The 56548-nt window shown below is 60.5% G+C and carries 55 protein-coding genes and 2 pseudogenes (1 of these 57 cut by a window edge); 39 read left to right on the forward strand and 18 right to left on the reverse strand.

Annotated elements, in window-relative coordinates; all coding sequences use genetic code 11:
- The first annotated feature begins 1037 nt into the window (after window positions 1-1037).
- The 9 genes and pseudogenes from D8Y22_RS12250 to D8Y22_RS12290 all read left to right on the forward strand — a co-directional run.
- Complete coding sequence (locus tag D8Y22_RS12250) at window positions 1038-1586, forward strand: acyltransferase (protein WP_141464994.1); 549 nt, start codon at window positions 1038-1040, stop codon at window positions 1584-1586.
- A complete protein-coding gene (locus D8Y22_RS12255; protein WP_141464995.1) occupies window positions 1583-2662 on the forward strand; it encodes a DegT/DnrJ/EryC1/StrS family aminotransferase in 1080 nt (359 codons plus the stop codon). The genes D8Y22_RS12250 and D8Y22_RS12255 overlap by 4 nt, the downstream gene beginning before the upstream one ends.
- Window positions 2663-2692: 30 nt before the next feature.
- The gene (locus tag D8Y22_RS12260) at window positions 2693-3679 is read left to right on the forward strand and encodes a Gfo/Idh/MocA family protein (protein ID WP_141464996.1); all 987 of its coding nucleotides are present in this window, start codon (window positions 2693-2695) and stop codon (window positions 3677-3679) included.
- Window positions 3672-5075, forward strand: coding sequence for a nucleotide sugar dehydrogenase (locus D8Y22_RS12265; RefSeq protein ID WP_141464997.1), 1404 nt, complete (start codon window positions 3672-3674; stop codon window positions 5073-5075). The genes D8Y22_RS12260 and D8Y22_RS12265 overlap by 8 nt, the downstream gene beginning before the upstream one ends.
- A complete protein-coding gene (locus D8Y22_RS12270) occupies window positions 5068-6150 on the forward strand; it encodes a glycosyltransferase family 2 protein (RefSeq protein WP_141464998.1) in 1083 nt (360 codons plus the stop codon). Before D8Y22_RS12265 ends, D8Y22_RS12270 begins: the two co-directional genes overlap by 8 nt.
- The gene (locus tag D8Y22_RS12275; RefSeq protein ID WP_141464999.1) at window positions 6147-7190 is read left to right on the forward strand and encodes a DUF354 domain-containing protein; all 1044 of its coding nucleotides are present in this window, start codon (window positions 6147-6149) and stop codon (window positions 7188-7190) included. Before D8Y22_RS12270 ends, D8Y22_RS12275 begins: the two co-directional genes overlap by 4 nt.
- Window positions 7187-8119: a UDP-N-acetyl glucosamine 2-epimerase gene (locus tag D8Y22_RS12280; protein WP_141465000.1), complete on the forward strand. Its 933-nt coding sequence runs from the start codon at window positions 7187-7189 to the stop codon at window positions 8117-8119. The genes D8Y22_RS12275 and D8Y22_RS12280 overlap by 4 nt, the downstream gene beginning before the upstream one ends.
- A 5-nt stretch (window positions 8120-8124) precedes the next feature.
- Entirely contained in the window at window positions 8125-9186 is a 1062-nt protein-coding gene (locus D8Y22_RS23235) for a glycosyltransferase (protein WP_141465001.1), read from the forward strand.
- Window positions 9187-9346: 160 nt separating this feature from the next.
- Window positions 9347-9658: pseudogene (locus tag D8Y22_RS12290) on the forward strand (ISH3 family transposase); the annotation flags it as partial.
- A gap of 284 nt (window positions 9659-9942) precedes the next feature.
- On the opposite strand, the gene D8Y22_RS12295 reads toward D8Y22_RS12290, so the two are convergent.
- Entirely contained in the window at window positions 9943-10605 is a 663-nt protein-coding gene (locus D8Y22_RS12295) for a class I SAM-dependent methyltransferase (protein WP_174811842.1), read from the reverse strand.
- A 375-nt stretch (window positions 10606-10980) separates the two neighbouring features.
- On the opposite strand from D8Y22_RS12295, the pseudogene D8Y22_RS12300 reads away from it, so the two are divergent.
- Window positions 10981-11148 (forward strand): annotated as a pseudogene (locus D8Y22_RS12300) (ISH3 family transposase); the annotation flags it as partial.
- 531 nt (window positions 11149-11679) lie between these two features.
- Here D8Y22_RS12300 and D8Y22_RS12310 read toward each other — a convergent pair.
- Both D8Y22_RS12310 and D8Y22_RS12315 read right to left on the reverse strand, forming a co-directional pair.
- Window positions 11680-13170: an oligosaccharide flippase family protein gene (locus D8Y22_RS12310; protein ID WP_141465004.1), complete on the reverse strand. Its 1491-nt coding sequence runs from the start codon at window positions 13168-13170 to the stop codon at window positions 11680-11682.
- Complete coding sequence (locus D8Y22_RS12315) at window positions 13167-14291, reverse strand: glycosyltransferase family 4 protein (protein ID WP_174811843.1); 1125 nt, start codon at window positions 14289-14291, stop codon at window positions 13167-13169. The genes D8Y22_RS12310 and D8Y22_RS12315 overlap by 4 nt, the downstream gene beginning before the upstream one ends.
- Before the next feature lie 123 nt (window positions 14292-14414).
- Between D8Y22_RS12315 and D8Y22_RS12320 the strand changes: the two genes are divergently transcribed.
- Window positions 14415-16133 carry a glycosyltransferase family 39 protein gene (locus tag D8Y22_RS12320; RefSeq protein WP_141465006.1) on the forward strand — a complete coding sequence of 573 codons (1719 nt, stop codon included), beginning with the start codon at window positions 14415-14417 and terminating at the stop codon, window positions 16131-16133.
- Between the two features lie 158 nt (window positions 16134-16291).
- Here D8Y22_RS12320 and D8Y22_RS12325 read toward each other — a convergent pair whose 3' ends face one another.
- Window positions 16292-17356, reverse strand: coding sequence for a DUF1616 domain-containing protein (locus D8Y22_RS12325; RefSeq protein ID WP_141465007.1), 1065 nt, complete (start codon window positions 17354-17356; stop codon window positions 16292-16294).
- A 165-nt stretch (window positions 17357-17521) separates the two neighbouring features.
- Window positions 17522-19534, reverse strand: coding sequence for a hypothetical protein (locus D8Y22_RS12330; RefSeq protein ID WP_141465008.1), 2013 nt, complete (start codon window positions 19532-19534; stop codon window positions 17522-17524).
- Between the two features lie 229 nt (window positions 19535-19763).
- Between D8Y22_RS12330 and D8Y22_RS12335 the strand changes: the two genes are divergently transcribed.
- Genes D8Y22_RS12335 through D8Y22_RS12345 form a run of 3 tightly spaced genes read left to right on the forward strand, consistent with a single transcriptional unit; the run spans window position 19764 to window position 22701 of the window.
- The gene (locus tag D8Y22_RS12335; RefSeq protein WP_141465009.1) at window positions 19764-21227 is read left to right on the forward strand and encodes a DUF58 domain-containing protein; all 1464 of its coding nucleotides are present in this window, start codon (window positions 19764-19766) and stop codon (window positions 21225-21227) included.
- Window positions 21224-21817, forward strand: coding sequence for a hypothetical protein (locus tag D8Y22_RS12340; protein WP_141465010.1), 594 nt, complete (start codon window positions 21224-21226; stop codon window positions 21815-21817). The genes D8Y22_RS12335 and D8Y22_RS12340 overlap by 4 nt, the downstream gene beginning before the upstream one ends.
- Window positions 21814-22701: a hypothetical protein gene (locus D8Y22_RS12345; protein WP_141465011.1), complete on the forward strand. Its 888-nt coding sequence runs from the start codon at window positions 21814-21816 to the stop codon at window positions 22699-22701. Before D8Y22_RS12340 ends, D8Y22_RS12345 begins: the two co-directional genes overlap by 4 nt.
- A 31-nt stretch (window positions 22702-22732) precedes the next feature.
- Here the strand turns inward: D8Y22_RS12345 and D8Y22_RS12350 are convergent, their stop codons facing one another.
- The 5 genes from D8Y22_RS12350 to D8Y22_RS12370 all read right to left on the reverse strand — a co-directional run bounded on the left by D8Y22_RS12350 (window position 22733) and on the right by D8Y22_RS12370 (window position 28213).
- A complete protein-coding gene (locus D8Y22_RS12350; protein ID WP_141465012.1) occupies window positions 22733-23740 on the reverse strand; it encodes an AAA family ATPase in 1008 nt (335 codons plus the stop codon).
- A gap of 6 nt (window positions 23741-23746) precedes the next feature.
- A complete protein-coding gene (locus D8Y22_RS12355) occupies window positions 23747-24685 on the reverse strand; it encodes a DUF4350 domain-containing protein (RefSeq protein WP_141465013.1) in 939 nt (312 codons plus the stop codon).
- 61 nt (window positions 24686-24746) lie between these two features.
- Window positions 24747-25034, reverse strand: a complete 288-nt coding sequence (locus D8Y22_RS12360; RefSeq protein ID WP_141465014.1) for a hypothetical protein — start codon at window positions 25032-25034, stop codon at window positions 24747-24749.
- Window positions 25035-25238: 204 nt separating this feature from the next.
- Window positions 25239-27032: a glutamine--fructose-6-phosphate transaminase (isomerizing) gene (gene glmS, locus D8Y22_RS12365; protein ID WP_141465015.1), complete on the reverse strand. Its 1794-nt coding sequence runs from the start codon at window positions 27030-27032 to the stop codon at window positions 25239-25241.
- Window positions 27032-28213 carry a sugar phosphate nucleotidyltransferase gene (locus tag D8Y22_RS12370; protein ID WP_141465016.1) on the reverse strand — a complete coding sequence of 394 codons (1182 nt, stop codon included), beginning with the start codon at window positions 28211-28213 and terminating at the stop codon, window positions 27032-27034. Before D8Y22_RS12370 ends, glmS begins: the two co-directional genes overlap by 1 nt.
- 537 nt (window positions 28214-28750) lie before the next feature.
- Between D8Y22_RS12370 and D8Y22_RS12375 the strand changes: the two genes are divergently transcribed.
- Both D8Y22_RS12375 and D8Y22_RS12380 read left to right on the forward strand, forming a co-directional pair.
- The gene (locus tag D8Y22_RS12375; protein ID WP_141465017.1) at window positions 28751-30847 is read left to right on the forward strand and encodes a hypothetical protein; all 2097 of its coding nucleotides are present in this window, start codon (window positions 28751-28753) and stop codon (window positions 30845-30847) included.
- 463 nt (window positions 30848-31310) lie between these two features.
- Window positions 31311-32420, forward strand: coding sequence for a PAS domain-containing sensor histidine kinase (locus D8Y22_RS12380; protein WP_141465018.1), 1110 nt, complete (start codon window positions 31311-31313; stop codon window positions 32418-32420).
- Here the strand turns inward: D8Y22_RS12380 and D8Y22_RS12385 are convergent.
- From D8Y22_RS12385 to D8Y22_RS12400, 4 genes are all read right to left on the reverse strand, one after another.
- Entirely contained in the window at window positions 32417-34207 is a 1791-nt protein-coding gene (locus tag D8Y22_RS12385) for a sensor histidine kinase (protein WP_141465019.1), read from the reverse strand. The two genes, D8Y22_RS12380 and D8Y22_RS12385, sit on opposite strands and share 4 nt — an antisense overlap.
- A 94-nt stretch (window positions 34208-34301) precedes the next feature.
- Window positions 34302-35471 carry a PAS domain-containing response regulator gene (locus D8Y22_RS12390; protein ID WP_141465020.1) on the reverse strand — a complete coding sequence of 390 codons (1170 nt, stop codon included), beginning with the start codon at window positions 35469-35471 and terminating at the stop codon, window positions 34302-34304.
- Window positions 35472-35602: 131 nt separating this feature from the next.
- Window positions 35603-37171 carry a glycosyltransferase gene (locus tag D8Y22_RS12395; RefSeq protein ID WP_141465021.1) on the reverse strand — a complete coding sequence of 523 codons (1569 nt, stop codon included), beginning with the start codon at window positions 37169-37171 and terminating at the stop codon, window positions 35603-35605.
- Window positions 37168-38466, reverse strand: a complete 1299-nt coding sequence (locus tag D8Y22_RS12400; RefSeq protein WP_141465022.1) for a DUF2334 domain-containing protein — start codon at window positions 38464-38466, stop codon at window positions 37168-37170. Before D8Y22_RS12400 ends, D8Y22_RS12395 begins: the two co-directional genes overlap by 4 nt.
- A 159-nt stretch (window positions 38467-38625) precedes the next feature.
- On the opposite strand from D8Y22_RS12400, the gene D8Y22_RS12405 reads away from it, so the two are divergent.
- Both D8Y22_RS12405 and D8Y22_RS12410 read left to right on the forward strand, forming a co-directional pair.
- A complete protein-coding gene (locus tag D8Y22_RS12405) occupies window positions 38626-39516 on the forward strand; it encodes a winged helix-turn-helix transcriptional regulator (protein ID WP_141465023.1) in 891 nt (296 codons plus the stop codon).
- Window positions 39517-39575: 59 nt separating this feature from the next.
- Window positions 39576-40709 (forward strand): response regulator, encoded by a 1134-nt coding sequence (locus tag D8Y22_RS12410; protein WP_141465024.1) that lies wholly within the window; start codon window positions 39576-39578, stop codon window positions 40707-40709.
- On the opposite strand, the gene D8Y22_RS12415 is transcribed toward D8Y22_RS12410, so the two are convergent.
- Genes D8Y22_RS12415 through D8Y22_RS12430 form a run of 4 tightly spaced genes read right to left on the reverse strand, consistent with a single transcriptional unit; the run spans window position 40710 to window position 44588 of the window.
- Complete coding sequence (locus D8Y22_RS12415; protein WP_141465025.1) at window positions 40710-42101, reverse strand: glycosyltransferase family 2 protein; 1392 nt, start codon at window positions 42099-42101, stop codon at window positions 40710-40712.
- Window positions 42092-43201 carry a HEAT repeat domain-containing protein gene (locus tag D8Y22_RS12420; RefSeq protein WP_141465026.1) on the reverse strand — a complete coding sequence of 370 codons (1110 nt, stop codon included), beginning with the start codon at window positions 43199-43201 and terminating at the stop codon, window positions 42092-42094. The genes D8Y22_RS12415 and D8Y22_RS12420 overlap by 10 nt, the downstream gene beginning before the upstream one ends.
- Window positions 43198-43569 (reverse strand): response regulator transcription factor, encoded by a 372-nt coding sequence (locus D8Y22_RS12425; protein ID WP_141465027.1) that lies wholly within the window; start codon window positions 43567-43569, stop codon window positions 43198-43200. The genes D8Y22_RS12420 and D8Y22_RS12425 overlap by 4 nt, the downstream gene beginning before the upstream one ends.
- A complete protein-coding gene (locus tag D8Y22_RS12430) occupies window positions 43566-44588 on the reverse strand; it encodes a hypothetical protein (protein WP_141465028.1) in 1023 nt (340 codons plus the stop codon). Before D8Y22_RS12430 ends, D8Y22_RS12425 begins: the two co-directional genes overlap by 4 nt.
- A 610-nt stretch (window positions 44589-45198) precedes the next feature.
- On the opposite strand from D8Y22_RS12430, the gene D8Y22_RS12440 reads away from it, so the two are divergent.
- The 21 genes from D8Y22_RS12440 to D8Y22_RS12540 all read left to right on the forward strand — a co-directional run.
- The gene (locus D8Y22_RS12440) at window positions 45199-46074 is read left to right on the forward strand and encodes a putative RNA uridine N3 methyltransferase (RefSeq protein ID WP_141465029.1); all 876 of its coding nucleotides are present in this window, start codon (window positions 45199-45201) and stop codon (window positions 46072-46074) included.
- A gap of 4 nt (window positions 46075-46078) precedes the next feature.
- Window positions 46079-47098 carry a 50S ribosomal protein L3 gene (locus D8Y22_RS12445; protein ID WP_141465030.1) on the forward strand — a complete coding sequence of 340 codons (1020 nt, stop codon included), beginning with the start codon at window positions 46079-46081 and terminating at the stop codon, window positions 47096-47098.
- Between the two features lie 3 nt (window positions 47099-47101).
- Window positions 47102-47854, forward strand: a complete 753-nt coding sequence (gene rpl4p / locus D8Y22_RS12450; RefSeq protein WP_141465031.1) for a 50S ribosomal protein L4 — start codon at window positions 47102-47104, stop codon at window positions 47852-47854.
- Complete coding sequence (locus D8Y22_RS12455) at window positions 47851-48105, forward strand: 50S ribosomal protein L23 (RefSeq protein ID WP_141465032.1); 255 nt, start codon at window positions 47851-47853, stop codon at window positions 48103-48105. Before rpl4p ends, D8Y22_RS12455 begins: the two co-directional genes overlap by 4 nt.
- Window positions 48106-48107: 2 nt before the next feature.
- Window positions 48108-48830, forward strand: coding sequence for a 50S ribosomal protein L2 (locus D8Y22_RS12460; protein ID WP_141465033.1), 723 nt, complete (start codon window positions 48108-48110; stop codon window positions 48828-48830).
- Window positions 48827-49249: a 30S ribosomal protein S19 gene (locus tag D8Y22_RS12465; protein WP_141465034.1), complete on the forward strand. Its 423-nt coding sequence runs from the start codon at window positions 48827-48829 to the stop codon at window positions 49247-49249. Before D8Y22_RS12460 ends, D8Y22_RS12465 begins: the two co-directional genes overlap by 4 nt.
- 7 nt (window positions 49250-49256) lie before the next feature.
- Window positions 49257-49763: a 50S ribosomal protein L22 gene (locus D8Y22_RS12470; RefSeq protein WP_141465035.1), complete on the forward strand. Its 507-nt coding sequence runs from the start codon at window positions 49257-49259 to the stop codon at window positions 49761-49763.
- Window positions 49763-50728 carry a 30S ribosomal protein S3 gene (locus D8Y22_RS12475; RefSeq protein WP_141465036.1) on the forward strand — a complete coding sequence of 322 codons (966 nt, stop codon included), beginning with the start codon at window positions 49763-49765 and terminating at the stop codon, window positions 50726-50728. Before D8Y22_RS12470 ends, D8Y22_RS12475 begins: the two co-directional genes overlap by 1 nt.
- A complete protein-coding gene (gene rpmC / locus D8Y22_RS12480) occupies window positions 50728-50934 on the forward strand; it encodes a 50S ribosomal protein L29 (RefSeq protein ID WP_141465037.1) in 207 nt (68 codons plus the stop codon). Before D8Y22_RS12475 ends, rpmC begins: the two co-directional genes overlap by 1 nt.
- A 63-nt stretch (window positions 50935-50997) precedes the next feature.
- On the forward strand, window positions 50998-51456 hold the full coding sequence (locus tag D8Y22_RS12485) for a ribonuclease P protein component 1 (RefSeq protein WP_141465038.1): 459 nt from the start codon (window positions 50998-51000) through the stop codon (window positions 51454-51456).
- Window positions 51447-51890: a 30S ribosomal protein S17 gene (locus D8Y22_RS12490; RefSeq protein ID WP_141465039.1), complete on the forward strand. Its 444-nt coding sequence runs from the start codon at window positions 51447-51449 to the stop codon at window positions 51888-51890. The genes D8Y22_RS12485 and D8Y22_RS12490 overlap by 10 nt, the downstream gene beginning before the upstream one ends.
- Window positions 51890-52288 (forward strand): 50S ribosomal protein L14, encoded by a 399-nt coding sequence (locus D8Y22_RS12495; protein WP_141465040.1) that lies wholly within the window; start codon window positions 51890-51892, stop codon window positions 52286-52288. Before D8Y22_RS12490 ends, D8Y22_RS12495 begins: the two co-directional genes overlap by 1 nt.
- Before the next feature lie 2 nt (window positions 52289-52290).
- On the forward strand, window positions 52291-52647 hold the full coding sequence (gene rplX, locus D8Y22_RS12500; protein WP_141465041.1) for a 50S ribosomal protein L24: 357 nt from the start codon (window positions 52291-52293) through the stop codon (window positions 52645-52647).
- Window positions 52644-53348 (forward strand): 30S ribosomal protein S4e, encoded by a 705-nt coding sequence (locus D8Y22_RS12505; protein WP_141465042.1) that lies wholly within the window; start codon window positions 52644-52646, stop codon window positions 53346-53348. Before rplX ends, D8Y22_RS12505 begins: the two co-directional genes overlap by 4 nt.
- Window positions 53345-53884 carry a 50S ribosomal protein L5 gene (locus D8Y22_RS12510; protein WP_141465043.1) on the forward strand — a complete coding sequence of 180 codons (540 nt, stop codon included), beginning with the start codon at window positions 53345-53347 and terminating at the stop codon, window positions 53882-53884. Before D8Y22_RS12505 ends, D8Y22_RS12510 begins: the two co-directional genes overlap by 4 nt.
- Complete coding sequence (locus D8Y22_RS12515) at window positions 53877-54065, forward strand: 30S ribosomal protein S14 (RefSeq protein ID WP_141465044.1); 189 nt, start codon at window positions 53877-53879, stop codon at window positions 54063-54065. The genes D8Y22_RS12510 and D8Y22_RS12515 overlap by 8 nt, the downstream gene beginning before the upstream one ends.
- A gap of 1 nt (window position 54066) precedes the next feature.
- On the forward strand, window positions 54067-54459 hold the full coding sequence (locus tag D8Y22_RS12520) for a 30S ribosomal protein S8 (protein WP_141465045.1): 393 nt from the start codon (window positions 54067-54069) through the stop codon (window positions 54457-54459).
- A 2-nt stretch (window positions 54460-54461) separates the two neighbouring features.
- Window positions 54462-54995 carry a 50S ribosomal protein L6 gene (locus tag D8Y22_RS12525; RefSeq protein WP_141465046.1) on the forward strand — a complete coding sequence of 178 codons (534 nt, stop codon included), beginning with the start codon at window positions 54462-54464 and terminating at the stop codon, window positions 54993-54995.
- 3 nt (window positions 54996-54998) lie between these two features.
- The gene (locus D8Y22_RS12530; protein ID WP_141465047.1) at window positions 54999-55721 is read left to right on the forward strand and encodes a 50S ribosomal protein L32e; all 723 of its coding nucleotides are present in this window, start codon (window positions 54999-55001) and stop codon (window positions 55719-55721) included.
- Window positions 55718-56167 (forward strand): 50S ribosomal protein L19e, encoded by a 450-nt coding sequence (locus D8Y22_RS12535; RefSeq protein WP_141465048.1) that lies wholly within the window; start codon window positions 55718-55720, stop codon window positions 56165-56167. Before D8Y22_RS12530 ends, D8Y22_RS12535 begins: the two co-directional genes overlap by 4 nt.
- Window positions 56167-56548, forward strand: partial view of a 50S ribosomal protein L18 gene (locus tag D8Y22_RS12540; RefSeq protein ID WP_141465049.1) — the 5' portion only. Its footprint extends 167 nt past the window's final position; the window shows 382 of its 549 coding nt (coding positions 1-382); the start codon lies at window positions 56167-56169; the stop codon falls past the right edge of the window. The genes D8Y22_RS12535 and D8Y22_RS12540 overlap by 1 nt, the downstream gene beginning before the upstream one ends.

Genomic DNA, 56548 nt, shown 5'->3' on the forward strand with positions numbered 1-56548 from the left:
CTACTGCATCTTCTGAGGTCGAAAAGCCGTCTCTAACGCCGTGAAATTGTAGATCAGCAACCCCACCCCGATGCCGTCTTGCGTTCAACAAGGCATATCGATTCCTTCTTCGTCGCACCAGTCGATGAAGTGGTTTGTGCGGTATCGATGATTCTGGACGGTTGATTCTGTGCAGTTCGTCGCCTTGTGATCGAGGAAGAGTTCTTGCGCTGTCCTCGGATCGAGTGGTTCGAGATCGTCTTTGTCCGTGGTCATAGTTGTCACGGATGCCCGTTAGAAGGCGTCTCGCGCGCGGTCCTGAGGGGGAAGGATTCGTACGTACTGCGTACCTTACCTGCCCCAACCCACTAATTTTGCCGCGAGCAAATACGCGAGCAGCAAATTCGTTGCGTTGGGAAGATTTGAATCAGGGAGTAAAGCGAACGGAGTGAGCAAAACGACCGTGGTGCAAATCAAAGACCAGCTGGAGACACTGATCGACGCCGGACTCCCGGTCGCACGCGCCATCTACGAAAACACGCGTGCAACCGAGAAATCGAACGCCACGAGTCGGCGCCACGCCCGGAACTTTCGGACTCCGTCGCGGAGGCACTCGAGTTTGACGAGCCCGAGCTCGACGCCGTTGATGTCGGCACAAACCGGTAGTTAATCGCTTGGGGATGTCGAACCGGGACGCCCCTGCGGCCTACGCCAGACATTCTCATTCTGTGGGGAGGATCGTAATGGTGGGTAAAAACGCTGTTGTCATCGGAGTGAATCCATCACGTCCTGCCAAACGGCGGCGTCGCCGACTCCGCCATCGGTCCGCGTCACCGACTCGAGTTCACGATGAATTACTACCTACCCTCGGGACGGAGGCTCGACGGAAACGACGACCCGCTCCCGGTGGTCGAACGTCACGCTCGAGGATTACCGTCCAAAGGCCACGTTGGTTCGCTCGGGTGCGAAGACTGGATCGCTGGAAGGTGTATTAGTGAGATTACGTCGTAGAACGATCGCCTCACTTATTGGCCGTTTACAGCGGGATTGCACACGAGATGGAAGAGGCAACGATCGGAAACGAGTACCGCCAGGACTCGCGATCGCCAGTTCTCGGCGCGGACGCGACGATTCGAAGCGGCACGATCATCTACGACGACGTCGTCAGCGGTGACGGACTGAAGACGGGACATAACGCGGTTATTCGAGAACGGACCATCCTCGGGGACAACGTCCTCGTCGGGACGAACGCGGTTATCGACGGTGATACCGACATCGGCTCGAATGTGAGCCTACAGACGGGCGTCTACGTACCTACGAACACGACCATCGGTGACAACGTATTCGTCGGGCCTCACGCGGTTCTGACGAACGATCCGGCTCCCCTGCGTACGGAGGGAGATCTCCGTGGACCAACGCTCGAGGAGCATAGTTCGGTCGGCGCGAACGCGACTATTCTCCCCGGAGTCACGGTCGGACGAGGTTCGTTCGTCGGTGCTGGGGCGGTCGTCACGCGGGACGTTCCCCCGGAGCGATTGGCGATCGGCGCGCCGGCCACGCACGAACCGCTTCCCAAACAACTGCACGGAGGAAACCGTATCGAATGACCGCTATCGCACAGCCGATTCTCGGTGAAGCAGAGATCGAACGCGTTTCGGACGTTATCCAAAGCGGGACGATCGCCGACGGGCCCGAAGTCCGCGACTTCGAACACGAGTTCGCGGCGTACTGTGACGCCGCTCACGGCGTCGCGACGTCGAACGGCACGACCGCACTTCACGCTGCGCTGTCCGGGCTCGGGATTGGATCCGGCGACCGAGTGCTGACGACGCCGTTCTCGTTCATCGCGACGGCCAACGCGATCAGACACGTCGGTGCCGAACCGGTGTTCGCGGACGTCGATCCGACGACGTACAACCTCGACCCCGACTCCGCCAGAGCGGTCGCAGCCGACGCCGAAATCGACGCGATCGTCGTCGTTCACCTCTACGGACTGCCGACGGAGATGGACGCGTTTGTCGATCTCGCCGACGAACTCGAGGTGGCGCTCGTCGAGGACGCTGCACAGGCACACGGGGCGACCTACGACGGGCGTCCCGTCGGAACGTTTGGCGACGCCGCGTGCTTCTCGTTCTATCCGACGAAGAACATGACAACCGGCGAGGGCGGGATCGTCGTCACGGATCGAGCCGACGTTGCGGAGCGCGTTCGGCAGTTTATCAACCACGGTCGAACCGGAACGTACGAGCACGCGACCGTCGGCCACAATTTCCGCATGACCAGCCTCGCAGCGGCGATCGGTCGCGTGCAACTCGAGCGCCTTCCCGGCTTCGTCGAGCGACGTCGGGAAAATGCCACGCGACTCTCGGCCGGACTCTCGGACACGGATCTCGTGCTTCCGGTCGAACCGCCCCCGGCGAAACACGCGTTCCACCAGTACACTGTTCGCGTCCGCTCACACGACCGTACCCGGCTCGCGGATCACCTCGCCGACCACGATATCGAGAGCGGCGTCTACTACCCCACCTGCATTCACGGCCAGCCTGCGTACGACGAGATCGACGCCGACGCACCGCTCGCAGAGCAAGCGGCGCGAGACGTGCTCTCGCTTCCCGTCCACCCCTCGGTTACGGACGCAGGGATCGATCGGATCTCGACGGTAATCACACGCTATCTCACCTGAGATGCACTACCGACCTCACCACGAACATCAATGACAGCAGAGACTCTCCCGATCGACGTCGGTGTTATCGGCGTCGGCAGTATGGGCCAACACCACGCACGAGTGTACAACAACCTCCCGTCAGCGAATCTCGTCGGCATCTGTGACTACGACCAAGCGCTTGCCGAAGAGGTCGCCGACGAGTACAGTACGGAGGCGATGGGTCTCGGGGAGTTACTCGACTCCGTCGACGCGGCCTCCATCGTCGTCCCCACTGTTCACCACTACGATCTCGCGGTCCAGTGTCTCGAGACGGACATCGGGATCATGATCGAGAAGCCGGTCGTCGACGAACTCCAGGTCGGCTACAAACTCCTCGAGAAGGCGAAGGAATCGAAGGAGGTCGTCCAGGTCGGACACGTCGAGCGATTCAATCCCGCGATCGTCGCTCTCCAGGAATTTCTCGACGAGTTGACCGTGATCGATATCACATCGAGGCGGCTTGGCCCGCCGCCGAACCGCGACATCGCGGACAGTGCCGTGATCGACCTGATGATCCACGACATCGACATCGTCCTCATGCTCCTTGACGAAATGCCATCGTCCATCCAGAGTGTGGGCGTCTACGGGAACAGACACGCCACGGGACTGCTCGAGTTCGATTCGGGCGTGATGGCATCGTTGACGGCGAGTCGGCTGACACAGCAAACGGCGCGAACCCTCGATATCACCGCCGAGGAGTGCCTCGTCAAACTGGACTACAACGACCAGTCGATCGATATTCACCGAAGTTCGATGCCGGAATATCTCGAGGAGCAGGGGCGAGCGCTGTTTCGCGAAATGACTGTCATCGAGCAGCCACAGATTTACGGTGAGGAGCCACTCGCCAGGGAACTCGAATCGTTCCTCGAGGTCGTCGCTTCGGACGGCGAACCGGCGGTGACCGTCAGCGACGGGCTCCACGCGCTCGAGGTCGCACAGAAAATCGACGAGACCGGCACGGATCTCCCTGCCCCGTCATGGATCACAGATGACTAACCACCACTCCGAAACTGAACGGGCGTCGTTGTACAATTCGGCGCAGTCCGTCGAGTCCCAGATCGAAGCGTTACGAACCGGTTCCGTTCCCGTGTCGGTGTACGGACTCGGGAAAATGGGGCTCCCGCTCGCAGCGATGTACGCGAAGACGACGGGAAACGTCCTCGGGGCCGACATCGATTCCGCGGTCGTCGAGGAACTCAACGAGGGTCACTGTCACGTCAAAGGAGAGCCGGAACTCCCGGAACTCGTCGCGGAACTCGTCTCGAACGGGGCGCTCTCGGCGACGACCGACCCGCTCGAAGCCGCCGAATACGGAACCGTCCACGTCGTGATCGTTCCGACGCCGATCACGGCCGAACACGAACCCGACCTCTCGATCCTCGACGCCGTCACCGACGATATCGGTTCGGGACTCGAGACGGGTGACATCGTCATCATCGAATGCACCGTCCCGCCGAGAACGACGGCCGAACGCGTCCGCCCCGCCCTCGAGTCCGCATCCGGCCTGTCGATCGGCGAGTTCGGACTCGCCGTCTGTCCCGAGCGAACCTCGAGTGGGCGCGCGCTCAGGGACATCCGGGGTGCGTATCCGAAAGTCGTCGGCGGAATCGACGCTGAAAGTGCGCGCGTGACGGAGCTCGTGTACGGCGAACTCACCGACGCGGACGTACTTCGCGTCTCGGATGCGACGACCGCGGAAGCCGTGAAGGTGTTCGAGGGACTCTACCGCGACGTCAACATCGCGCTCGCAAACGAACTGGCGACGATGGCAGAGGAGCTGGGAATCGACGTTCTGGAGGCGATCGAGGTTGCGAACACCCAGCCCTACTGCGACATCCACCGGCCGGGGCCGGGCGTCGGCGGCCACTGCATCCCCTTCTACCCCTACTTCGTGATCGCGCCCTTCGAGACGCCGACACCCCTGCTCGAGACCGCTCGAGCGGTCAACGATTCGATGCCAGGATTCGTCGTCGAGAAACTCGGGGCGGAGTTCGAGGCCGAGGGGATGGCGCTCTCGGACGCCTCGATACTCCTGCTGGGGCTGACGTACCGTCCGGGCGTCGAGGAGATTCGGGCGTCGCCGTCGCTGGCTATCGCGGAACAACTGTCAGCGCAGAACGCGTTGGTGTACGGCGTCGATCCGATGCTCGAATCCGTCGCGGAGTTCGACCTTCAGCGGCTCTCTCTCCCCGAAATCGAGGAACGAGCGTTCGATGCTGTCGTCGTCGTCACGCCCCACGAGGAGTTCGAATCGATACAGTGGGACGAACTCGAGCGTTCGAGCGGTCAGCTGTTCGTCCTCGACGGACGCGACGCGCTCGACGCCCCTGCGATCACCGACGCCGGCCACCGACTGTACACGATCGGTGTCGGAGGTGATCGCGGTGTATAGAGAACACACTGTAGGCGTCGTCATCCCTGCGCACGACGAAGCGGGGTTCATCGGCTCGGTTCTCGAGCGACTGCCGTCGTTCGTCGACCGCGCGTACGTGGTCGACGACGGCTCGACCGACGCGACGTGGGACGTACTGATGCGGTCTGCCGACCGCCTCAACGAGACGGAGTCCGCTCACGCCGACCGAACCACGGGAACCGACGGCGGCGCCGCACTCGAGCCGCGAATCCAACCGATTCGACACGACCGAAATCGCGGTGTCGGAGCCGCGATCAAAACCGGGTACATGGCGGCGCTTGACGACGAACTCGATATCGTGACCGTCATGGCCGGCGACGATCAGATGGATCCGCTCGTCCTCGAACGGCTGCTGGATCCGGTCGTCGAGGATCGAGCGGACTACGCGAAGGGCACTCGACTTCTCTCTCGAGAGTTCCACCAGGGGATGTCAACGTGGCGCTTTGTCGGGAATACGATCCTCTCCGTGCTCACGAAGATCGCCAGCGGCTACTGGAAGACGACCGACCCGCAGAACGGGTACACGGCCATCTCCGGCGACGCGCTCGAAGCGGTCGACATCGAGGGGCTCTACGAGGACTACGGCTACTGCAATCATCTCTTGGTGAAGTTGAACGTCCAGGAGATGCGGGTCGCCGACGTGGCGATTCCTGCGATATACGGCACCGAACAGTCGGGGATCATGTACCCGAAGTACATCCGAAAGGTCTCTCTCATGTTACTCTCGAGTTTCCTCTGGCGGTTACAGGCCAGGTATCTGGTACGGGATTTCCACCCGCTTGCACTGTTGTACTACGCCGGCGCGGCAACGGCAGGGAGCGGCATACTCAGCGGCCTCCGAACGCTCTACACGGCGACCGACCGCGACGAACAGGCCCACCTCAAGGCGGCCTCGAGCCTCCTGTTGTTCGCGCTGGGATGGCTCTTCATGCTGCTTGCGATGGTGTTCGATATGAAGCACAACGAGGACAAAGAGCTCCGAATTGAGACGACTCGATCCGATTCCGAATCGGTCGGAATCGACGACCAGCCACCGAAATTCGATACGCGATGAAAGTACTGTTCGACGTCAGCCACCCCGCACACGTCCACCTGTTTAAACACGCCATTCGCGGGCTCGAGGCGGACGGCCACGAGGTGCTGGTGCTCTCCCGGGAGAAAGACGTCACGATCCAACTGCTCGACAGTGAGGAGATCGACCACCTCCCCATCTCGAGGATGGGGACTCGGAAGCTCTCGTTGCTCTCCGAGTGGCTGGCGCGCGAAGTTCGAACGATTCGAATGGTCAAGCGATTCGAACCCGATGTCGCGCTCTGCGTCATGAATCCTGCGACCGCACACGCCGGACAATTGCTCGACTGTCCGGTGATCGCGTTCAACGACACCGAGCCGGTCAAACTCGCGTCGTCGCTGACGCTCCCGTTCGTCGATCGCCTCTGTACGCCGGCGAACTTCGACGTCGATCACGGCGACAAACACCGGACGTACGACGGGTACCACGAACTCGCGTATCTCCATCCGGATCGGTTCACTCCCGATCCGGATTCGCTCCGAGCGTTCGGCATCGAACCCGACGACCCGTACACAGTCGTTCGGTTCGTTTCCTGGGGCGCACACCACGATGTCGGGCAGCGCAGCCTCTCGAACGAGTCCAAGCGCGAACTGGTATCGCTTCTCGACGAGTACGGCGCGGTCTACATCAGTAGCGAGCGAACGCTCCCCGAGGAGTTCGAATCCTACCGCCTGCCGATCCCGCCCGAACGGATGCACGACTTGCTGTACTACGCCGACCTGTACGTCGGCGACTCCGGGACGATGTCGACCGAAGCCGCCGTCCTCGGCACGCCGGCGGTTCGCTCGAATACGTTCGCCGGCGAGGCCGACATGAGCAACTTCGTCGAACTCGAGGACGAGTACGGGCTCCTGTACTCCAGATCGGACGCCGAGGAAACGATCGAACTCGTCCGCGACTTGCTCGAATCTCCTGATTTGCGGGAGACATGGTCGGCGAAGCGAGCGCGACTCGTCGAGGAGAAAATCGACGTCACCGAGTATATGCTCGAACAGATCGACGACGTCGGCGGTGACGCATGAAAATCGTCTCCATCGTCGGTGCTCGCCCGCAGTTCGTCAAAGCGTTCGTGGTCTCTCGCCGACTCGAACCCGATCACGAGGAGCTCCTCGTTCACACGGGTCAACACTACAGCGACGACCTGTCGGCGGTCTTTTTCGAAGAGCTCTCGATACCGGATCCGGACTACAACCTCGGTGTCGGCTCCGATACGCACGGTCGACAGACCGCGGCGATGATCGAGGGTATCGAGGAGATCAATCGAGTCCTCACGGATCACGTCTCCGATCTGCTGTTCGCACCGAGCGATCTGGCGAAGACGATGCTCGAAGAAGAAGAAGGCATTACGGACGGCGTCCACGTCGTCGGCGACGTCGGATACGACGCCATTCGCTGGGCGAAAGAACGGGCTGTGGACGACGTGTTCGATCGGCTGGGGATCGAGCCGGGCGAATACGTGTTGAGCACGGTTCACCGGGCGAAAAACACCAATAATCCGGCGAGACTCGAGGCGATTTTCGGGGCACTCGCCGCGACACCGAAACAGGTTATCATCCCGATTCATCCGCGAACAGCGGGCCCACTACGGGAGTATGGACTATGGGAGGAGACGACGCGAGCGCACACCGTTATCGATCCCGTCGGCTATCTCGACTTCGTTCGACTGCTCGAGGGTGCCGAACGCGTCGTGACCGACTCGGGCGGGGTGCAAAAGGAGGCGTTCTACCTCGAGACCCCCTGTGTAACGCTCCGCGAGGAGACGGAGTGGCGAGAGACGGTCGAATGTGGATGGAACCGGCTCGTCGGTGCCGATCGGACGGCGATTCTTGAGGGTATCGCAGCGGACTCGTGGCCGGAGTCGGCCCCGCCCATCTACGGCGACGGCCACACCGCCGCAAAACTAGTTGCCATCCTCGAAGAAAGGATCGGGACCGGACCGAACTCCGACTAAAGATCATGTCTACGACTACCAAAACACTCGTGCTGTGCGGATTCGTGAACTTCCCAAAAAAGGTCGACACCCACGTAAAGCCTCTCGCGCTGACCGCGGATACGACCGTTGTCTGTGCGAGCCCCGGATCGCCAGACCCACACATTCGATACAAACGAGCCCCGACGATCGGTGTTCGCATTCTCGACGTGTTACTTATACTGCTCATCGGGTTGTCTACCGCCGTTCGAGACGACTACGACCTTATCGTTTCGTTCTCGCTAATACCGTACGGAATATTCGCGTTTGTGATCGGAACGGTCACGCGAACGCCGACACACCTCGGCATTATTGGCGGAGACGTTGACGGGCACGCTCAGAACTGGTACGGACCAGCGATTAAATGGTGGTTCAGGCGGTTCGACGTGGTGACAGTCGCGGGTCACGATTACGCGGATCGACTCGCTGAGTACGGCGTTGATCCAGATCGGATTTGGAGGGTGTTTCACCCCATCGACGACGCCTACCGCGAGAGTACGCCAGTAGCCGATCCAGAGTACGATATTCTGTGGCTCGGGAGGATCAGCCCTGAAAAAGATCCGTACCTGTTTATTGATACGCTCACCGAACTTCACCGCCGTTCTGTCGAGTTTTCGGCCGTTCTCGTTGGATCCGGACCGTTAGAATCGGATATTCGAGCGCTGATCAGTCGGCGGGGCCTCGAAGATCACGTCGAACTGGCTGGGTGGACGGACGAGCAACTCGAGTATTACCGAAATTCTCGCGTCTACGTCCTCACGTCGACGCGTGAGATGATGCCGCTAACAGTAATCGAGGCGATCACGGTTGGCATACCAGTCGTCGTTCCTCCATTGGGTGGTATTCCGGACATCGTCGACGACGGAGAGAACGGATATCTGGTTCCAGACGGAAATCCCGGCGCGTACGCCGACAGAATCGAACGAGTTCTTCGAGGCGAAGATTGTCGTCTCGAGCGGTCACCGAAAACACGGTGGGTCGAAGACGCTGGGTCGTACGAAGCAGTGTCTCGTTCGTGGGAAGAGATCTTGGCTACGTTGAACCACTAGCCGTGTCGGGGATGACCAAAACCGTCGACTCCGCCGTCAAGCGCTCGCACGGCTTAGTGATCCAGGGAAGCTATTGAGGAATCCAATCGGAGGAGTCCAGCTACTGACGCCAAGGCCGCTGTTCTGAGCACCCGTTCCTCAAAACCTTTTCCGGAGTACTAAAGACCGGACGCCAGCGCAGGTTGCAACGATCTACAACAAGCGGTCGCAGATCGAAAAGAGCTACGAGAAGTTCCGTGAGGCGCGTGCAGTGACGACAACATCGCCAACGACAATTCGCCTCTTCTACGTGGGTGTCGGGTTCTTGTTAGAGCAGTTGTGGCTGGTATTACAGTGGGCCGTGGAGTTTACGTTCGGAGATGCGTTTCTCCACGGGATCGAACGGGTATGAGACACCGAACTGGGATGGAAAGGGAAGCATCGAACGAACGGTGTTGGATTGCCAGTCGAATGTGATCACGGACTTGGGTAAGCCGCCTCGCTTCTGGCGAAGCGAGGACGGCCGCTAGCATCAGCTATCTTTCTCATTCCCCTGATTCCCGACAAAGTAGATGTAACGTGATAGGTTCTCTTCGTTGCGGTGTCTTCTACTCAGGTTATACGCTGGTTTTGCCCCACACCTCGTCTATTTCCTCGAATCTATTCGTGATGTGATCGATACAGTGGACAACTAGCGATAATGAGGGTGTCATAGAGCAGTTCACAAGGTTATTCGTTTCAGGACTGTTCGAGGTAAATCACTTGCTCAGTAGGTCTTCAGTAGTCCTCGGCCTTTTGAATCACATACAGCATTTGATATGCGATCATGTGGGTTAAAAACCCGAACCGGCGGGAAAGTGCCTCGTATTTATTAATTATATATCCCGGTAAAGACTTGGGCGTTTTATTATAGGTCAACGGAACATTTTTGACAAGAGAGAGGTCTGATAATTCACAGATTCGATTCATTGTCGACTCTTCGAAATACATTGTGTGGTTCCCTGAAGGGGTGTGTTTTCCTTTTATAATGTAATTCAATACTGACCGGAGATAGGTTGGATGAGGGGTTGTAATCAGCAAGACCCCATCATCGGTCAAATGTTTTTCACAACAGTCCAAGAATAGCCCTGGATTTGGGAGGTGTTCAATCACGTTCCCAGCGACAATAACATCAAATTGGCGTCCGAGGTCGAAGTCCTGAGCATCTTCCACGTACATCTCATATCCGTTCTCCTGCCCTCTCTCCACTTGCTCCTCCAGGAGATCGATCCCGACAAGATCTCCAGCATGATCGTCTATCCACGAATGTAGCCACACATCATCATCGAAAAGATAGTCCTCATAGCCGATGCACCCGATATGAAGTACAGCATTAGATTGAGACAAGAAGGGTTTGATCGCTTTTTTCTTAGCTAGATGTTTTGCATGGGCACTCGACATAGAGGTGACCATTACTCAACGTCTAATAATGATTTGGTCGGATATCTCATACGGTTTACTGTAAGTCATTGCCGGCGCACCCGCGACCCGGGCGGCGGGTACGCCGGTAAATCGTTACAGCAATCCGTATCAGGGCACGACACGGTATTGAGCGGTGACTTCGAACCCGTCTAACTCGTCAGCAGAGTCAAATCGAAGTCCTCTGTACTTATCGCCTATCGAGGTCACCAGAGCAAGGTTTACGAACCGTTCTATAACACCCTCTATAATCGATAGTTGTCCACTCAATCCAAGCGGCCAGCTGGCTAACACGTAGTAATGTCGGGAGCAGGTAAGTCAGAAATCTGATTCATCCGCTATCCGGATCCGTATCTGATGAACCTCCCACAACTCAAGCAGGTACTCACCGATCCGGACGAATTCATTTCGAACCGGCAACTCAAGGCTCTTTCTCTGGAACTGCTTCTGTTGATCACGATGCCGGGGATCGAGGGTTTAGTGACTCATACGGATTGTTGTAGCGTTTTACCGGTGATCACCCGGACGGGGTCGGTGATCACCGGTAAAGAACTACAACGGTCCGTATCAGGATAGATTTTGAGAGATTTACCGTAATACGTACTGAATACGGGCGAATAGAGAGATATGCCTCCTGACGGGTATACAGCGGTTACAATCAGCGATGAGGTAGCTGAAAAACTCACACAGATTATGACCGAACACGGGTGTCAAAGTTACGGCGAACCGATCGAATCTGCTGTTGATACAACGCTCGTGCAAGAGGAGGAAATTACCGTACAACAGTTGATTCAGATGCTCGCCAAGCGAGCAGACGAGCTAGAGTAGATCGTATTACAGTATCTATTACGGTAGCATCCTCAAAAACATCTACGAATCACTATGCCGTGCGAGCGCGAACTTGGTAGTACGAGTTACACACCTCTATCTGATATGTGCTATCTACAACAGCAAGCGGAGCCGTCAAACAGTGAAATCCACCGCCTCACAGCGATTCAACAGAGCGGAAAAGTATGTGACTGCGCGCAGAGAGATCCGGCTCGCCCCCTGATTGGTCTACTTCCCAAGCGAATCGGGCACAATGGCAATTATATCGGACACCTCCGAAACGGATATCGCCCCGGATCGAAACGCAGCTACAGCGTAGACGGCCAGTCCCACGGGCGGCACGACGAGCAAGGAAAGTAAATCGGAGTCGATGAGGGCACTGAGGCCGAAGATCGGAACTGCAGCGATGGCTGCCGTCAGGAGGACTCGATCGAACCGCAAATCTGCAACCGGATCAAACCCGATTCGTCGCGCCACACCGGTGTGGAGAAACACCATCGACCCGTACCCGAGACTCGTCGACGCCGCTGCCCCCACCATTCCGTACCGCGGGATCAACACCAGGTTCAACACCAGGTTGAGAAGGGCGCTGACTCCCGTCGCCCCGATCAGCAGTCGAACCGCCGCTTCATTTTTCCCCTGGCTGATCGCGAACATCGGCCGCGTGACTGCGAAGCCGATCACCCCCGGGAGTAAAATCAGGAGCGGCGTCACTGCCGCAGAGAATTCCGGACCGAAGTACAGCGGGACGAACGAATCCGCGAGCGCAGCGAGTCCGAGGGTGAGAAGTACGGTAAGCAACAGCGTGTATCGGGTCACTCGAGACGAAAGGGCAGTGATTCTCCGGTACTGTTGTTTCGACCACATCTCCGAGAAGGAGTAAAAAAACAGGATCTGGATCGCGATCGGGAAGAACCAGACAAACTCGGCGATTACGAGCGCTGCGCGGTAGTAGCCGGTCTGTTCGCTTCCAACGATCAGTTGGACGAGAAGAATATCGACGTGGTACAACGAGACCATCAACAGCGTCAGCACGACGCTCAACAGATTAAACGAGAGGAGTTCCCGCCTGTGGATGCTCTCCGGTGGTGAACTGAACACACTTGTCAACGGGATTCGTCGCCGAAGGACCGCGAATCCAGCCGTGCCGATCACTGCTGTGGCAATAACGTGTCCGTAGAGCGCTCCGCTGACGCCGTAGCCGACGATAATGAGCGAGATCGCCGAGAGCCCGAACAGCGCTTCTCGAGCGACGTCGAGCGGTTCCGAGTAGTACTCCAATTTCAGTCCCATCAGTCCGCTTCGGACGACGTAGTACCACTGCGTCGTTACTATCAGTAGACAGAGAAGGTAGAAGTACCCGCGGAACGGTGGCTCCAAAACCGACTCGAGAACGGAGAGTTCGAGTAACACAAACAGTGCGAGTGAAACGGTGATCGCCAGGGCGAACGCGACTCGAGCAAAGAAACCAAAAACGGATTGTTGCCACTGACTCTCAGCGTGTTCTTCGATAATGTACTTTCTGAGCCCCGCGTCGACACCGCCGTTGACGATCACCATCAATAGCCCGTACGCGGAGAGAACGAACGCATACTCGCCGTAGCCTCCACTCCCCAGCAGACGAACGAGTACGGGAGTGATGACAACCGCGAGAAGTAAGCCTCCTGCCCGTCCAGACGCGATCGACAGAAACCCCCGGAGAATCTCCCAGGAGGTCATGCGATCGCGGTGAACAGATCCTCGTAGACGTCAGTAATGTGCTCGAGCGAGTAGTTTTCGATCAGGTGCTGACGGCCGTTCGTCCCGAGGGTTTCCGCCAGCGTCGGATCGCTCGTGACTGACCGTATCTGGTCGCTCAGCTGTGCCAACGACCCGCCGGCGTACAGACCAATCTCGGTCTCCGGGAGGAAGCCGTCCAGTGTCGAGTATAGTGACACGACGGGCGTGGCGTATCGCCATGCTTCGAGCGTGATGTTTCCGATCCCCTGTGTCTCCGTGGTGTGGATCACGGCCGACGCGTTGCGGTAATACTCGTCGATTTCGCTCGGCAACACGTAGCCTTCGACCCGAAAGTTGTCTATCTCCTCGCTTCGTGAGCGTACCTCGGCGTACAACTCGGGCTCCGTTTCGGACTCCCCGCCGACCATGACGAACTCCCGCTCGGGCATGGCATCCGCAACGTCGACGAACTGCAAGGGCCGTTTGATTTGAGAAATTCGCCCGACCCAAAGGACGTACGAGCGATCACGGTGTGGGACGAGTTCCGACTCGTTCGGATAATCGTAACAGACCGGCACGACCTGTGCAGTGATCCCATACTCGGTGGCTAACAACCGTCGCTGGTGGTTCGTCAGCGACACGACGCGATCGGCACTCGCCGCGGCGCGAATGTACACGCGATGAAAGGCCTGTCCAACGGACGAGAATCGCTCCGAGATCATCTCCGGGTCGACCAGTATATCGCCTGATACGCAGTGAACGAACGAACGTCCCATCGCGTTGCAGTACAGTGCCGTCGCGATGGTGAGCGTGGGGCTTCCGCGAATGTAAAACACGTCTGCGTCCACCTGATGCAGTTTTCGGACGAGCGTTCCGACCCGTCGGGGAAACTGCTTGACCCCGATCTCCGATGTGGACCCCTTCCAGAACGTGATGTCGCCGAACCGCTCGGGTTCGGGCTGTCCGTAGTCGTCCGTAATGATCGACACGTCAAATCCCCGCTTCGCGAGTTCCTTCGTGAGCAGATACTGCTGTCGTTCGCGGCCACCGCCCGGGGTTGCTCGGTCCGGATTGAAATAGCCGTACACACCGCTCGAGATGAAACAGACATGTAGTGACATCTGACGAATAGCTATTTCCACACTGAGTGCGTACATAAAACCACAGTGACACCCCGGAATTCTGAACGGAAATTGAAAATTCTCCTTTCAGTGTGTTTTTTCCTCATTTCTGCTGCAGTGATCGTGCTATATCGATCCCCTGCACCGGGGTTCCTTCCGTCGATCTACCACGGCGTCCCAGTTCTCGTCTGGGGCTGTCTCGCCGTCGCGTTCGGGGGTCTGTTCGTCTGTTCGATCTATCCGACACCATTCAGGTATCTCGCCTTTGGCGGCGGATTCATGGCCGTTTTCGTCCTGTTTGTCCTGCCCTACATCCGAACGGGGCTTCCCTATGGACGAGGCGACGTCCTCGCACAGCTCGGGACGATACGAGTGCTCGAAGCGACCGGGTCGCTCGATCCAGGGATGCTCACGTATCCGTTTACACATCTCGGCGTGGTGAGTATCGCCGCCGTCACTGAGCTTCCGAATTCGCTCGTCGTCACGCTCTATCTTCCGGCGATCGTTTCGATTTACGTCGCGTTCATCTATCTCACCTCCCGATTACTGTCCGACCACGCCGCGTACGGTTCCATCGCCGTCTTTCTCGCACTGTTGCCGATGTTCAACGAGTACAGCAGCCAACTGATGCCAAACGGGATCGCGATGTATCTGTTCATTCCGCTCGTGTACGTTCTCGCTCGCTGGGTGGCAACTACCGACGCCCGGTGGGGAATCGCAGTCGTAACGATCACGGTTGCGATGGTTATCGCCCATCCCCTCGTCGGTTTTCTGCTCATCCACGTTCTGCTGGCGACGACAGTCCTGCTGTATCTCGCTGGTCTCCGATCGGCAGCGTTCGTGCCGCTTTTTAGCCGTCAATATCTCGTCGAAAAATACGTTTTTATTACCCTCTTTTTCGCGTTCATCTATGTCGAGTGGTATCTCTCGGTGACGATCATCTGGCAGGATTTCTTCGAGAGCATCGTCCAATTCGTCCGCGGAATCGACCAGCCCGTAACGAGGACCGCGGAACTGGGGACTCGAACCGAAGTATTGACTCCGCTGGAACTGCTCGAGCTCCTCCTGCTCAAGTTCGGTGGGCAACTGTTCGTCGCGATTCTCACGGCGTTCGGAGTTGCCCTGTTCGTGTTTCGAGCGTTCACATCCGACAGGATCGCGAAACGGGCCGTGTACCTCGCTCCCGCACTCCTGTGGCTCGTGTTCAGTGCCGTCTATCTCTTCATCGGAATCGTCGCCCCCGAGGCGACCTTCCCGCCGTTGCGATTCGTCGCGATGGTGTTCGCACCAGCACCCCTGTTCGCGGGATACTTCCTCTACGATAGATATCGAAAGCACGACAAACGGGTGATACTCACGCTTTTAGTCCTCCTGATCGTGTTTCTGTTCACCCTGCAGGCGGCCTCGTTCTACGACGGATCACACACCACGGGGGCCAGCGGACAACAGACCGACCACGAACTCGAAGGGGTCGAATGGGCACTCGAGTACAAAGACGAGGATATCGCGATGCTCGGGTTCGAGCCGTATCGGTACGAACAGAGCATTCTGGGTCCCGAGACGGTACGAGAGGATCGCCGATCGGAATTTCCGCGCGATTTCGAACGACACGGGACGCTTCCGGGAGGCCTCACTACCGACGAAGACGTGTTTATAACCGAGGAGTTAGGGGAGGACAGGTACGTCCAGATCTCTCGAGCCGATTACATCCAGGGGATTCAAACGCGGCTAACGGCAGAAGACGAGGCTCAGCTCGCACAGGAAACCGACCGGATCTATTCGAACGGACAGTATCGGGTGTACCTCACGACGACCGAGCAGCGTGAATTTCAAGAACGATGATGTGTTCCGGAGTCCGCTCGAGGAACCGTCGGTACGCCGTGGAATCGGTGGGTGTCGGTCGATGCCTTTCCCATATTTTTGATAGGTTGCTGTAGCGATGTTCCGCAACCGCAGGACAGGTCACGATTGTCTCGGCGATCCCCCACCACTCGTCCGTATCAGCCGTCGACTTCGATCTCGAGATCGACGGCGTACGCTGCGTTCTCGAGCGTCGGTTCGTCCGGCACGTCCCCGTCGAGGTACACGAGCCACACCACCCGGAGCTCCTCGCCAGTCATCGTCGGTTCGATCTCGTGGTCGTGATGCCACGTCTCATCGTGCTCGAGTGTGGTATCGAAGCGATCGAGTTGGTCTTGTTCGAGAACGACGAGTTCGTCGCCCTCGCTTTCGACGTCTTGTACCGCGAGGATCGTCGTATAGTGGACGACCCGGTGTTCGTGATTGTCGATGCCGAAGACGATCTCTCGGCTATCCCCTTCTTCAAACTCGGTTGGATACGCATCGGCGACGAGTTCACTGTCGTCATCTTCGGTCACGATGTAGACTGATGAGAACTGCTCGCCCGCTGGTGGAACGGCAACGGCAAAGCTGACCGCCCCAAGGGCAAGGAGAACTGAAGCGACCAGTATGACGTTCAACACCGCATCAGTGCGCGTATCGGGCTCGAGGAGCGTCGTCCGCCCGGATTCGATCCAGGCGCGGTACGGCACCGAAAAACGGTCCTCCGGTGGAACGGTCCACCGTCGAATCACCCCAACGATCGTCCAGAGGACGACGAACGTACTGGTCACGATCACGATTGGTAACAGTCCGATCCCCCACGGTGTGTAGTTGAGCGCCAGAGCAATCAGCGGAACGATAACGACGCTCAGACCGAACGAGAGCGCGATTCGTTCGACGCCGTCGATTCCAGATCGTGCGAGGACGAACGAACCGGCGTCGGTGTCGTCCGAATCGACTTCGAGACCCGACGATCGGTTCGGCACCTCCTCAGCGGCGGTTTCGCCGCTCGATTCCGGAAAGAGAGCGGCGACGAACGCGTACCCGGGAAGAAAGAGGACGAACACGAGACCGAGCGGAATTCGGAGTTGTGTCTCCCGAAAAACGGGGGCGAACATCGCTGCGTTAACTGCAACGACGAGCAGGAGGAGCGTAGCCAGATCTATCGGCAACGCTCGAATTTGCCGGGGCAGAGCGAGCCAGAGGGATCTGGCGTCGACCATTCGAGAGTGTTACACCGGGGATCGGTATAAATGACATGCGTCTCGAGCGGCCCTTACGGGGAATCAAGGAGAAAGCCTCGTCCCTTCAGGGCGGAGAGGATGTCAACGTGACCCGTTCGGATCGAACCCCCTTGCACTGACCGGTCCGATGACTGCGATCATCATCTACGCCGAATCGTCGATTCCACACAGATCCATGGTTTGCTCGAGTATCCGTTCAGCTTCTTCGAGTGAAACATCGGTCTGACGGTACGTCGCTCGCTCGTAGCCGTCGACGACCGACCGTAGTTGGTCCGATCGAGTGAACGAATCGTCGGTAGTACCCGCGTGGAGAAGTTCTCGGGGAGTTGGTGATTGTGAGGCTGATATTTGGTCCCCGAGAACGTCAGAGACGGCCCCGTAACACGTCTGGACGGCGGCGTTAGCGCGCCCGTTCGACAGTTGCGTGGCTGCGTGTACCACCATCGGTTCGACTGCGATCGACACTGTATCGTCGTCGGTCGCAGGCGACTGTTCGCCTGGATACTCCGCCGTCGGTTCTCGTCGACGATGCCGCCATCGGTACAGTACGGCGAGGAGTACGACGAGCGAAAGGACCGCAATCTCGAGCCAGCGGTCGGCGAGCGCGGTCGTATCGATGACCGGCTCAGATGGAAGCCGAACCGACGATGTCGTCGTCTCGTCGGCTAGATTCGTCTCGGCTCCGTCGTACAGTGCCGTCACCTCCACCATCCCAGACCCGGCGTCGTCCGGGACCACGACGGGTTCGCTAAAATCACCGGTCGACTGGGTCGTCGCCGCCCCCACCGAATCACCATCGACGAACAACTCGACGGTCTGGCCGCCGACGCCGTCGCCGTCATCCGACGAGAGCGTCCCGTTGACGGCCAGTTCGCGGCCCGTTTCGTGCTCGAGTTCCAGTTCGAGGTCGGTCTCCGTCTCGAGCACGTCGATGACCACCTGGGATTCGACGCCGGCGATCGCCTGGTCTTCGTAGGGAACATCGACGACGAGGTCGCCCTCGCCGTCCGGAATATCCGATGGAACGGTGTACTCGATCGTGACTGATCCGTTCGACGTTTGCTCCGTCCCTATCTCGGTTTCGTCCACCGCCGCATCGATCGGAACATCGTCTATCGATTCACCGTCGGCCTCGAGTTCGGCCTCGATCGCAACAGTGTCGTTGTAGGCGAGCGCCGTCGGAGACTCCGTTATCGATAGCGTCGGCTCGACTTGCTGAATCGAAACCGGAACCGACGTTTCGCTCCCGGCGTAGGTCGAACTCGGTGATGGAGCGTACTCGATCGGTACCGAGTCCGTTCGAAGCGGGAGGTCGGTCGGCCGATACTCGAACTCGACGGTTCCATTCTCGAGTTCGGCCTCGATGCGTTCGTTCGCCACGATGAGCTCGAGGGAGCCGTTACCGATCGGATCGCCGTCGGCCGTCGTCAGATTCCCTTCACCTTCGAGTGGCTCCAGAAACGAAATCTCTTCGTTCGCCTCGACCGTTAGTTCGGTCGCGTCGAACTCTTGGGTGCGCGTTTCGTCGGCGTCGACGATCGCTTCGTCGATCGCTCTCGCTGTCCGACGCTCATCGCGCATATTCACGCCAGGAGCGTCCGACGCTATTTCGTACGTCTCCTCTAGCGAGGTCGTCGTTTCTGAGATCGTTTCCGACAGATCTGAGAGGTCGCGTGCGAGTTCGCGTGCGCGCTCGTCGTCACCTGCGTCACGTGCCGCCTCGTATTCGGCTTCGAGGTCGTCGTAGGTCTCGAGTCGTTCGTGCAACTCCGTCTGCTCGAGACCGAGTTGCTCGTACAGCGCCACTCGTTCGTCGGTGTCAGCGTAGGCCGAAACGTCGTCGAGTTGCTCGAGTCGAAGCTGATACTCCTCGCCGTATTCAGTCGCACGATCGTACTCGCCGTCGGCAAGCGCGTTCGAACGGTCCGCCAGTAGCTCGTTCAATCTGTCGAGGAGCCAGGCGTCGACGGCCGCTAGATCGCCGTCCTCGGCGATAGTTTCGGGATCCTGATGGAGTATCGTCTCGTTTTCGCCGCTCGAGTCGTCGATCGCCGTCTGGAAATCCCCGTTTGGAGTGTTGGTCCCCGCGCCGACCGTCATCGCTACTGGGACGAGGGCCAGAACGATGACAAGTGCGGCTACACGGGGGGATACCACTGCTGTTCTAGAGCCGCCGATGGCGGAAAAACCTGCTCACTGTTCGGATTCACAACCAGTGTCCGAAGGCTCTTCAATTCCGAGCGCCGTAGAACCTGAAGATTTGTTTTCTCTCCAGTTGTGACGTTCGCTTCGATCACTACCGAAACCGGGCTCGTTCTCCGTCCCGTGACGTTCCACACTGTGAAACGATGGCTAGGTTCAACAGCGTCCTTACTGTAAGCGACCTATGCGCCCACGACGACGAGCGATCACGACCGGTGTTCTCGTCGTTTTCCTCGCGTCGCTTGCGGTCGTTCTTGCGCGGCCACTGTTACTGGCGGGTGCGTTGCTTATCGGAACCTGGCTGTTGCTCCGCCAGTATCGTTTCGTTTCGGCAGTGTCGACGATCGACGACTCGATCGCGGTCGACCAGACGCTCGAGACCGAGACCGTGGCTCCGAACGGATCCGTTCCGGTCACACTCGAGGTCACGGTCGATCAGTCGCCAGCACTCGCCCTCGAGGCGGTTGCAGGACTACCGGTAGCAGCGAACGTGGAACGCCCGCTCACGGTTTCGATCGATCGACGGGAGCGCACGGGTACAGCGGAAATGTCCGTCCAGTGGCCGGTATCCGGGACACACCGGTTCACTGGGGCGTCGGTCGTCGCGGCCGACGAACTGTTCAGCGAAACGATCACGACGGGTTCAACGCCGACGATGACCGTCAGCGGGTACATGTCACGAATATCAGAAATAACCGCGGCCGTCGATCGAGTGGCGGTCACGATGGAGACAAGCGATGCGTACCGACGCGAGTCCGGTTTCGAACCGAACGAACTCCGTCAGTACACCTGGGGTGATACGCCGAGTCGGATCGACTGGAACGTCACGGCTCGGCTCGGAAACCTGCACATCCGCGATTACGAGTCCGGGACGACGCGACGAACGACGCTCGTCGTCGATCATCGGGCCACGCTCTCCGACGGAGGGCCGACGAACACGAAACTGGACTACCTCTGCGAAGTCGCGTTGGCAACGAACGACGACCTGCAAAACGCCGGCGATGCGATCGGGTTACTGACGGTCGGGGACGGCGGTCTGACGACACAACTTTCGACTCGGTCTTCCCAGGAGCAGTACGAAACGATCCGGAAGCAGTTACTTTCGATTGAGCCGACGACGGCGACCGACCACGTTCCACACCTTTCGATCGGCACCTGGACGGGCCCGGAACGGACGGATACGGATCTTCGACGGCGGATCGAGGAACTCGAACGAAACGAGGCTGGCGATGCGTTCGCCAGCACGCTCGTTCCGTACTACGAACGACAACTGACCTACGAGGAACGATTCAGTGACGATCCGATCGTTGCAGCCGTGAAGTCGATGCTGATCCAGGGGGTGACCCCGAACTGGACGGTGTTCTTTACGGACGACAGCTATCCAGTCGAACTCTATCAGGCCGTCAAAATCGCTCGTCGAGGGTCGACTCACGTGCTGGTGGTTCTCACGCCGACCGTACTCTTCGAAACCTGGACCGATCCGGACGCCAGAACGGTGTACGATCGCTACACGGCGTTCGAAGAGTATCGTCGTTCGCTCGCAGAACTCGACCGGGTCGATGCGATCGAAGTAGGTCCAACGGACCGGTTCAACATCCTCCTCGCTTCCATCCGGGGCCAGCGGCGTCGTGATGGGGTCGTACAATGACTGGGGATCGATCAACAACCCAGCGAAGAAACGGGATTCTCCGAGGGCGGGAAATCAGTCCGAAGCGCCCGTTGGCGGGTTACTTTGCGGTCGGTCTCCTCGTCGTCGCGTTCGCCGGGGTCGCCGGACTGTCCGGTGGACTCGCTGGCGTCGCGATCGCCGCAATCTGGTACGGGTTCGGGATCCCCTACGCAATCGCCGTCGGATACGTCCTCCTTCTCGGACTCTTTCCCGATGGGATAGATCCCGTTTCGTTCGGAATCACGGGGGGCGTTATGGTTGTCTTCGTCTGTTCCGCCGCAACCGGATCTCGATCGTGGCTTCGAATACTCGGCTTCGCGCTCACGATGATTGCGGTTCTCGGCGGACTTGCGTGGTGGTTACTCACCGTGTGGACACTCTGGATCGCCGCGGGCGGTGGGCTCGCAGTGCTCGGACTCTTGGCGTACGGACTGCACCGCTACGAACTGGTTCGTCTGGGGCTCGTTTCGGACGAGCGTTCGGCGTCTCCATCATCCACCGCTGGTGTCACTGGCGACACCAGCGCCAGCCGTTCGAGCGGACGTCCCGACGTCGGTGATCGTCGATGAGCCTCGACGAATCGAAGACGAACCACGACGAGGGGACCGCTACCGACAGGGGAACGGACGACGAGAGCGATATCCGGGCGAAACTCCTCGAGGCCGAAGACCGGGTGGATCGTCTGAGCGACGAAAACCGGCGACTCAGAGACGAACACGCCCGTGCCAAGCGAACGTCCTTCCGCCGCGCGGCGGTCGCGCTCGCGGTACTCGGAGTGCTCTCCGGCCTCGCTGGAGTCCTCTTCGAAGACGCTCGAGGCGTCCTCTTTGCACTCGCTGGGACGGGGCTGTTCGCTGGCGTCCTCATCCACTATCTCTTGGTGGACCAGGTCGTCACCGCGGAGACGGGCGAACACATCTATACGCCGCTCGCAGACAATCTGGGCGCGATTGCGACCGAGCTGGGGCTTCGAGAGGATCGGTTGTACGTTCCGGTCCGCGATTCGATCGTTCCCGTTCGGCTGTACATTCCTGGCGAAACGGATCACGAACTCCCACCACCTCGGAGTGGTCCGATCGTCGTCGACCAGGACAGTCGTGGGCTGGTTTTGCAGCCGACCGGTGGCAGACTCTTCGAAGAGTTCACTCAGGTCCTCGCTGACGATCTCGAAACGGCCCCGGAGCCGCTCGCTGTGCAGCTCTCGGATGGGATCGTCGAGCAGTTCGAACTGGCTAGAGCTGCCGAACCGAACGTCACTCCCGACGAGGGGCAGGTGACAGTCGGAGTCGTCGGCAACGTCTTCGGTGACGTCGATCGACTCGAGCATCCGATCGCGTCCTTTCTCGCCTGTGGTCTTGCAGTCGGTCTCGACGAACCGGTATCACTCGAGGTAACCGATGGCGGATCGCGATTCGACTGGCTGGTAACCTGTCGGTGGGACCGCGAAGAGTGACCATCTCAGATAGCCGTTTCGCCGAACTCGGTTACTCACCGTCGCCCATTAGCTGATCCGTGTTCACACCCACCGGATCGGTCGCGTTCACGATCTCGTCGACGACGTCTTCGGGAGTAACCCCACCCAGATCTGCACCGGGGCTCAACACGAGCCTGTGGGTGAGTACCGACTTTGCGAGTGCTTTGACATCGTCGGGAACGACATAATCGCGGCCTGCAAGCGCCGCAGCTGCCTTCGATGCGTTGAGAAACGCGATGCTGGCTCGAGGGGATGCGCCGTATCGAACGTCCGGATGCGTCTCGGTCGCTTCGACGATATCGAGGACGTATTCGATTATTTCGTCCGCCAGATAGACATCCCAGACGGCCTTGCGGGCCTCGAGGACGTCTTCGGTGGACGCAACCTGGCTCACGCTGGGGTCGGCGAGGTCCGGGTTCTCGTTGATTCGCTCGAGGAGTTCGCGTTCTGCCGTCCGACTGGGTGCATCGATCGTCAACTTCAGCTGAAGCCGATCCCGCTGGGCGATCGGAAGCTCGAATATTCCCTCGACCTCGATCGGATTCTGCGTTGCGACGAGTACGAACGGATCCGGTAAGGGGAGCGTCTCTCCCTCGATCGTCACCTGCCGTTCTTGCATCGCCTCGAGCAGCGCACTCTGGGTTTTGGGGGTCGTCCGATTGATTTCGTCGGCGAGAACGAGATTGGCAAAGATCGGTCCTCGGTGGAGTTCGAACTCGCCAGTGTCCTCCCGATACACGTGCGTGCCAGTGATATCCGCCGGAAGCATGTCGGGTGTCATCTGTATCCGGCTGTAACTGAACCCGATCGCTCCCCCGAAGAGTTTCGCCATCGTCGTTTTTGCGACACCCGGTTTCCCTTCGATCAGGACGTTACCACCGGTAAGAACTGCGATAGTGAGCCGTTCGAGCACCGTCTCGTTGCCGACCAGCCCGCGACCGATTTCGGCGGACAAACGGTTGTACAGTTCGCGTGGCGCCAGCGGATTCGGACTGTTGTCTGTCGTTTGATTTGTCATTTCTTCTCACCGTGTGAACCCGCTACTCGAGTCGCCCGCTCGCCTCGAGAGGACGCCGATGAGACCGATACCGACGAGTCCGGCGGCAATCTGTAGCGGGACGTGCTCGCGGATAGTAAAGAGCAGTTCGATGAGCGGTGGAATCTCTTCCGTGTGGGTGACATCGAGAATCACCACTGATTTGTCGGCGTGAAGATTTTCGACGAACCTGGCGTTGTCCGGCCGCTCGAGCATCGTGTTGATCAGAAGACTCGGATCGCCGACGACGACCACGGTCCCGTCACCGATTGCTTCGCTCGTTACCACCGGCGACGTTTCGAACTGGACGTTCTCGCTCAGTTCTTCGCCTCCGTCCTCGACGAGGTATGCGAACTCGCTGGTCCTGACGAGTACTGTCGCGTCTCCCGGTTCGATCGCCGTCGCGTGATTGAGTGTCAACTGGTCGACGCTCGACGTGTGCGTCCCGTCCTCGATGTCCGTCGCGATTGGCATGGTCGGTCCACCGTCGTAACTGATGTCGTCCCTGAGGAGCTGCCCATCGATTCGCGAATCAGCGCCGATTTCGCCCAGTAATTCGTCCGAGTGTGGGCCGAAGTTCTCGAGCACGACGAGTGTCCCACCCGCCTCGACAAACCGACCGATCCGTTCGGCGTCGTCCTCGGCATAGGACGTTTCCGGGGCGATAACGAACGCAACGGTCTCGGTTTCTGGGACATCACCGTACCGGTCGGTCTCGTGGACAAATTCGAGTTCGGTATCAGGAGATGCTTCCACCTGCCCTCGAAACTCCGACGTCCCGTCCCAGCCGTAGTTGTACGGTCCGAACGTCGCGGTCGAGGTCACGAGCGCGATCAGGATCGCGATACTGACGACGATTCCGTACCCGACGACGAGTAGCTGTGGCCACCTGTTTCGGCCATCGGAGACCCACTCGAACAGTATCATTGCTCTCTCCGGTCGTCTTTCGAAGCCAGACCCATCTCGTCCGGTCGGACGATAGCGTGTTTCACGTGGATACCCCCACGGGCAACACTCCGTCGACCTCGAAAACGATTCGAAGGACAAAGTACGCGAACACGGATGCCACCAACAGGATCAGCCATCGGACCCGACGCCGCCAACTGGGAACCACGTTGACCGGTGCCGTGTATTCGAAGACGACGAGGAGCCCGATCATCGAGAGAAAGACGAACACCTCCAGTGAGGCGGTGTCGAGTAACGCGAGCAATAGAATCGCTCCGAGCATCCACGTGACCTGTAAGTGGACGAATTGAATCTGCCGTTGCGTTCCCATTGTGACTAGTCCGCAAGCACTGAGGATAAAGATCTGGCCTGATCCTGAAACGGCGATCAGGTGTGTCCGTACGCAATACGTACCAGCACTTACGTTCACGTGTGGCCAACCCCCCTCCCCTCGAGGGATAGTCCAACATCGCCCGGCCTGATAACGCACCACATCCGGCGGCGAGCGCTCCGAAGAAACGAACGCGGGTCGGATTCATTCGACCGTCACGGTCTTGGCCAGATGTCTCGGTTTGTCGATCGGTCGTCCGAGTCGGGTTGCGACCCAGTAGGAAAGTAACTGCAACTGGACGTTCGCCAGCACCGGTGCGAGCCACGGATGCGTTCGAGGAACCTCGAGGACGGTGTCGGACACTCCTTCGACCGACTCTCTCGCATCTGTTACTGCGATTACCGGCGCGTCGCGGGCGGCTACCTCGTTGACGTTTCCGATCGTTTTCGTCGCGGTTTCGCCGCCGTTTGTCACGAGCGCAATAACGGGGGTATTCGGCGTCAGAAGCGCGAGCGGGCCGTGTTTCAGCTCACCGGAAGGAAACCCCTCCGCGTGCTTGTACGTGATCTCTTTCATCTTGAGCGCTCCCTCGAGTGCGACCGGGACGTGGGTTCCCCGTCCGATAAAGAAGTATGCCTCGCTGTCGGCGATCTCCGAAGCGACCGCCGGCGTGGTCGTCCGGTCGAGTACCCGTTGAATGTGATCTGGAAGGCGCTGCAGTGCTCTGAGAAAGCGAGGGAGCGAGACGTCGGCGAGCGTACTCGCGATCAACGCGAGCGTGATCTGCTGGCTGACGAAGCTCTTCGTCGCCGCGACGCTGATCTCGGGACCCGCACGGATGTAGACGACGTACTCGCACTCACGGGCGGCCGAACTTCCCACGACGTTCGTCACCGCGAGCGTTGCCGCACCGGCTCGGTTTGCCTCTCGAAGCGCGCTGAGAGTGTCGGCCGTCTCACCGCTCTGCGTGACTCCGATAACGAGCGTCTCGTTGTCGACGGCGATCCGATCGGCATCGTATTCGCTCGCGAAGAATGACTGCGCTTGCATTCCGCGTTCCTGCAGGAGCTGTTCACCGTACATCGCTGCGTGATAGGACGTGCCGCATGCAACGAGCTGGACGAGACCATCGTGATCGAGGTCGGCCAATTCTTCGAGGAGGACGGACTGCTGGTGTTCGCTCGTGCGTCCCTGCAAGCACTGTCGGATCGCCTGTGGCTGCTCGTTAATTTCCTTGAGCATGTAGTGGCCGTATCCACTCTTGCCAGCGTCTTGTGGGTCCCAGTCGATCGTGTCGACGGTCTTCTCCAGTACGTCCCCCGTTGTATTTGTCACGACGACCTCATCTTCCGTGAGTCGAACGAATTCCCCGTCCTCGAGGTAGATAACCCGATCAGTGTGGGCGATGAACGCAGGAACGTCGCTCGCGAGATAGTTGCCGTCCTCACCGAGACCGAGCACGAGCGGCGAGTGTTTTCGGACGGCGTATACTGCCTCTGTGTCCTCGAAGACGGCCGCGATTGCATAACTCCCGTCGATCCGGTCGATCGCTAACCGAAACGCGTGTTCTGGATTCGCACCGGTCTCGAGGAACGATTCGATCAGGTGCGGAACAACCTCGGTGTCCGTCTCGCTCTCAAATTCGTGTCCAGAGTCAGCCAACTCCGCTCGAAGCTCCTGATAGTTCTCGATGATTCCATTGTGCACTACCGCGACGTCGCCGTTACAGTCGGTGTGTGGATGCGCGTTTGCGTCTGACGGCGCACCATGCGTGCTCCAGCGCGTGTGACCGATACCGACTGCTCCGCGAACAGTATCGCTCGGAAGTGAGCGTTCGAGTTCGGTCACTTCACCTGCTTTCTTGTACATCGTGAGCGAGGGCTCGATGAGCGCGATTCCGGCCGAATCATACCCGCGGTATTCGAGGTTGAAGAGACCGCTCATCAGAATGTCGGCCGTTTCATCACCCGAGCCGACGTACCCGATAATGCCACACATTACGGATAGACCTCCGCTTCTGCTCCGATGGTTCCACTGATGGTTGCACCCGAGTGAATCGTCGCGTCTGCCCCGACTACAGTTCCCGGAACGTACGTTGATCCCCCACCGTCGTAGACACGGTCGGCGAGTAGCGCCCCGAGTTGGACGTCTTCGTACACTCTATTACGAATTTGAACCGAACTTGGACCGCCGGGAGCCACTGTTCCGGCGCCGATCCTGGCGCCCTGTCCCACGATGCAGTCGACGAGCGTTGCGTTCTGGCCGATTCGGGCATCCGTATCGACGACACTTCGCTCGACGACCGCGTTGGTGCCGACCGTAACGTTCTGCCCGAGGCTCACGTTCGGACCGATGACGGCACCAGGTTCGATCTCACAGTTCGCTTCGATGATGGCGGACGGAGAGATTACCGCTGTCTCGTGAAGAATCGCCGACGAGTTGACGGCTGATTTCCCGTCGTGTGTCCAGTCGATATCGTCGATGAGACGCTCCGTCGCGTCCAGCAAATCCCATGGATACGCTACGTCGACCCAGAGACCATCAGAGACGACTCCACGCACCGGTTCACCGTCTTCGACCAGCTTTCGAAAGGCGTCGGTCAACAAGTGTTCACCGTTCGACGGCGGTGTGGCCTCGATGGTGTCGACGACCGACGGCTCGAGAGCGTAGACGCCGGTGTTGAGCCGATAGTTTCGGTCATCTTGTGGCCCCTCGATGATCTCCGAAACGGAGTTATCTTCGAGCAACACGCCGCCATATTCGCCGATTTCAGTGCGATTCAGCAGCCCCAGCGTCGCGACGGCGTCGGTTGTCTGATGAGTCTCAACGACGTCATCGATGAGTTCCGTCCCGACGATCTGATCGCCATTAATGACGACACAGGTCTCGTCGATATGAGACCTGGTCTTCAAGAGTGCATGTCCTGTCCCTAGCTGGCGTTCCTGTACAACGTACGTCAACGGAACGTTTCTATGGGACGATCCGAAGTGGGACTGAATGCGATTTCGTTTGTACCCGACCACGACGATGATTTCCGTGACCCCTGATTCGATGAGTGCGTTGAAGACGTGCTCGAGGATCGTTTTCGAGAGGACTGGGAGCATTGGTTTTGGTCGATGACGGGTTAGTGGACGCAGTCGAGTACCCTCCCCAGCAGCCAAGACAATCGCGGTGTTCATAGTGGCCGCCTTGTGAATAGACTATTTTTATCCACCGACGGTACAGGTTCGGAAAGTCGGGGAATACCACGCCCATTGATTATACTGGAAATCAACCACGAGTAATACCAGGATTAATTTTCAGGTACTGTCTACGATACGGCAGTACATACGATCTCTCGGAGACGACGTTTCTCGTCGATCACATTCAATCAGCCTACTGTCTTATTCCGATGCAGTCGGTAGATTCGATAGAACAGTCGCCGATCGACCGTTTTGTTCACCATCGACATCCCCTCCAGCCTGTAGATCACATTTGTTGACTAGGCAACACTATCTCCCTTCGGGCCCTAGAACCAGTTACAACTGATGGATAGGAGACAATTATTGGCAGCGATTGGAGCAGCGACAGCCGGATCTACGATCGCTGGGTGCGCCCAATATCGTCACCCTCCTGAACCACAGGCTCTCGAGAGCAACGTCACCGACGACCGGTTTCAAACGAGGCGAGACGGCGGAGAGTGGACCGATCTGCTGGCCCGTGGCGTCAATCTCGGAATGGCAAAACCGGGCTTCTTTCCGGGAGAGGCAGCAATCACGAAAGCCGAGTACAGTCGGTGGCTGAGACAGATCTCGGAGATGAACGCGAACGTTATCCGAACGTATACCCTTCATCCGCCAGCGTTCTACGATGCGCTCGCCGAGCACAACGTCGACCGTGACGACCCGTTACTGCTCTTGCAAGGGAACTGGATCGACGAGGAAGTGATGATTGAAACGGGTGACGTGTTCGATTCGGCGGTGTTGGAAACCCACGAAGAAGGGGTGGAAAACGTCATCGATGCAGTGCATGGAAACCTCTCAGTACCCGATAAACCGGGCCACGCGAGCGGAACGTTTCGAGCGGACGTCTCGCCGTACGTCCTCGGATACGTTCTCGGCATCGAGTGGGACCCGGAAGTCGTCGACGCGACCGACGAGAAACACGACGGCCTCGACGAATACGATGGAACCTATTTTACGACTGAAGACGCGACGCCGTTCGAACACTGGCTGGCAGCGCGGTTCGATGACGCGGCAACCTACGAACACGAACAGTACGACACGCTTCGGCCGTTGAGTGCAACTAACTGGCCGACGACGGATCACCTCGAGCAGCCTGCAGAGCCAATAGCAACGGAAGAGCTCGCAAGCGTCACACTCAACCACGTGTTGCCGACCGACGAGTTCACGCGAGGACTCTTCGCGACGTACCACGTCTACCCCTACTATCCCGATTTTCTGAACCACGAACCCGAGTACGTCGACTACGAAACCGAGACCGGTGAGCGGAGTAGCTACCGTGGTTATCTCGAGGATCTCCTCGATGCGAGCGATCATCCGGTCTTCATCGGGGAGTTCGGCGTCCCGGACTCGCGGGGCTTGACCCACAGACACGTCCACGGATTCGATCAGGGCCACCACACCGAACGCGAGCAAGGCGAAATAAACGCTGCACTCTACGAGCAGATCGTCGAGGCTGATTCGCTCGGCGGGGCGGTGTTCGCCTGGCAGGATGAGTGGTTCAAGCGAGTCTGGAACACGATGGACTACATGAATCCGGATCGCCGGCCGTTCTGGTCGGACACCCAGACCTGCGAGCAGTCTTTCGGTCTGCTGAGTTTCGATCCGAAGGGAGAGCGCAGTCTCACCCTCTCCGGAACCCTCTCGGAGTGGGAAGGTGCAACCGAGTTATACCCCGACGCCAGCACTGACCCCCTGGTGCGTCTCGACGACGGACAGGACGGATCGCGAACGCTCACCGGACTCGAGGCGACGGTCGACCCCCGCTATCTGCATCTCAAGCTGTCGTACGACGACCTCGGATCGGCGGTCGACTGGGAGCGAACCAACACGGTCATCGCCCTCGATACGAAACCCGGCCAGGGAAACACTACGATTCCGTACGACACGGAGGTACGGACGAACCGCGGCGTCGACTTCCTCGTCCACCTCGCGGGGCCCGACGACTCTCGAGTGCTCGTCGATAGCTACTACGATACCTTCTACCACCACTACGGGGAGGATCTCGAGATGATCCCCGAAGTCGGGTATGCGGGGCAACGCGATAGCGGTGAGTTCCACGAGATCGAACTCGCGTTGAGCCGAGCGCTGTACATTCCGAGTCTGGAGGAGACGATCGAGTTCGAGAGCTACGAGACCGGAAAGCTGAATTTCGGAGTCGGTGATCCGGAACACGAGCGGTACGATTCCTTGGCAGACGTCTGTGTCACGCCCGAACAGAACGTAATCGAGCTCCGCCTCCCGTGGCTGCTCCTGAACTTCGGCGACCCGAGTCAGCGCGAGGTCATCGGCGACCTCTGGGACGAGGAGTTCGAGATGGGTTCGTTCGTGGGAGCGCTCATCGAGGGAATCTCGATCTCTGCAGTGACGTTCGTTCCGGACGCCGGCGGGGAGGCAACCGATCTCGAGTCCGCCACGAACGTCACCGACTCGCTCTCGAACATCGACGGTGACGAACTCGTCTTCGACACGTCCGCCAGGTTCGAGTGGGAGACGTGGGAGGAGCCAGCGTACGAGGAGCGACTCAAGGAGTCCTACGACGTGATGCAGGCGGCCTTCGGCAACGTGACGGACGACCCGGAGTACGCGTGACCGTCTCGAGCGGTCGTGGTTGAGGCCGCGTGGTACGAGACGGCGTCTGTGTCACGGCATCGAGTAGGGCCGTCGCTCTCGCGGACAGCGAGGGATCTTCGATCCCGCGAGTCAGCGAAACCGAAGGGTTCGCCAGATCACGAACGACCGGTGACTGTTCGAAGGACCGTACGTCGACGATATCGCAGAGACTGGCGGGGTGTCCGTCAAGCCGACTCGGTAGGACCCTCTCTCCCACCGTGCCGCTTCGCTCTCACAGAAGAGACGCGTCGGAACGACCTCGGGCACTCGACCTGTTCCGCCTGAGACCGTCCAGGTCGACGAACGGGTATTCTCGCAAACGAGACTATTGTAATAGAGAATATGTAATTATTAAGCAAATTCCTCATTTGGGCTCTTGATACTCATTTCGACATATTTCTACCGTCAGAGTTACCTCAGCTGAGATACAATAAGTAGTCATATGCCAGACCCCATCCAGCACCAGCAGTTAACGGAACGGACTGATTTCCACGAGTTCGTCGACCGGCTCGAGAGCGTCGTCGTCTGGTCGGGAGACGTATCCGGATTCGATTACATGAGTCCCGCGTTCGAAGAGATCTATGGCCGTCCCGTCGAAGCCGTTATGGAGGAAATGTCCGTCGTTATCGAGTCCACTCACCCCGACGATCGTGAGATGGTCGCGAAGATGATGGCGGGTGCCGACGAGCGCATCCGGAACGGGGAGTCCGTCCGGGAAGAACATCGTATCGTCCAGCCCGATGGCGAGGTCCGGTGGGTCGAAACGCGTATTTTCCCACTCGAGAGTGGCCCGGGTGAGGCCCCCGAAGTGGTCGGCGTCACGATCGACATCACGGATCGGAAACGCACCGAACTCGAACTCGAGCGACAGAACGAGCGCCTCGAACGGTTCGCCAACGTTCTCTCTCACGATCTTCGCGGCCCGCTGACCGCCGCACGAGGGTACCTCGAGCTCGTCACGGACGAATTCAGTCACTGGTACCTCGACGCGGTCGGACAGTCGCTCACTCGAATCGAAGAGATCATCTCGGACGTGTTGGCCCTCTCTCGGATCGGAAAAATGGCTGAAACGAGTGAATCCGTCGATCTCGCGGAAACCGCCAGCGGCGCCTGGCAGATAACGGGCGAGGATCGGGGTTACCTCGTGGAGATGGACGATCTCGGGACGATCGAGGCCAGTCGGAGTCTCCTCGGTCAGCTCTTCGAGAACGCGTTTCGGAACGCCCTGGAGCATGGCGCCACGAGCCATTCGGACCCTGGCGGGTCCGAAGACGCCCTGGAACACGGTTCCCAGGATGTCACGGTCCAGGTCGGGTTGCTCGACGAGCAAAACGGCTTTTATATCGCCGACGACGGGGAGGGCATTCCCGAAGCCGAACAGGAGGAGGTGTTCGAGGCGGGCTACTCCACGTCCGATACGGGAAGCGGCTACGGGCTTCTGATCATCCGGGAGATCGTTGATGTCCACGGCTGGGACGTCCGTATTACGGATGCAGAAACCAGCGGTGTCCGTCTCGAGGTCTCGAACGTCAACGTGGTCCCTGCTCACTAGTTGGTTGCAGTCTGAATCTCGAACCGTGCCCCACCAGTCGTTCCGTCGGTCGCCCGAATGTCCCACCCGTGTGCCTCCACGACCTCGTTCACGATCGACAACCCAAACCCCGTCCCGGCTTCGTTGGTTGTAAATCCGGGTTCGAAAATCTCGTCTCGAATATCTGCCGGAATTCCCGTGCCGGTATCCTCGATATAAAAGCCGGTTCCCGACGGTAACGTGCCGACGGTAACCGACAGCTCGTCACCACCGTGTTCGACAGCGTCTCGCCGAGTGGACGACGCAGGGCTCGCCGAACCATGTTCCACAGCGTCTACAGAATCGTCAGGTTCTGCATGGCTTGTGGAACCATGTTCCACAGTGTCCTCGTGAGCGTGTGAGCGAGGGCTTGTGGAACCATGTTCCAGGGCGTTCCGAAACAGATTTTCGAACAGTTGCTGTAGACGCTCCGGGTCCGCGTCGACAGTTCGATCGAGCGGCTCTTCGAGCCGCAGTGATGCGTCGGCCGTATCAACCATCTGCCAGCTGTTCTCCGCGACTGACGCGATGTCCACTGGCACCGTTTCGCCGATTTCCTGGCCCTCTCGAGCGAGTTGCAGGATGTCCTCGATCAGTTCGTCCATCCGATCGAGTGCTTCGTCGGCCGACTGCAGGTGGGAGATGTCGCCTTCTTCGACTGCGAATTCGATTCTCGCTTTCGCCACCATCATCGGATTTCGCAAATCGTGCGAGATAATGCTCGCGAACTCCTCCAGCCGATCGTTTTGCTGCTCTAATCGGCGTCTGTACTGCTCGCGTCGTGTGACATCTGCCAACGTGATCATCCGGCCGAGTTGCTTTTGGTCGGACGAGAAGGGGTTCGTCGTGAGACGGTAGTACGTCGTATTTCCGTCTCGTTCGGATTCGAGTATTCTGTCTGGTGTCTCCAGCGCCTCGAGAATCGAGGGCAGAACCGATTCGATCGGGACATCGTTGGCCCCGCGTAACGCGGGAAAGAGCGATCGAGCCGCTCGATTGTAGTCCCTGATGCGATCGTCTTCGTCGACAAGGATCATTGGACTGCTGGTTTCTCCGGTCAGGTTGATCGTTTGGAATCGATCGATATAGATGTAGAAGACGCCGATGGCGAACGCGGCGACCCCGAGGGGCTGATACGTGAATTCGACAAGTTGATGGGTTGTCATGCTACCCACGTCCAACAGGACTGGCAACCCAGAGAGCGAGACGATACCGAAAAGTGCCACGGTGTCGTAGTTCACTTCGACGAACAGTTCGTAGAGCATGAAAAATCCGATAAAGGCGAGTGCGTACGCCAACCCCATTATGATCCAGTGCAACGGTTCGTGTTGGACCATCAGATGTGGAAAGGGGATGGCAGACGGACTGACGGTAAAATACTGTCCGTGGATCGGATTCGTAACTTTGAGCGTAACGATGAGGAGATAGACCCCGACTGCCGACTGTCGGATACGTGTGTTCCGGTGAAGCGATCGACCGGTATACGCAGAACAGAAGTAGAGCCACGGGCCGACGGTAGCGAGACCGACGACGAGGCCACCAACGTAAAACCAGTACTGCAGTTGGGATGTCGGGGCGGCGATATAGCCAACGTGAGCGACTGCCCACAACCCGGATAACACCAACAGTGCACGGAGGCCGCGTTGTGAGCCGGGATCCTCGATACGATCCACTCGACGTAAACTGACAAAACACACGACTGCAGCGACGCTGAAGAGAAATACATTCCCGAACAATAAAACACTGGGCGTGTTCTGCAAGACGTTCACTGTCGATTATTGGATCTGGTCACAGAAATAGTTGCGTTCAATCGTTCATGAGTGTCGGCGTGTCGTTCGAACTCGTTTGGATCACACGCTGCAACTACTGGTGCGTTCGATCGGGCGTTTTCAATTCGGTTACATCTCGGTAGAACCAGACGTATTCGAGAGCACCATGGTCGTCACGAACGGTGTTCGAGAACTGATCGAGGACCGTCCCGTCGCAGAGGCGAACGTCGTGTCGGTGGGGCTCGTGTGGCCGTTCGTACTGCTTCTCGACGTTTCGAACGAAGCTCTCCGGGTCTTCGACGCGAGTTACCGCGTACTCCAGCGGGGTTTCGTCGCTTGTTCCCTGTATGACGCCGTCGGGAACGTCCCACAGGTCGGCGAACGTCTCGTTAGTGACGAGGATTTCTTTCTTCTCGTCGGTGACGAGGATGCCGTCGGGGCTGGTTTCGAAGAGGGACTCGATAAGCGACTCCCGGTAGTTGAGTTCTCGTTCGCGCCCCCCGTGGCGGGAGACATCGCGAACGATTGTGACTACGCCGTCCGCACCGTCACTGACACTCTGGCCGGTGGCGATCCCGGCAGAAACAGAGTTCCCCTCGGAGCTCCTCACGGCTCGTCGTTCTCGTTCGAGGGTCGGAGCACCCGTGCCTCGAGTCGATCGCCCGCCTTCCGCGAGTTCACCGCTGTACTGGAGAAATTCTGCAATCTCCCGGCCGTGAATCGCCGCTTCGTCCTCGAGTGCGAACAGTTCGACGGCCGCCGGATTAGCGTAGACACACTTCCCCTGAACGATCCCGACGATCGCGTCGGGAGACACCGAGAGGATCGTTCCGGTACGCGACTCCGACTCCGTGGCTTCGTGGTGACTTCGGTCCTGTTCGACGGCGTTCCGTATCCGCCGAGCGAGAACCCGATACTGGTCTGGTTCAGTTCCCTTTGGCATGTAATCCGTCACGCCGGCCCCGATCGCCTCACTCGCGATCCGTTCGGATCCGTGCCCGGTGAACAGGATGAAGGGAAAACGGGGTTGCTCCGATCGAATGATCCGAAGGAACTCGAGACCGTCCATCCGCGGCATATCGTAATCGCTGACGATACAATCGAACGTCGTCTCCTCGATGAGCCGTAGCCCCGCTTGCGCACTCGTCGCGGTTGTCACCGACAGCCCCTCGACCGCTCGCTCGAGAGCCACAGCGGTGAGATCGACCATCGCTGTATCGTCGTCGACACAGAGGACGGAGATCGAGGGGGGGTCTGGAGTCATTAGGTAACAGGGGCGCCCCGAAGTCAAACAGCTGCTGGTCGTTCACACGGAAATACGGGGTTTCCGACCGTATATCTCTGAATACCGAACTGTTTCGGTTCGTTCGACTCGGACTGATGCAATGTACTGTATCAGTCCGAGGTGGCGTCCGAGACCGGAGCCGTCTCCGACTCCGTCGGTTGGGTCTGCTCGACCCGTTTCGCGCTCGTCCAGACGAGATCGTGGTCGGTCAGGACATCAATCAGGCACTTGACATTGAGCGCGTCGTGGTACTGCTTGTAGCCGACGACCAGCAGCGGTGCGTAGACGAGCAGCCGCCAGTCCTCGCCCTCGATCTGAATCCCCAGGGCGGCGATCAGGAAGACGATGCTCGTAAAGAAGACGAACACCGCGAGCACGGTGAGCAGGTGGCCCGCGAGGACGAGCCAGCCGATGTACGCGAGAACTACGAAGCTCGCGAACGGGAGGAAGAACATCTCGACCAGCCGGAACGGCAGCGCGATCCGGTTCAGGTAGCCGTAGGACGGATCGGTGACGATCGGCCAGTGTTTGAGGATGGTCATGTAGTTGCCACGGTACCAGCGCAGCCGCTGGTGGTAGAGGTCGCTCCAGGTCGCAGGCGCTTCCGTGTAGACCCGTGCGTCACTAACCGAAACCCGGTAGCCGGCGCGCAGGACTTTCATCGTGACGTCGAAATCCTCCGTCAGCGTGTCGGGATCGTACGCGAACACCTCGGTCAGCACCTCCCGGCGGTAGGCACCCAGGCAGCCGGGGACGACCATCACGATTCCGAAGTAATCGAGCGCCCGACGGTAGATGTTCACGCCGATCGTGTACTCGAGTTGCTGACACCGCGTCACGAGCGAATTGCGGTTCCAGATGGTGACGTTGCTCGCGACGGCGCCGATCGTTTCGTCGGCATCGAACGGCGCGACGATGTACTTCAGCGCGTCGCGGTCGACGATGCTGTCCGCGTCGACGGTGATGATCACGTCGCCGTCCGCGAACAACAGGCCGTAGTTCAGCGCGGAGTACTTGCCACCGTTGGCCTTGGTGACGACGGAGACCCGCTCGAACGCCGCGGCGTACGCGCTCGCCTCGGCGAACGTCTCGTCGGTGCTGCCGTCATCGATCGCGACGATCTCGACCGAGTCGGTCGGGTAGTCGGCGTCGAGGAGCGCCTGAATCGTCCGACCGACGTAGCCTTCCTCGTTGTAGGCGGGGATCAAGACGGTAAGACTCGGGTACGGCGGCTCGGGCTCGTACTTCGAGCGGCCGATCTGATCGTGGAAGAACGCGATGAACGCGATGAACCAGTAGTAGATGAAGATCAACACGACGGCGCCCAGGTGAACCAGCGCGATCGGCGACGGCACGAGCCAGCCCAGAGCGATGATGACGACGACGTAGCCGACCACGCCGACCGCCAGCGCTCGTGCACCGAACAGGCCACCGTACTGTGGTGCACGCTCGACGACGTAGTACGACCAGCCGAGATAGATGGCCAACAGCCCACCCAGAAGCCCGACCGCGTAGCGCGTCCCGGCGGGCATGATGTCGACGAGCAGCCCGAACGGCACCAGCGCCGAGAGGAACAGGGCGACCGATCGCCACTTGACGGCCCAAACCCCGCGCCACACCGTCTGCCAGATCCCGACCGCGACCGAAACCGTGACCGAAACCGACTCGCCGACGCTCATCGCGTTACCTCGGCAATCGGCTCGAGGACGCGCCAGCCGTCGTCGGTCTCCTCGATCGCGCCGGTCTCGAGACCGACCGAGAGCTGTTCGACCGTCACGAAGGCGACGTCACCCTCGTCGTTCATATGCTGGATCAGCGACTCGAGCTGGTCGAGTCGCTCCTCGGTCGTGAAGTACTGGTAGTGGAGCATGACCACGTGAATATCGCCCTCGGCGTGGGCATCGTCGAACGAGTCGGTGAGCGTCTCGAAGTCGTGAAAGGGGACATCCTCCTCGTCAGCGTCCGACTCGCCGTACGCGCTCCAGTCCTCGAACGCTTGTGTCTCTGGGACGTGGGTGAGACCCCCAGCCTCGAAGACCGTCGAGTTCGGGCTGTCGTAGTACTGGTCGGTGAACCACTGGCCGCCGGAGACGGTCGTGTAGTTCGCCTCGTCGAGGGCCTCGACCGTCGTCGCGTCGTACGTGTTCATCGGCGGGATGAACGTCGAAGACGGCGACTCGACGCAGTCGGCCAGCAGCGCCTCGCCGTCGGCCAGTCGCTCGCGTTGTTCCTCGCGGGAGAGGTCGCCGAACTCGCTCCCGTCGTAGAAATCGGTCTCCTGTTCGTGCGTGTAGCCGTGGAGGGCCATCTCGAACTGGCCAGGCGCGTCAGCCTCGAGCGATCGCAGGTACGAACAGAGTTCCGGGTCGTCGGATAGTGGTGTCTCACCGGCCGTGTCGGGGATGATTCCGAGCGTGACCGGCACCGCCTCGTCGAGGAACACTTGGTTCACCGCGCGCAGTTCCTCCTGGTTGTACCACGGCTGGATGTCGTCGTTTCTGAAGACGACGATCGAGTCGTACTCCTCCCACGAGGTGTCGACCTCGCCGGGCCCGACCGATTCGCCGTCGATCATGGGCGTCACCGACACCGCACCGGCGATTCCAGCGACAAGCACCATCACGACGAGTGCGGTGCTGAAGAACTGTCGCGCGCGCCGGGATTCCGGGACGAATCGCGCGGGGACCCAGTTCAGGTTGTCTTCCGGCGTCGGCAGTGTCGGAAACGTAACCGACGGCAACGGGCCGGTCGACTCGGCCTCGGCCCATGCCAACCGGTGACCGCAGTCGAGACAGCGGTCGATCGTCTGGAGCGGTGAGAGCTCCTCGTCGACCGCCGACCGACCGCACTTCTCGCAGCCGTCGGAAACAGCCTCGAGCGAGGCGACGTGCCCGCACTCGTGTTCGACGATGCGTTCGTCGACGAACGACTGGGACCCGCAGTGCGGACAGGGGACCGGGTGTGGCTCGGTCATTACCGAGTAGAGGACCAGTGACTACCAATACTGGCAGCGAGCTGAGAGTAACCGGGCGGGGGTACCTCGAGGTTACCGTCGGTAGGAGAGCCGTCCGAACGTCCCGTTTATCCTCGTGGCCATGCTAGAAACAGTGGTCACGAGAGACGACAGGCCACCATGACAGAGACACCGAATCCGGCACAGTCGATCGCGGGCTCGATCCTCGGCACCAAGTGGAAACCACGGTTGATCGTCGCGCTCGCGCCAGAGAGGCGGCTGGGATTCGGCGAGTGTAAACGCGAACTCGAGGGGATTTCGAACAAGGTGCTCTCGAACAACCTCGAGGAGTTGCGAGAATACGGCGTGGTTTCGCGGGACGTCCTCCAGGAACAGCCCCGTCGCGTCGAGTACGAACTCACCGCTGCCGGTCGAGAACTGTACACGATCCTCGAGTCGATGGCTGACTGGGACGCGACCTACGTCGTCGGAACCGGCGCGCCGACGGTGTTGCTGGCCGACGACCAGCAGCAACTCCTCGAAATCTACTCGGTGTGGCTCGCGGCCGACTACGATGTCGTGACGGCCGCGGACGGCCGCGAGGCGCTGGCCCTGCTCAACGAGTCGATCGATGTCGCGATCCTCGATCGGGCGATGCCGGACCTGTCCGGCGAGGAGGTCCTGACGGCCGTCGCGGACGCCGGCCAGCAAACGCCGATCGCAATACTCACGGCGAAACAGGTGTCACCGAACGATGTCTCGGTGCCGGCCGATCGGCTGTTGCGAAAGCCGATCACGAAGGACGAACTGATCGACGTGATCGCGGAACTGAACCGACTGCCGACCATCGCGCCGGTCGCCCGCGAGGTTGAGGCGCGCGCTCATCGGCTCGCGTTCGTCGAGACGCACCTCGGTTCGGCCGTCAAATCGACCGAGCCGTACCGACGGGCCAGGAAAGAACTGAACGATATCGAGACCGAGCGGGCGGCGGCGACGGCGGCTCGAGAGCCGTGGCGAGGGCTCCTCGAGCGGGAAGACGAGACAGCGTCGACGACGGACGACCGGAGATAGCGGCCACCGGTGTCGAAACGGGGCCAAGCTGTTTTGCGACTCCACGTGGTGGGGATGCTATGACGACGGGAGCGGCCGACGAAAAACGGTTATTACTCGTCGAGGACGACGAGTTGCAGGCGCGGCTGTACCGAACGATGCTCCACCAGCAGACCGACAACTGGAGTGAGCACTCGACCAACGATTCGGACGAGCAACCGGCCACCGTCGAGACGGCCGATACGCTCGAAGGCGGATTAAGTGCCCTCGAGGATGCGTCTGAGCCGTTCGCCGCTGTCTTGCTCGATTTGAACCTGCCGGACTCGGCCGGACTCGAAACGCTGAACGCGGTACTCGAGGTCGTCGAGGAGACGCCGGTCGTCGTGCTGACCGGCATTAGCGGTGCCACGGTTGGCCGGGAAGCGGTCGAGCGCGGGGCACAGGACTACCTGATGAAAGAGCACGTCACGCCACGGCTGCTGTCACAGACCGTTACCTACGCCATCGAACGGCGCAGGCGGACCGGCGAACTCGATCGCCAGCGCCGGGAGCTCGCGGTGTTACACTGGCTGGTTCGTCAGGAGATCAGGGACGACGCGACCATCGTTCTCGGGTGGGCGTCGGAGCTCGAACCGTCGGGATCCGACGAGATTCGAACCGTCTCGCGAATCGTCGAGGCGGCCGAACGGATCGTCGAACTCACCGAGTTCGTCGGTGCGACGGTACAGGCCCTCGAGGCGTCACAGTCGGCGCTCACGTCGGTGGATCTCGGTTCCGTTCTCGAGGAAGAGATCGAGCGACTCGAGCGACGGTACGACGGCTGCAAGGTCACGCTCGATCGGCCGGCCGGTGCGATTCCGACGCTGGCCGATCGGTTCCTCAATATCTTGGTCCGGGCCCTACTGACCAGTGCGGTCGATTCGGACGACAAATCGGACGGCGAGGTGACAGTCTCGGTTCGGTGCGACCGCGGCGCGGATCGGCCCGTCGAACTGGCGGTGTTCGATACCGATGCCGAACGTCAACCGGCGAGCCGTGATCGGGTGGCCGACCGCGACCACACCGCGAACGGATCCGATTCAGATGTCGGAGACTACCTCATTCGAACGTTCGTCGACCGCTACGACGGCCGTCTGGAGATCGAAGCGGGGACGAACGAGGGGTCGGGAGCCACCGTTCGCCTGTCCCTCGAAACCCCGACGGAAGCCGAGTGATCAGTCGAACCCGGACCGAACCATCTCGCCCCACTCCGCGTTTCCACGGACGTATCGAACGAGCGCGAGCCACGAGATCGCGGACTTCCACTGTCGGTACGGGAAGTGCTCGAGCATCGCGTACCCGAGCAACAGAGCGATGTCTCTTGGCGTTCGGTACCGCTGGAAGCTGAGCACCTCGTTGAGAACGCTCAGCCAGGAGAGGAGGGTTCCGATCCCGATCGCGATCGACAGAAAGAGGAGGAAAAACGGGACGTTCAAGACGCCTAGGAGGAACGCGACCGGAACGATGACGTAGCCGAGTCCCTCGATGAGCGGCCCGATCGCTTCGACCAGCAGGAAAAACGGGAGCGCAAACAGGCCGATCGCGCCGTACTTCCGGCGACCAACCATCGACCGGTGGATCCACAGCGTCTCGAGCAGGCCCTGGAACCAGCGCATCCGCTGGCGACCGAGCACGTTCCGTCTCGACGGTACCTCGGTCCAGACGACGGGGTAAGGGACGAACTCTACTTGGTAGTCGGTGCCGGCGAAGTGGCGGTGCAGTCGCACGACGAGTTCCATGTCTTCGGTGATCGTCTCCGTCGAGTAGCCACCCACTTCTCGGACGGCGCTCGTTCGAAACAGACCGAACGCACCGGAGATGATGAGGAGGCTTCCGAGACCGCTCAGTCCGACGCGGCCCGAGAGAAACGCTCGGAGATACTCGACGACCTGAATGTTGGCCAACCGACTTCCTGAAAGACCGACGTCGGTGACGATACCGCGGGACGTCGAACAGCCGTTGACGACGCGGACGGCTCCGCCCGTCGCGACCGTCTGTGTCGGCCGTCTGAGGAACGGCTCTGCGACCTCGAGAAGCGCAGTTCGCTCGACCATGCTGTCGGCGTCGATGGCACAGAACAGCGGCTGATCAGTGAAGAACACGCCCGCGTTGAGCGCGTCCGCCTTCCCGCCGTTGTCCTTGTCGATCACGACGAGGTTCCGCTCGGACGACTGATAGATGTCGTGAACCGACTCGCAGGGGAGATCGTACGGAACGGGGGCGTCGATCCGATCGAGATCGAAACCGTCCCTGATCGTATCGAGCGTCCCGTCGGTGGAGCCGTCGTTGACGACGACCACTTCGACCTGGGGGTACTCGAGGTTGAGTAGTGAGCGGACGGAGTCGACGATGACGGCCTCCTCGTTGTACGCCGGAACCACGACGGCGATCCCGGGCAGGAACGGCGATCGATACGGGTCGTACGTCGGCTTGAACAGCCAGTCGCGGACGTTCCATCGGAGGACGACAAACGAGACGAGGTGGATGAAGAGGTAGCTCCCGTTGACCAGCAGGAAGTAGGCCACGAAAAAGACGCTGATCGGCCACAGCAGGCTACTCAGACCCATCCGGCGGCACCCCTCCGTGGCGGATTCCGTTCGGTGTTCGCCCACGCGATCGCAGCGGCGGATTCCGCGGCTCCCTCGACATCGGCCGCGCGAGCGGCTTCGGATTCGATCACCGGTACCGACGCACCGATCCTGATAAGCGTGCGCGCCGCCGTTACCCGGCACCGATCGTTCGGATCCGTGACGACGGCGTACTGGAGCCACTCGACCGACGTCGGATCACCCCACCGACCGAGCAGGGCGTAACACGTAATTCGGACCCCCGGAGCGGGATCGGAAATGATCCGCTCGATGTCGACGTACTGACGAACCGCCGGCTGCCACCCCTGCCGCTCGAAGGTGGACAGCGCAGCGGCCCGAACGGATGGCGAGTCGTGCTCGAGCAACTCCCCGAGCCACTCGAACAGTGCAGGTCGACGCTCGAGCCGACAGTGGCCGAGGACGAGCAGACACTGCAACAGCAACTCCTCGTCCCACCACTGACCGTCGACGGTCAGCTTCGACGTCAGTGCCGAGGCATCCGTCTGATTGAGCCGGTACAGCGTATCCAGGGCGAACACCGAGAGACGTTCCTCGTTCTGCCAGAGCAACAGCGATGTCGCTTCTTCGTTCGCGTTCGAGCCGCGACAGACGAGTAGCAGTCGTGCAGCTGCCGCGCGTGTCGAGGGGTGGCCGAGCGACGTCGCTCGCAACCGGTCGACCGACACCGGCTGCTCGAGCAGCGTCAGCCAGATGAGGCCGCGGAGTCGCGTCGTCAATCGCCTCGACTCGAGCGAGCGGATCGCACGGTCGTCGATACCCACCGCAGTCGCAAGCGCCAGTAGCTGCTCCCGTTCGCGTCCGCGAAGCTGACGGAGATACTGTGCGACCACGCGGCGGATGACGTACCGCTCGAGCCGGGAGTGGCTCTCGTACCAGTGCTCCCAGTCAGGATCGGATCGATCGATCCGGGCGAACAGTTCGGGCACGAGTTCGTGACGGATCGTCTCGCGTCGGGTGTCGATACTGTACCGAACCACCGCGATACAGAGCGTGATAGCTGCGACGAGTAGACAGATACCGACGATGGCAATGGCGACATCACTGAGCCAAGCGGTCATTGGAGGAGACGGTCGAGCCTGACGACGACCTCCGATGGACTGAACGGTTTCACGACGTAATCGTCGGCACCGAGGGTGAACCCCTCGACGACATCGTCTTCGAGACCGCGACCGCTGATGAGAATAATTGGGAGGTCGTCGTAGCGGTCGTCCTTCTCGAACCGCCGGAGCAGTCCGAACCCATTGACTCCGGGCAACATGATGTCGAGCAACAGCGCGTCCGGAAGCTCATCAGCCGACTCGAGATACTCCCAGCAGTCGTCACCGTCCCCAATCGCGGTGACGTCGTATCCCTCGATCTCGAGGCGATAGCTGAGTATCTCCGAGATCTGTTCGTCGTCCTCGACGACGAGTACCTCTTGGCTCATGGTCCCTCCGGATCGATCGCGAGGCGTATCTCGCCGGCGAGTTCGACGGCCGAGAGCGACCGACGAGTGAACTGCTGGTAGCCACAGACCGGGACCCACTCCGTGTCCATCGCCGTTCGACCGACGGCGACGACCGGGAGCGGTGGACCCGAAGCCGGCGTTCGGAGTGCCACCAGATCCGATTCGTCGAGCACCGCGAGTCCGGCTTCGGAGAGGAAGACGCAGTCGATATCGTGGAGCGCCGCGTACTCGTCGATGCCGGTAACGGACGCGGTCTCGACGATACAGCCGAGAGACTCGAGTCGTTCGAGGAGTGCCCCGTCGCCGGGATCTTCCCCTGGAGCCGTTGCGACTACGACCCGCGGGGAGTCAGCCAGATCCACGTGCTGGGTCTCGAACACCGTGGCGACCGTCTCCCGTGTTGCTCGGGGTGAGAGGAACCCAGATATTCCCATAAACGGTGTGGGAAGCGTCCGATCGTCGATCGTCGATACGAGGATCAACGAACTGGGATCCTTTACTCGTTCGCTCACGGTATTCAGGCTCTCGGTTGGCGGATCCGGAAGGATCCCGACATCGAGCACCACGTACCGCGCCGTGTCGGCCGCGCCGGAGTCATCGTCGCTCGAGTCGATCGCGTAGATGTCCGAGACGATGTCCACGTCGTAGCCGGACCGTTCGAACTGTTCGGTAAGCGCCGTGGCGAACGGTCCGGGTTCGATCGCGAGAACGATCGCAAAAGGGGTCGAATCACTCACCGCTGGCGTCGACGTGGTCGCACTGGCATATTCGTCAGCAGTCAGTGTGGGATCGGTCGGTTCGGGCCCGTGGGCGACGAGCGCCGAAAGCTCGCTCGAGGCCGAAATAATCGCTTCTACCGCCTCGCGTTGCTCGTGGGTCAGTTCTCCCTCGAGATCTTCAAATAGGAATTCCGCGCTCGCGTAGACGACGGCTAACCGCCGCCTGAGTTCGAATCGAACGCCCGCCTCGGTTTCGATCGGTGTGGGTGGCCGTGTCACTGGTAGTGAGCGTACACCGCCAACCCGGATAAAGGCCGCCCCCACAATACAATCTCCACCAACGCAGATCGAGCGGAGGCGCCACCACCATTGATACGAATTGTTGTAGCGTTTTACCGGTGATCACCGACCCCGTCCGGGTGATCACCGGTAAAGAACTACAACGGTCCGTATGAGGTACAAACATGCCAACTCGCTCATGGCGAACCCTCGACGTGACATCCACGGCTCGCAACGGACTCGCCAAATCACGTCTCTACTCCCGCCGAAACTTGGAGTCAGATGCCACCAGCAACGACCTTTTCGAGAATTTCGGAAACAACGGCTGTTACCTGTCTGTACCGACGTTACGATCGACCTTCACGGCTGCACAGGCGAAATACCACGTCAACCCTTTTCCAGTGTTGTCCCGAACCGCGCTCGCTCCGAACCACACGTTCGTCGCGAGGCTGGATGCCGACTACCGATCAGCGATCGAGAGTGTGTGCTCGTTCACCACGAATTCGGGGGTGTGAGAGCGTCACAGCCGCAATCGAATCCGCTATCCTTTTAAGATGGTATCGGCAACACATCGCTACAGTCTAGTGACGCGGCACCGAAGCGTTCTGGCATGACTGTCAGCGTGCTCGTGCCGTCGTCGCTCTCCCGGGAAGCCGAGGACAAACGCGAGGCAACTCGCAAGCTCGGATACGTCGCCCGCGCGGCGACGGTTTACCGGGTTGATCGCCTGATCGTCTATCCCGATCGGGATGGCGAGACGGGACGATTCGACGGCGGGTTCGTCAGTACCGTTTTGCGGTACGCTGCGACGCCGCCATACCTCCGAAACGAGGTGTGGGGCAAACGAGACGAACTGGAGTATGCGGGCATCCTGCCACCGCTCCGTGCCGCGTCACAGACCGGCTCCGAATCGAACGGTTCGGGGTCGTTAAGACAAGGGATCGTGACCGAGGTCGGACCTGATCAACGCGTGCGGGTCAATTGCGGCTTGCAACACCCGATCGCCCTCAACGTGCCTCCATCCATGGAGGTCGCCGAGGGCGAGCGCGTGACCATCAGGATCTCTTCGCGACGACCGGTCCGGGCGAAACTCGAGGACAGACCCCTTCCGGGGCTTTCGATCGAGCGGACGGACCTATCGGCAGCACTCGGCCGTGAGGACGCTGGCGTCCGTATCGCCGCCTCTCGATTCGGTGAGCAACTCACCGTCGGGCGGCTCGGGACGCTGGCCGGGCAGATCGACCGCGACGGGCTCACCGTCGCGTTCGGTGCACCCGAGAGAGGGCTGCCGGACATCCTCGGAATCGAGGCATCCGCTGTCGCCGATACACGCGGTGTGGACGGCAACGGGGATGACGGAGTCGAACCCACAGCCGATCCGGGGTTCGACCTCTGGCTAAACACGGTTCCGAACCAGGGAAGCGAGGTGGTGCGAACGGAAGAGGCTCTGTTCGCCACTCTCGCTCCCCTCTCACTCAGAGAGTGATTGCATGCCACAAGCAAATACACCACGCAAAGGCTCACTCGGGTTCGGTCCACGGACGCGTGCGGACAGCGAAGTCCCGCGTTTTAACTCGTGGCCGGACGACGACGGACAGCCGACGCTCCAGGGCTTTGCCGGCTACAAGGCTGGCATGACCCACGTCGTGATGGTCGACGACAAAGCGAATTCGCCGACCGAGGGGATGGAAGAGACCGTCCCCGTCACGATCGTGGAGACGCCGCCAATGCGCGCCGTCGCCCTGCGTGCGTACGAGGACACACCATATGGACAGAAGCCGGTCACCGAGGTCTGGACCGACGAGTTCGTCCCAGAACTCGATCGTGTACTCGACCTTCCCGGTGACGACTACGACACCGACGCCGCCGAAGACGAGCTCCGCGGACTGCTCGAGAACGGTCGCGTCCACGACGTTCGCGTCATCACCCACACGGTGCCTGGCTCGATCCAGTCGGTGCCAAAGAAGAAACCGGACGTGATGGAGACTCGGGTCGGCGGCGGTTCCATCGAGGACCGCGTCGAGTTCGCCCTCGAGACGATCGCCGAGGGTGGCGAACACGTCATGAACGACGTGTTTCGTGCCGGCGAGTACGTCGACGCGAGCGGCGTCACGAAAGGGAAAGGGACCCAGGGTCCCGTCAAACGCTGGGGCGTCCAGAAACGAAAGGGCAAGCACGCCCGGCAGGGATGGCGCCGCCGCATCGGTAACCTCGGCCCGTGGAACCCGAGCCGCGTTCGCTCGACGGTTCCACAGCAGGGCCAGACGGGCTACCACCAGCGAACCGAACTGAACAAGCGCCTCGTCGACATCGGCGAGGGTGCTGACGCGACGGTCGACGGCGGCTTCGTCAACTACGGCGAAGTCGACGGTCCGCACGCGTTGATCAAGGGCTCGCTCCCCGGGCCACAGAAGCGTCTCGTACGCTTCCGCCCGGCGATCCGACCCGGAGACCAGCCACGCCTCGATCCCGAGGTTCGGTACGTCTCCACCGCATCCAACCAGGGATAACACATGCAGGCAACAGTACGCAACCTGGACGGCGACGAAGCGGCCACGGTCGATCTTCCGTCGGTCTTCGAGACCACCTACCGCCCGGATCTGATCGCTCGCGCCGTCAACGTCGCCCAGGCAAACCGAAAACAGGACTACGGTGCCGACGAGTTCGCCGGCAAGCGCACGCCCGCGGAATCGTTCGGTAGCGGCCGCGGCATGGCTCACGTTCCACGCCAGGATGGGCGCGCACGACGCGTTCCCCAGGCTATCAAAGGACGAAAGGCCCACCCGCCGAAGGCCGAGAAAGACCAGTCCGAATCGATCAACACGAAAGCAAAGAAACTGGCCGTCCGCAGCGCGATCGCTGCGACGACCGACGCCGAACTGGTCGCCGATCGTGGCCACCAGTTCGACGACGACGCCGAGATTCCGGTCGTCGTCGACGACGAGTTCGAAGACCTCGAAAAGACGAAAGAAGTCGTCTCGTTCCTCGAGTCTGCCGGCCTCGCCGACGACATCGAGCGCGCAGACGAGGGTCGAAGCGTCCGTTCCGGGCAGGGGAAACTCCGTGGCCGGAAGTACAAGACGCCGAAATCGATCCTCTTTGTCACCTCGAACGACTCGGGTCCGTCCCGTGCGGCCCGGAATCTCGCCGGCGCGGACGTGACGACTGCTGCGGAGGTCAACGCGGAGGATCTCGCCCCGGGTGCACAGCCGGGTCGACTCACCGTCTGGACCGAAAGTGCTCTCGAGGAGGTGGCTGACCGATGAGCTCGATCATCGAACACCCGCTGGTGACCGAGAAGGCGATGAACGACATGGACTTCGAGAACAAGCTCCAGTTCGTCGTCAATCCGGACGCGAGCAAGCCGGAGATCGCCGATGCAGTCGAGAGTCGCTTCGATGTCGGCGTCGCCGGCGTCAACACGCAACTGACGATGAAAGGCAAGAAGAAAGCAACCGTCGAACTCTCCGAGGACGACGACGCACAGGAAGTCGCCTCGCGAATCGGGGTGTTCTGAGAATGGGACGACGCATTTTCGGACAACGACGCGGTCGCGGGACCTCCACGTTCCGTGCCCCGTCGCACCGATACAAGGCGAAGCTCGATCACAAGAAGTCCGAAGACGACGGCGTCGTTTCCGGTACCGTCGTCGACATCGAACACGACCCCGCCCGATCCGCGCCGGTCGCAGCTATCGAGTTCGAGGACGGCGATCAGCGACTCGTCCTCGCGCCCGAAGGTATCAGCGTCGGCGAGGAGATTCAGGTCGGCGTCTCCGCGGAGATCAAGCCGGGCAACACGCTCCCGCTCGCGGAGATTCCCGAAGGTGTTCCGGTCTGTAACGTCGAGGCAAACCAGGGCGACGGCGGCAAGTTCGCTCGAGCCTCCGGCGTCAACGCAGATCTGATCACCCACGACCGCAACGCCGCGGTCGTCCAGCTGCCAAGCGGCGAGGTCAAGCGCCTCGATCCGCAGTGTCGCGCCACTATCGGCGTCGTCGCCGGTGGGGGTCGCACGGAGAAGCCGATGGTCAAGGCAGGCAACAAGTACCACAAAATGAAAGCTCGAGGCTCCAAGTGGCCTCGCGTCCGCGGTGTCGCGATGAACGCCGTCGACCACCCGTTCGGTGGTGGCGGCCGCCAGCACCCCGGCAAACCGAAGTCCGTCTCGCGGGATGCCCCGCCGGGACGGAAGGTCGGTGACATCTCCTCGCGCCGTACCGGTCGAGGTGGAGACAAATGAGTCAGGAGTACAGAACCGGCCGTGAAGGTGAGTTTACCTACCGCGGCCACACGCTCGACGAGCTGCAGGAACTGGAGCTCGAAGCGGTTGCGGAACTGCTGCCCGCTCGCCAGCGGCGAAGTATCGAACGCGGCCTCTCCATCGAAAAGGAGAAACTCCTCGAGAAGGCTCGCAATGCCGAAGAGGAGGAGACCGCGAACGCACCGATTCGGACGCACCTGCGGGATATGCCGATCCTGCCGGAGTTCGTCGGACTGACCTTCGAAGTGTACAACGGTCAGGCTTTCGAGCGCGTCCGCGTCGAGCCCGAGATGATCGGCCACTATCTCGGCGAGTTCCAGCTGACCCGCACCTCGGTCGAACACGGGCAGGCTGGTATCGGTGCGACCCGATCGTCGAAGTTCGTCCCACTGAAGTGATCAACGTATGGGAATCAACTACTCAGTCGACGCAGATCCAGACGAGACCGCGAAAGCGATGCTCCGGGAGCGTCCGATGAGCCACAAGCACAGCAAGGAGGTCGCCCGCGAGCTCAAGGGTCGAACCGTCGCCGACGCCCAGGAGTACCTGCAGGCAGTGATCGACGGCGAGCAGTCGGTGCCGTTCCGATCGCACAACACCGGCGCCGGCCACCGATCCGATATCGACGGCTGGGACGCTGGCAAGTACCCCGAAAAGGTCTCCACGGCGTTTCTCGAGTTGCTCGAGAACGTCGCGGCAAACGCGGACCACCAAGGTTTCGACGGTGAGTCGATGGCGATCGCACACGTCGCCGCTCACAAGGTCGGCGAATCGGCCGGTCGCAAACCCCGCGCGATGGGACGGGCATCCGCCTGGAACACGCCGGAGGTCGATGTCGAGATCGTCGTCGAAGATGTCGACGACACCGCGACCGCCACGGACGACACCGAGGACGAGGATGGTGACAACTAATGGCTGACGAACATCAATTCATCGAGAACGGCCTGCAGCGGTCCCAAATCGACGAGTTCTTCGAAGAAGAGCTCGGCCGCGCAGGCTACGGTGGCATGGACGTCGCCAAGACGCCGATGGGAACCCAAATCGTCCTCAAGGCCGAAAAGCCCGGGATGGTCATCGGCAAAGGCGGCGAGAACATCCGGAAGGTCACGACGGCCCTCGAGGACCGATTCAACCTCGAGGACCCGCAGATCGATGTCCAGGAAGTCGAGGAACCGGACCTCAACGCCCGAATCGTCGCGGATCGACTGGCCAACGCACTCGAGCGTGGCTGGTACTTCCGGAAAGCCGGTCACACGACGATCGACCGGATCATGGAAGCCGGTGCGCTGGGTGCCGAGATCGTCCTCTCGGGGAAGGTCACGGGCGCCCGCTCGCGCGTCGAGAAGTTCAACCGCGGCTACATCAAGCACAACGGCGAACCCGCCGAGGAGGTTGTCGACCACGGCCAGGGCGTCGCCGTCATGAAGCTCGGAACCATCGGGGTCGACGTCAAGATCATCCCGCCGGGTGCCGAGCTCCCCGATGACTTCGGCGTTCACGAAGAGATGGATCCCGAAGAGATCGTCCCCGACGCCGTCGAGGCCAACGAGGCCGAAGGCGTCGAAGAGCTGCTCGAGGGTGAACCCGAGGACGCCGACGCGACCGAGGAGGGCGCGGAGGCAGCCGCCGAGGAGACCGTCGAAACCCCGACCGACGATGAGGCCGACCTCGACGAAGAGGTCGTCGAGGAAGTCATCGAGGAAGAGGTCGAGGCCGACGCCGACGACGGTGCCGAGGAGTTCGACGAGGTCGACGTCCCCGGCGACGAGGCTGTCGAGGAAGAACTTGAGGAACTCGAAGAAGATGTCGAGGCCGAAGCCGAGGAACTCGTCGCGGAGATGGAAGACGAGGACGCTGACGAGGGAGGTGACGCCTGATGGCGATTCTCCACGTCGAAGAGATTCGTGACATGACGCCCGCCGAACGCGCAGAGGAACTCGAGGAACTGGAGACGGAACTCCTGAACTCGAAGTCCGTCCTCGCAGCCGGTGGTGCCCCGGAGAATCCGGGCCGAATCGGCGAACTGAGTCGCACTATCGCGCGGATCAAGACGATCCAGCAGGAAGAAGGGGATCTCGAATGAGATCCAGTATCCGAACGGGCCATGCCCGTGAGGAAGGCGATCTCGACGGCGAATAAGCAATTAATGACACTGACACCCGAAACGCTCCCACGACACGAACTCAACGGCCTCCCCGTGCGGGTCGTCGAGAGTACCGACGCCTCGCGGGTCGGCCTCGAGGGTCGCGTCGTCATCGAGACGACGAACACGCTCTCGGTAGAGATTCGCGAGGGTGGGGATACTCGGGTGGTTACGGTGCCGAAATCGGGCTCGGTGTTCGAATTCGCGATCACAGATGACGCCGCCGACGCCGCGAAGGCGTCGGGGACTACGTCCAAACTGGCCGACACTCAACCCGACTCGTCCACCGCGGACGAGTCGGACCGAGCTGGCGACGACATCGCCAGCTGTCGTGGCGATGGTCCGACCGACCACCGCCACGCTGCCGGCGAGAACGTAGCCTACGTTACGGTCGATGGCTCGCGATTGCTCTCACGACCCGCCCGACGCACGGAAACGAATGGTGATTCACCATGGCAATAGGATTAGACGTTGAAACCCCTCCGGAACCAGCAAACCCGGAGGAATACGACTACGAGAAGTGTCCGTTCTACGGTGAGCTTCCCGTTCGAGGGCAGATCCTCGAGGGAACCATCGTCTCGACGGACATGGACAAGACCGTAGTCGTCGAACGAGAGTACGACGTAGCGGTTCCGAAGTACGACCGCTACATGAAGCGACGCTCGCGCATCCCGGCTCACGTGCCGGGCGTGCTCGAGCCGCTCTCGGTCGGTGACACGGTCAAGATCGCAGAGACCCGACCACTGTCGAAGACGAAATCGCACGTGGTCGTCGAAGTAACCGAAGAGGCGACTGCCGAAGACGTCGCGGAACTGACCGGTGAGAGCGAGCCGGACCCACAGCTGTCGGCCGACGATCTCGGCGACGACGAGGCTGAAGACGAAGGTGATGCCTGATGGAGGCGATGAAAGCCGACGTCACGCAGGGCCTGAAGAAAGGTTCGCTGATCACGTGTGCCGACAACACCGGCGCACGCGAGCTCAAAGTCATCAGCGTTGCGGGCTACCACGGCACCAAGAACCGCCAGCCGAAGGCGGGTCTCGGTGACAAGATCACGGTCTCCGTGACCAAGGGTACCCCCGAGATGCGCCGGCAGGTTCTCGAGGCCGTCGTCGTCCGTCAGCGGAAATCGATCCGCCGACCGGACGGCACGCGCCTGAAGTTCGAGGACAACGCGGCGGTCATCATCGACGAGAACGAAGAGCCCCGCGGGACCGAAATCAAGGGGCCGATCGCCCGCGAAGTCGCAGAGCGCTTCGGAGCAATCGCCTCGACAGCCACGATGATCGTATAGATATGACCGAACAACCACACAAACAGCGAACGCGAACCGAGCGTGCACCGCTGCACAAGCGACAGAAGCAGCTTCACGCGACGCTCGCCGACGATCTCCGCGAGGAGTACGACACGCGCCGAACCCGCGTCAACGCGGGCGACACCGTCGAGGTCATGCGTGGCGACCACGCCGGCGAAAACGGCGAGGTGCTGCGTGCGGATCTCGAGGACGGCGTCGTCCACGTCGAAGAGGTCACGGTCGAGACGGCAGACGGCGAAGAGGTGCCACGACCGCTCGACCCGTCGAACGTCCGTATTACGGCTCTGGACCTCTCGGACGACCGTCGCGAGGCACGTCTCGAAGGTGATAGCGAATGACGAACCATCAGAAACGACTTTCAGTTCCAAAGTCCTGGCCGGTCGAGCGAAAGACCGATACCTTCACGGTCAAAGCGGGCGCCGGACCCCACGGCGAAGAGGGCGTTCCGCTCGTCGTCTTGTTGCGGGACGTGCTTGGCTACGTCGACTCGACGAAGGAAGCGCGATACGCCCTCTCCGAGGACTCGATCCTCGTCAACGGGCAGCCGATCAACGACGAGCAGCGACCGATCGGCATCTTCGACATCATCGCGTTCCCCGGCCGCGAAGAGTACTACCGCGTCTTCCCCGACGAGGGTGGGCGCCTTGCATTGACCGAAATCGACGAGGAATCCGCTGGCAGCCGTCTCGGCAAGATCGAGGGCAAACAGCAGGTTCCCGGTGGCGACACGCAGTTGACGCTGCACGACGGCACCAACGTCCTCGTCGAGGACGAGTACAGCGCCGACGACTCGATCGTCGTCGACAACGACGACAAGTCGATCGTCGCACACTTCCCCTACGAGGAAGGCGCACTCGTCACTGCCATCCGTGGCAACCACGGCGGCAAGATCGGCACGCTCGAGTCGATCGACGTCACGCCATCCAGCGGCTCGAACATCGTCACCGTCTCGACCGACGACGGCGAGTTCGAGACCGTCGAGGAGTACGTCGTCGTCATCGACGAAAATTTCACAAGCGATGAAGGTGATGACGAATGAGCGAGGCCGAATCCGGCGAGTTCCACGAGATGCGCGAACCACGCATCGAGAAGGTCGTCGTCCACATGGGCGTCGGTCAGGGTGGCCGTGAACTTGGCCACGCCGAAGACATCATCGAGGAGGTCACCGAACAGGAGAGCGTCCGTACCCAGGCGAAAAAGACCGAGCCCGACTTCGGCATTCGCCAGGGCGACCCGATCGGCACGAAGGTCACCCTTCGTGGCGAGGACGCTGCCGACTTCCTCGAGACGGCGCTGCCGATCGCCGATCTGGCGTCGAAGCAGTTCGACGACACCGGCAACTTTAGCTTCGGTATCGAGGAACACACGGCGTTCCCGAGCCAGGAGTACGATCCGAACGTCGGGATCTTCGGGCTGGACGTTACCGTCAACCTGGTGCGTCCCGGCTATCGCGTCTCCAAGCGAGACAAGGCCACCCGGTCGATCCCCTCGAAACACCGCCTGACGCCCGAGGACGCGATTCGATTCCTCGAGAGCAGCTACGACGTCACCGTGGAGGACGCGGACGATGAGTGAAAGCGAAACAGACCACGACCGCGAGCAGACTGGCGAGCACGCCGCCAAACGCACCGGCCAGCTCGAGCAGTGCCAGCGCTGTGGCCGCAAGCAGGGACTCGTCGGCAAGTACGACATCAATCTCTGCCGGCAGTGCTTCCGTGAAATCGCTCGCGATATGGGATTCAAGAAGTATCGATAACATGACTGGAAACGATCCACTCAGCAACGCGCTTTCGGGACTCGACAACGCCGAGAGCGTGGGGCATCTCACCCACGAGGTAACGCCCGCCTCGAACGAGATCGGCAGCGTACTCGAGGTCTTCTACGACCGCGGGTACATCGACGGCTTCGAGTACGTCGACGACGGCAAAGCCGGTCAGTTCGAGGTCGAATTGAAAGGAGCGATCAACGAGTGTGGCCCCGTCAAGCCCCGCTACAGTGCAACCGCCGAAGACTTCGAGAAGTGGGAGAAGCGATTCCTCCCGGCTCGAGACTTCGGCGCGCTCGTCGTCACGACGAGCAGTGGCATCATGAGCCACTACGAAGCACGACAGCAGGGGATCGGTGGCCAGGTGATCGCATACGTCTACTAACCATGCGAGTCGAACTGGACATCCCCGACAACGTAACCGTCGAGATCGATCACCTCGACGTGACCGTCGACGGTCCGGAAGGCGCCGTAACCCGGCGTCTCTGGTACCCCGACGTGAGCGTCGACGTAGAAGACGACACCGTGGTCATCGAAAGTGAGGCCGAGGACGCGAAGACGAACGCGACCGTCGGCACCTTCGAGAGCCACGTTTCGAACGCCTTCCACGGCGTGACCGAGGGCTGGGAGTACAAGATGGAAGTCTTCTACTCTCACTTCCCGATGCAGGTCCGCGCCGAAGGCGACGAAGTCGTCATCGAGAACTTCCTCGGCGAAAAGGCACCGCGACGAACGAACATCCACGGTGACACGAAGGTTGCCGTCGACGACGAGAAACTCGTCCTCTCCGGTCCGAACAAGGAGGACGTCGGTCAGACGGCAGCAGATATCGAGCAGCTGACACGCGTCAGCGGCAAAGACACCCGCATCTTCCAAGACGGCGTCTACATCACCGAGAAACCCGCGAAAGGAGGTGCCTGATAGATGGCAGACGAACCCGAAAACGCGGCCGACGACGAACCGCAGGACCTCGAGGATATCAGCGGCGTCGGCGCGAGCAAGGCCGACGCGCTTCGCGAGGCCGGCTTCGAGTCCATCCAGGACGTCAAAGAAGCCGACCAGGACGACCTCGCCGAGGCCGACGGCATCGGTAACGCGCTCGCAGCCCGAATCAAGGCCGACGTCGGCGACCTCGAAGTCTCCGACGAGACCGAGGCGGAGATCGAAGACGAGGGCGTCGAGGAAGAACCCGAGGAAGACGTCGAGACCGAACTGCAGCCACGTGGACTGACCGAAAAGACCCCGGAGCTCTCCGAGGAGGAAGAACGACTTCTCGACCGCCGCAAGAGCGAGGGCAAACCGCAGTTCAATCGACAGGACTACCACAAGAAAAAGCGCACGCCGGAATCCTGGCGCCGACCACGCGGCACGCTGTCGAAACAGCGCCGCGGTATCAAGGGCAAGGGCCCGACGGTCGAAGCCGGCTTCCGAACGCCGACAACGGTTCGCGGCAAGCATCCGAGCGGCTTCGAGGAAGTCTACGTCGAGAACACGGACGACCTCGAGGGCGTCGATGGTGACCGCGAGGCCGTTCGTATCGCCTCGTCCGTTGGCGCACGTAAACGCGAGCGGATCGAAGAACAAGCAGAGCAACAGGGCGTTCGCGTCCTGAACCCGACCTACGAGGAAGTCGAGGTGGACCAATGACTGATCTTGGCGCACAGAAACGACTCGCTGCAGACGTCATGGACGTCGGCGAGAACCGTATCTGGCTCGACCCCGAGGCCCAGGGCGAAATCGCGGAAGCGATCACACGCGACGAGATCCGGGAACTCGTCGCAGACGGTCTCATCCAGGCCGAGAGCGCCTCGGGTAACTCCCGCGGTCGCGCCCGCGAACGCAACGCCAAACGCGCCTACGGCCACCAGAAGGGGCCGGGCAAGCGCAAAGGCAAGAAGGGCGCACGCCAGAACGAGAAAGAGCAGTGGCAGAACCAGATTCGTGCACAGCGACGGAAACTACGCGAACTCCGTGATAAGGGCGAGATTACGCCAACGCAGTACCGCCAACTCTACAAGAAGGCTGGCGGTGGGGAGTTCCGTAGCGTCCGGTACCTGTTGAACTATATCGACGACAACTACGGTGAGCAATAATGGCGACAGGACCACGATACAAGGTACCGATGCGTCGTCGCCGCGAGGTCCGGACGGACTACCACCAGAGGTTGCGCCTGCTGAAGTCGGGTAAGCCCCGTCTCGTCGCTCGAAAGAGCAACAAGCACACTACGGCGCAGCTGATCTCTCCGGGTCCCCACGGCGACGAGACACTTGCAAGCGCACACTCGAGCGATCTCGAAGCGTACGGCTGGGAGGCTCCAACGGGGAACATCTCCGCAGCCTATCTCACGGGACTGCTCGCGGGCACTCGCGCCGTCGAAGCCGGTCTCGAAGAAGCGGTGCTGGACATCGGCCTCAACACGGCGACGCCCGGCAACAAGGTGTTTGCAGTACAGGAAGGGGCCATCGACGCCGGCC

Source organism: Salinadaptatus halalkaliphilus (assembly GCF_006543045.1).
GTDB lineage: Archaea > Halobacteriota > Halobacteria > Halobacteriales > Natrialbaceae > Salinadaptatus > Salinadaptatus halalkaliphilus.

Bases quoted from the DNA above. Each gene is read 5' to 3' on its own strand.
- glmS (WP_141465015.1), bottom strand. From the start codon at position 27,032: ATGTGTGGCATTATCGGGTACGTCGGCTCGGGTGATGAAACGGCCGAC.
- D8Y22_RS12420 (WP_141465026.1), bottom strand. From the start codon at position 43,201: ATGACCGCTTGGCTCAGTGATGTCGCCATTGCCATCGTCGGTATCTGT.
- D8Y22_RS12455 (WP_141465032.1), top strand. From the start codon at position 47,851: ATGAGCTCGATCATCGAACACCCGCTGGTGACCGAGAAGGCGATGAAC.
- D8Y22_RS12335 (WP_141465009.1), top strand. From the start codon at position 19,764: ATGCGCCCACGACGACGAGCGATCACGACCGGTGTTCTCGTCGTTTTC.
- rpmC (WP_141465037.1), top strand. From the start codon at position 50,728: ATGGCGATTCTCCACGTCGAAGAGATTCGTGACATGACGCCCGCCGAA.
- D8Y22_RS12490 (WP_141465039.1), top strand. From the start codon at position 51,447: ATGGCAATAGGATTAGACGTTGAAACCCCTCCGGAACCAGCAAACCCG.
- D8Y22_RS12390 (WP_141465020.1), bottom strand. From the start codon at position 35,471: ATGACTCCAGACCCCCCCTCGATCTCCGTCCTCTGTGTCGACGACGAT.
- D8Y22_RS12310 (WP_141465004.1), bottom strand. From the start codon at position 13,170: ATGACCTCCTGGGAGATTCTCCGGGGGTTTCTGTCGATCGCGTCTGGA.
- D8Y22_RS12415 (WP_141465025.1), bottom strand. From the start codon at position 42,101: ATGGGTCTGAGTAGCCTGCTGTGGCCGATCAGCGTCTTTTTCGTGGCC.
- D8Y22_RS12395 (WP_141465021.1), bottom strand. From the start codon at position 37,171: ATGAGCGTCGGCGAGTCGGTTTCGGTCACGGTTTCGGTCGCGGTCGGG.
- D8Y22_RS12510 (WP_141465043.1), top strand. From the start codon at position 53,345: ATGAGCGAGGCCGAATCCGGCGAGTTCCACGAGATGCGCGAACCACGC.
- D8Y22_RS12485 (WP_141465038.1), top strand. From the start codon at position 50,998: ATGACACTGACACCCGAAACGCTCCCACGACACGAACTCAACGGCCTC.
- D8Y22_RS12440 (WP_141465029.1), top strand. From the start codon at position 45,199: ATGACTGTCAGCGTGCTCGTGCCGTCGTCGCTCTCCCGGGAAGCCGAG.
- D8Y22_RS12275 (WP_141464999.1), top strand. From the start codon at position 6,147: ATGAAAGTACTGTTCGACGTCAGCCACCCCGCACACGTCCACCTGTTT.
- D8Y22_RS12280 (WP_141465000.1), top strand. From the start codon at position 7,187: ATGAAAATCGTCTCCATCGTCGGTGCTCGCCCGCAGTTCGTCAAAGCG.
- D8Y22_RS12505 (WP_141465042.1), top strand. From the start codon at position 52,644: ATGACGAACCATCAGAAACGACTTTCAGTTCCAAAGTCCTGGCCGGTC.
- rpl4p (WP_141465031.1), top strand. From the start codon at position 47,102: ATGCAGGCAACAGTACGCAACCTGGACGGCGACGAAGCGGCCACGGTC.
- D8Y22_RS12350 (WP_141465012.1), bottom strand. From the start codon at position 23,740: ATGACAAATCAAACGACAGACAACAGTCCGAATCCGCTGGCGCCACGC.
- D8Y22_RS12295 (WP_174811842.1), bottom strand. From the start codon at position 10,605: ATGTCGAGTGCCCATGCAAAACATCTAGCTAAGAAAAAAGCGATCAAA.
- D8Y22_RS12535 (WP_141465048.1), top strand. From the start codon at position 55,718: ATGACTGATCTTGGCGCACAGAAACGACTCGCTGCAGACGTCATGGAC.
- D8Y22_RS12265 (WP_141464997.1), top strand. From the start codon at position 3,672: ATGACTAACCACCACTCCGAAACTGAACGGGCGTCGTTGTACAATTCG.
- D8Y22_RS12465 (WP_141465034.1), top strand. From the start codon at position 48,827: ATGAGTCAGGAGTACAGAACCGGCCGTGAAGGTGAGTTTACCTACCGC.
- D8Y22_RS12250 (WP_141464994.1), top strand. From the start codon at position 1,038: ATGGAAGAGGCAACGATCGGAAACGAGTACCGCCAGGACTCGCGATCG.
- D8Y22_RS12355 (WP_141465013.1), bottom strand. From the start codon at position 24,685: ATGATACTGTTCGAGTGGGTCTCCGATGGCCGAAACAGGTGGCCACAG.
- D8Y22_RS12410 (WP_141465024.1), top strand. From the start codon at position 39,576: ATGACGACGGGAGCGGCCGACGAAAAACGGTTATTACTCGTCGAGGAC.
- D8Y22_RS12525 (WP_141465046.1), top strand. From the start codon at position 54,462: ATGCGAGTCGAACTGGACATCCCCGACAACGTAACCGTCGAGATCGAT.
- D8Y22_RS12470 (WP_141465035.1), top strand. From the start codon at position 49,257: ATGGGAATCAACTACTCAGTCGACGCAGATCCAGACGAGACCGCGAAA.
- D8Y22_RS12360 (WP_141465014.1), bottom strand. From the start codon at position 25,034: ATGGGAACGCAACGGCAGATTCAATTCGTCCACTTACAGGTCACGTGG.
- D8Y22_RS12445 (WP_141465030.1), top strand. From the start codon at position 46,079: ATGCCACAAGCAAATACACCACGCAAAGGCTCACTCGGGTTCGGTCCA.
- D8Y22_RS12345 (WP_141465011.1), top strand. From the start codon at position 21,814: ATGAGCCTCGACGAATCGAAGACGAACCACGACGAGGGGACCGCTACC.
- rplX (WP_141465041.1), top strand. From the start codon at position 52,291: ATGACCGAACAACCACACAAACAGCGAACGCGAACCGAGCGTGCACCG.
- D8Y22_RS12460 (WP_141465033.1), top strand. From the start codon at position 48,108: ATGGGACGACGCATTTTCGGACAACGACGCGGTCGCGGGACCTCCACG.
- D8Y22_RS12425 (WP_141465027.1), bottom strand. From the start codon at position 43,569: ATGAGCCAAGAGGTACTCGTCGTCGAGGACGACGAACAGATCTCGGAG.
- D8Y22_RS12340 (WP_141465010.1), top strand. From the start codon at position 21,224: ATGACTGGGGATCGATCAACAACCCAGCGAAGAAACGGGATTCTCCGA.
- D8Y22_RS12255 (WP_141464995.1), top strand. From the start codon at position 1,583: ATGACCGCTATCGCACAGCCGATTCTCGGTGAAGCAGAGATCGAACGC.
- D8Y22_RS12520 (WP_141465045.1), top strand. From the start codon at position 54,067: ATGACTGGAAACGATCCACTCAGCAACGCGCTTTCGGGACTCGACAAC.
- D8Y22_RS12325 (WP_141465007.1), bottom strand. From the start codon at position 17,356: ATGGTCGACGCCAGATCCCTCTGGCTCGCTCTGCCCCGGCAAATTCGA.
- D8Y22_RS12375 (WP_141465017.1), top strand. From the start codon at position 28,751: ATGGCAAAACCGGGCTTCTTTCCGGGAGAGGCAGCAATCACGAAAGCC.
- D8Y22_RS12315 (WP_174811843.1), bottom strand. From the start codon at position 14,291: ATGTCACTACATGTCTGTTTCATCTCGAGCGGTGTGTACGGCTATTTC.
- D8Y22_RS12370 (WP_141465016.1), bottom strand. From the start codon at position 28,213: ATGAACACCGCGATTGTCTTGGCTGCTGGGGAGGGTACTCGACTGCGT.
- D8Y22_RS12515 (WP_141465044.1), top strand. From the start codon at position 53,877: ATGAGTGAAAGCGAAACAGACCACGACCGCGAGCAGACTGGCGAGCAC.
- D8Y22_RS12400 (WP_141465022.1), bottom strand. From the start codon at position 38,466: ATGACCGAGCCACACCCGGTCCCCTGTCCGCACTGCGGGTCCCAGTCG.
- D8Y22_RS12260 (WP_141464996.1), top strand. From the start codon at position 2,693: ATGACAGCAGAGACTCTCCCGATCGACGTCGGTGTTATCGGCGTCGGC.
- D8Y22_RS12530 (WP_141465047.1), top strand. From the start codon at position 54,999: ATGGCAGACGAACCCGAAAACGCGGCCGACGACGAACCGCAGGACCTC.
- D8Y22_RS12405 (WP_141465023.1), top strand. From the start codon at position 38,626: ATGACAGAGACACCGAATCCGGCACAGTCGATCGCGGGCTCGATCCTC.
- D8Y22_RS23235 (WP_141465001.1), top strand. From the start codon at position 8,125: ATGTCTACGACTACCAAAACACTCGTGCTGTGCGGATTCGTGAACTTC.
- D8Y22_RS12495 (WP_141465040.1), top strand. From the start codon at position 51,890: ATGGAGGCGATGAAAGCCGACGTCACGCAGGGCCTGAAGAAAGGTTCG.
- D8Y22_RS12380 (WP_141465018.1), top strand. From the start codon at position 31,311: ATGCCAGACCCCATCCAGCACCAGCAGTTAACGGAACGGACTGATTTC.
- D8Y22_RS12475 (WP_141465036.1), top strand. From the start codon at position 49,763: ATGGCTGACGAACATCAATTCATCGAGAACGGCCTGCAGCGGTCCCAA.